Annotated in this window: 58 protein-coding genes and 1 other RNA gene (1 of these 59 cut by a window edge); 28 read left to right on the forward strand and 31 right to left on the reverse strand. The window is 46.3% G+C overall.

The window, feature by feature from the left end:
- Nucleotides 1–146: 146 nt before the first annotated feature.
- From eno to rlmD, 5 genes are all read right to left on the reverse strand, one after another.
- Nucleotides 147–1448, reverse strand: a complete 1302-nt coding sequence (gene eno / locus NL647_RS22085; RefSeq protein ID WP_005425372.1) for a phosphopyruvate hydratase — start codon at nt 1446–1448, stop codon at nt 147–149.
- 77 nt (nt 1449–1525) lie between these two features.
- Entirely contained in the window at nt 1526–3166 is a 1641-nt protein-coding gene (locus NL647_RS22090) for a CTP synthase (RefSeq protein ID WP_005449808.1), read from the reverse strand.
- 151 nt (nt 3167–3317) lie between these two features.
- Nucleotides 3318–4115, reverse strand: coding sequence for a nucleoside triphosphate pyrophosphohydrolase (gene mazG, locus NL647_RS22095; RefSeq protein ID WP_009698772.1), 798 nt, complete (start codon nt 4113–4115; stop codon nt 3318–3320).
- Nucleotides 4116–4328: 213 nt separating this feature from the next.
- Entirely contained in the window at nt 4329–6548 is a 2220-nt protein-coding gene (relA, locus tag NL647_RS22100) for a GTP diphosphokinase (protein WP_253650679.1), read from the reverse strand.
- Between the two features lie 127 nt (nt 6549–6675).
- Entirely contained in the window at nt 6676–7995 is a 1320-nt protein-coding gene (rlmD, locus tag NL647_RS22105; protein WP_253650680.1) for a 23S rRNA (uracil(1939)-C(5))-methyltransferase RlmD, read from the reverse strand.
- 192 nt (nt 7996–8187) lie between these two features.
- Between rlmD and barA the strand changes: the two genes are divergently transcribed.
- Nucleotides 8188–10986, forward strand: a complete 2799-nt coding sequence (gene barA, locus NL647_RS22110; RefSeq protein WP_253650681.1) for a two-component sensor histidine kinase BarA — start codon at nt 8188–8190, stop codon at nt 10984–10986.
- 90 nt (nt 10987–11076) lie between these two features.
- Here the strand turns inward: barA and acpS are convergent, their stop codons facing one another.
- The 11 genes from acpS to rpoE all read right to left on the reverse strand — a co-directional run bounded on the left by acpS (nt 11077) and on the right by rpoE (nt 20296).
- Nucleotides 11077–11457: a holo-ACP synthase gene (gene acpS / locus NL647_RS22115; protein ID WP_005449797.1), complete on the reverse strand. Its 381-nt coding sequence runs from the start codon at nt 11455–11457 to the stop codon at nt 11077–11079.
- 12 nt (nt 11458–11469) lie between these two features.
- Nucleotides 11470–12201: a pyridoxine 5'-phosphate synthase gene (gene pdxJ / locus NL647_RS22120; RefSeq protein ID WP_005426507.1), complete on the reverse strand. Its 732-nt coding sequence runs from the start codon at nt 12199–12201 to the stop codon at nt 11470–11472.
- On the reverse strand, nt 12198–12929 hold the full coding sequence (recO, locus tag NL647_RS22125) for a DNA repair protein RecO (protein ID WP_005426504.1): 732 nt from the start codon (nt 12927–12929) through the stop codon (nt 12198–12200). The genes pdxJ and recO overlap by 4 nt, the downstream gene beginning before the upstream one ends.
- A gap of 128 nt (nt 12930–13057) precedes the next feature.
- On the reverse strand, nt 13058–14020 hold the full coding sequence (gene era / locus NL647_RS22130) for a GTPase Era (protein WP_005531651.1): 963 nt from the start codon (nt 14018–14020) through the stop codon (nt 13058–13060).
- On the reverse strand, nt 14013–14690 hold the full coding sequence (rnc, locus tag NL647_RS22135) for a ribonuclease III (RefSeq protein WP_005449793.1): 678 nt from the start codon (nt 14688–14690) through the stop codon (nt 14013–14015). The genes era and rnc overlap by 8 nt, the downstream gene beginning before the upstream one ends.
- Nucleotides 14691–14710: 20 nt before the next feature.
- Nucleotides 14711–15610 carry a signal peptidase I gene (gene lepB / locus NL647_RS22140; protein WP_005449792.1) on the reverse strand — a complete coding sequence of 300 codons (900 nt, stop codon included), beginning with the start codon at nt 15608–15610 and terminating at the stop codon, nt 14711–14713.
- A 104-nt stretch (nt 15611–15714) separates the two neighbouring features.
- Nucleotides 15715–17508 (reverse strand): translation elongation factor 4, encoded by a 1794-nt coding sequence (gene lepA, locus NL647_RS22145; RefSeq protein WP_017189112.1) that lies wholly within the window; start codon nt 17506–17508, stop codon nt 15715–15717.
- A 127-nt stretch (nt 17509–17635) separates the two neighbouring features.
- Complete coding sequence (locus tag NL647_RS22150; protein ID WP_005449788.1) at nt 17636–18106, reverse strand: SoxR reducing system RseC family protein; 471 nt, start codon at nt 18104–18106, stop codon at nt 17636–17638.
- Entirely contained in the window at nt 18103–19068 is a 966-nt protein-coding gene (rseB, locus tag NL647_RS22155) for a sigma-E factor regulatory protein RseB (RefSeq protein WP_005449786.1), read from the reverse strand. The genes NL647_RS22150 and rseB overlap by 4 nt, the downstream gene beginning before the upstream one ends.
- Complete coding sequence (locus tag NL647_RS22160; RefSeq protein WP_005449785.1) at nt 19065–19691, reverse strand: sigma-E factor negative regulatory protein; 627 nt, start codon at nt 19689–19691, stop codon at nt 19065–19067. Before NL647_RS22160 ends, rseB begins: the two co-directional genes overlap by 4 nt.
- A gap of 26 nt (nt 19692–19717) precedes the next feature.
- The gene (gene rpoE, locus NL647_RS22165; RefSeq protein WP_005449784.1) at nt 19718–20296 is read right to left on the reverse strand and encodes an RNA polymerase sigma factor RpoE; all 579 of its coding nucleotides are present in this window, start codon (nt 20294–20296) and stop codon (nt 19718–19720) included.
- A gap of 558 nt (nt 20297–20854) precedes the next feature.
- Here rpoE and nadB point away from each other — a divergent pair.
- Nucleotides 20855–22462: an L-aspartate oxidase gene (gene nadB, locus NL647_RS22170; RefSeq protein WP_005449783.1), complete on the forward strand. Its 1608-nt coding sequence runs from the start codon at nt 20855–20857 to the stop codon at nt 22460–22462.
- Between the two features lie 34 nt (nt 22463–22496).
- Here the strand turns inward: nadB and NL647_RS22175 are convergent, their stop codons facing one another.
- Nucleotides 22497–22937, reverse strand: a complete 441-nt coding sequence (locus NL647_RS22175; protein ID WP_367618297.1) for a protein YgfX — start codon at nt 22935–22937, stop codon at nt 22497–22499.
- Entirely contained in the window at nt 22885–23145 is a 261-nt protein-coding gene (locus NL647_RS22180) for a succinate dehydrogenase assembly factor 2 (RefSeq protein WP_009698777.1), read from the reverse strand. The genes NL647_RS22175 and NL647_RS22180 overlap by 53 nt, the downstream gene beginning before the upstream one ends.
- A gap of 236 nt (nt 23146–23381) precedes the next feature.
- On the opposite strand from NL647_RS22180, the gene ygfZ reads away from it, so the two are divergent.
- The 3 genes from ygfZ to NL647_RS22195 all read left to right on the forward strand — a co-directional run bounded on the left by ygfZ (nt 23382) and on the right by NL647_RS22195 (nt 25675).
- On the forward strand, nt 23382–24350 hold the full coding sequence (gene ygfZ / locus NL647_RS22185) for a tRNA-modifying protein YgfZ (protein ID WP_050922647.1): 969 nt from the start codon (nt 23382–23384) through the stop codon (nt 24348–24350).
- The gene (locus tag NL647_RS22190; protein WP_253650683.1) at nt 24343–24816 is read left to right on the forward strand and encodes an aminoacyl-tRNA deacylase; all 474 of its coding nucleotides are present in this window, start codon (nt 24343–24345) and stop codon (nt 24814–24816) included. The genes ygfZ and NL647_RS22190 overlap by 8 nt, the downstream gene beginning before the upstream one ends.
- Before the next feature lie 652 nt (nt 24817–25468).
- Nucleotides 25469–25675 (forward strand): DUF1107 domain-containing protein, encoded by a 207-nt coding sequence (locus NL647_RS22195; RefSeq protein WP_005449772.1) that lies wholly within the window; start codon nt 25469–25471, stop codon nt 25673–25675.
- A 78-nt stretch (nt 25676–25753) separates the two neighbouring features.
- On the opposite strand, the gene NL647_RS22200 is transcribed toward NL647_RS22195, so the two are convergent.
- From NL647_RS22200 to NL647_RS22210, 3 genes are read right to left on the reverse strand one after another with little or no spacing between them, the layout of a single operon-like run.
- The gene (locus NL647_RS22200) at nt 25754–26962 is read right to left on the reverse strand and encodes an FAD-dependent 2-octaprenylphenol hydroxylase (RefSeq protein WP_009698780.1); all 1209 of its coding nucleotides are present in this window, start codon (nt 26960–26962) and stop codon (nt 25754–25756) included.
- 27 nt (nt 26963–26989) lie between these two features.
- Complete coding sequence (gene ubiH / locus NL647_RS22205; protein WP_050922649.1) at nt 26990–28168, reverse strand: 2-octaprenyl-6-methoxyphenyl hydroxylase; 1179 nt, start codon at nt 28166–28168, stop codon at nt 26990–26992.
- Nucleotides 28169–28208: 40 nt separating this feature from the next.
- Nucleotides 28209–28787 carry a YecA family protein gene (locus NL647_RS22210; RefSeq protein ID WP_005449767.1) on the reverse strand — a complete coding sequence of 193 codons (579 nt, stop codon included), beginning with the start codon at nt 28785–28787 and terminating at the stop codon, nt 28209–28211.
- A 250-nt stretch (nt 28788–29037) separates the two neighbouring features.
- On the opposite strand from NL647_RS22210, the gene NL647_RS22215 reads away from it, so the two are divergent.
- The 5 genes from NL647_RS22215 (at nt 29038) to serA (ending at nt 32342) form a co-directional block, all read left to right on the forward strand.
- Entirely contained in the window at nt 29038–29340 is a 303-nt protein-coding gene (locus NL647_RS22215; protein ID WP_005449766.1) for a cell division protein ZapA, read from the forward strand.
- Nucleotides 29341–29354: 14 nt separating this feature from the next.
- Nucleotides 29355–29539: non-coding RNA, 6S RNA (ssrS, locus tag NL647_RS22220), on the forward strand.
- Nucleotides 29540–29544: 5 nt separating this feature from the next.
- Nucleotides 29545–30138, forward strand: coding sequence for a 5-formyltetrahydrofolate cyclo-ligase (locus tag NL647_RS22225; RefSeq protein WP_009698783.1), 594 nt, complete (start codon nt 29545–29547; stop codon nt 30136–30138).
- A gap of 58 nt (nt 30139–30196) precedes the next feature.
- Nucleotides 30197–30853 (forward strand): ribose-5-phosphate isomerase RpiA, encoded by a 657-nt coding sequence (gene rpiA / locus NL647_RS22230; protein WP_038898667.1) that lies wholly within the window; start codon nt 30197–30199, stop codon nt 30851–30853.
- Between the two features lie 259 nt (nt 30854–31112).
- The gene (gene serA, locus NL647_RS22235) at nt 31113–32342 is read left to right on the forward strand and encodes a phosphoglycerate dehydrogenase (RefSeq protein ID WP_005449764.1); all 1230 of its coding nucleotides are present in this window, start codon (nt 31113–31115) and stop codon (nt 32340–32342) included.
- Between the two features lie 73 nt (nt 32343–32415).
- Here the strand turns inward: serA and NL647_RS22240 are convergent, their stop codons facing one another.
- Complete coding sequence (locus NL647_RS22240; protein ID WP_050923334.1) at nt 32416–33111, reverse strand: oxidative stress defense protein; 696 nt, start codon at nt 33109–33111, stop codon at nt 32416–32418.
- Between the two features lie 254 nt (nt 33112–33365).
- Nucleotides 33366–34262, reverse strand: a complete 897-nt coding sequence (locus NL647_RS22245; RefSeq protein WP_005449760.1) for a LysR family transcriptional regulator ArgP — start codon at nt 34260–34262, stop codon at nt 33366–33368.
- A 141-nt stretch (nt 34263–34403) separates the two neighbouring features.
- Here NL647_RS22245 and NL647_RS22250 point away from each other — a divergent pair, with 141 nt between their 5' ends.
- Nucleotides 34404–35033, forward strand: a complete 630-nt coding sequence (locus NL647_RS22250) for a LysE/ArgO family amino acid transporter (protein WP_017189102.1) — start codon at nt 34404–34406, stop codon at nt 35031–35033.
- A gap of 25 nt (nt 35034–35058) precedes the next feature.
- Nucleotides 35059–35541, forward strand: a complete 483-nt coding sequence (locus NL647_RS22255; RefSeq protein WP_009698786.1) for a YbaK/EbsC family protein — start codon at nt 35059–35061, stop codon at nt 35539–35541.
- A gap of 62 nt (nt 35542–35603) precedes the next feature.
- On the opposite strand, the gene mscS is transcribed toward NL647_RS22255, so the two are convergent.
- The 4 genes from mscS to epd form a co-directional block, all read right to left on the reverse strand.
- Nucleotides 35604–36470, reverse strand: a complete 867-nt coding sequence (gene mscS, locus NL647_RS22260) for a small-conductance mechanosensitive channel MscS (RefSeq protein ID WP_005436480.1) — start codon at nt 36468–36470, stop codon at nt 35604–35606.
- Nucleotides 36471–36926: 456 nt separating this feature from the next.
- The gene (fbaA, locus tag NL647_RS22265) at nt 36927–38003 is read right to left on the reverse strand and encodes a class II fructose-bisphosphate aldolase (RefSeq protein ID WP_005449757.1); all 1077 of its coding nucleotides are present in this window, start codon (nt 38001–38003) and stop codon (nt 36927–36929) included.
- A gap of 155 nt (nt 38004–38158) precedes the next feature.
- Nucleotides 38159–39319, reverse strand: a complete 1161-nt coding sequence (locus NL647_RS22270; protein ID WP_005436484.1) for a phosphoglycerate kinase — start codon at nt 39317–39319, stop codon at nt 38159–38161.
- 153 nt (nt 39320–39472) lie between these two features.
- Nucleotides 39473–40510, reverse strand: a complete 1038-nt coding sequence (gene epd, locus NL647_RS22275) for an erythrose-4-phosphate dehydrogenase (RefSeq protein WP_253650684.1) — start codon at nt 40508–40510, stop codon at nt 39473–39475.
- 199 nt (nt 40511–40709) lie between these two features.
- Between epd and NL647_RS22280 the strand changes: the two genes are divergently transcribed.
- Nucleotides 40710–40946 (forward strand): hypothetical protein, encoded by a 237-nt coding sequence (locus NL647_RS22280; protein WP_017189100.1) that lies wholly within the window; start codon nt 40710–40712, stop codon nt 40944–40946.
- A 50-nt stretch (nt 40947–40996) separates the two neighbouring features.
- On the opposite strand, the gene tkt is transcribed toward NL647_RS22280, so the two are convergent.
- Nucleotides 40997–43006 (reverse strand): transketolase, encoded by a 2010-nt coding sequence (gene tkt / locus NL647_RS22285; protein WP_047512970.1) that lies wholly within the window; start codon nt 43004–43006, stop codon nt 40997–40999.
- A gap of 369 nt (nt 43007–43375) precedes the next feature.
- Between tkt and metK the strand changes: the two genes are divergently transcribed.
- From metK to ruvX, 8 genes are all read left to right on the forward strand, one after another.
- Complete coding sequence (gene metK / locus NL647_RS22290; RefSeq protein WP_005449748.1) at nt 43376–44530, forward strand: methionine adenosyltransferase; 1155 nt, start codon at nt 43376–43378, stop codon at nt 44528–44530.
- 283 nt (nt 44531–44813) lie between these two features.
- Nucleotides 44814–45611, forward strand: coding sequence for a DUF2189 domain-containing protein (locus NL647_RS22295; RefSeq protein ID WP_154203404.1), 798 nt, complete (start codon nt 44814–44816; stop codon nt 45609–45611).
- Nucleotides 45612–45678: 67 nt separating this feature from the next.
- Nucleotides 45679–46176: a SprT family zinc-dependent metalloprotease gene (locus tag NL647_RS22300; RefSeq protein ID WP_253650685.1), complete on the forward strand. Its 498-nt coding sequence runs from the start codon at nt 45679–45681 to the stop codon at nt 46174–46176.
- 151 nt (nt 46177–46327) lie between these two features.
- Nucleotides 46328–47023: a deoxyribonuclease I gene (endA, locus tag NL647_RS22305; protein WP_005449743.1), complete on the forward strand. Its 696-nt coding sequence runs from the start codon at nt 46328–46330 to the stop codon at nt 47021–47023.
- A 146-nt stretch (nt 47024–47169) separates the two neighbouring features.
- On the forward strand, nt 47170–47901 hold the full coding sequence (gene rsmE / locus NL647_RS22310) for a 16S rRNA (uracil(1498)-N(3))-methyltransferase (protein ID WP_101904469.1): 732 nt from the start codon (nt 47170–47172) through the stop codon (nt 47899–47901).
- Between the two features lie 14 nt (nt 47902–47915).
- Nucleotides 47916–48866, forward strand: coding sequence for a glutathione synthase (gene gshB, locus NL647_RS22315; RefSeq protein WP_005449741.1), 951 nt, complete (start codon nt 47916–47918; stop codon nt 48864–48866).
- A gap of 129 nt (nt 48867–48995) precedes the next feature.
- Nucleotides 48996–49559: a YqgE/AlgH family protein gene (locus NL647_RS22320; protein WP_005449740.1), complete on the forward strand. Its 564-nt coding sequence runs from the start codon at nt 48996–48998 to the stop codon at nt 49557–49559.
- 49 nt (nt 49560–49608) lie between these two features.
- Nucleotides 49609–50034, forward strand: a complete 426-nt coding sequence (gene ruvX / locus NL647_RS22325) for a Holliday junction resolvase RuvX (RefSeq protein WP_005449738.1) — start codon at nt 49609–49611, stop codon at nt 50032–50034.
- Nucleotides 50035–50093: 59 nt separating this feature from the next.
- On the opposite strand, the gene NL647_RS22330 is transcribed toward ruvX, so the two are convergent.
- Both NL647_RS22330 and NL647_RS22335 read right to left on the reverse strand, forming a co-directional pair.
- Nucleotides 50094–51200, reverse strand: coding sequence for a PilT/PilU family type 4a pilus ATPase (locus NL647_RS22330; protein ID WP_005449736.1), 1107 nt, complete (start codon nt 51198–51200; stop codon nt 50094–50096).
- 31 nt (nt 51201–51231) lie between these two features.
- Nucleotides 51232–52272: a type IV pilus twitching motility protein PilT gene (locus NL647_RS22335; RefSeq protein ID WP_005425810.1), complete on the reverse strand. Its 1041-nt coding sequence runs from the start codon at nt 52270–52272 to the stop codon at nt 51232–51234.
- 28 nt (nt 52273–52300) lie between these two features.
- Between NL647_RS22335 and NL647_RS22340 the strand changes: the two genes are divergently transcribed.
- The 7 genes from NL647_RS22340 to hemW all read left to right on the forward strand — a co-directional run bounded on the left by NL647_RS22340 (nt 52301) and on the right by hemW (nt 57253).
- The gene (locus tag NL647_RS22340) at nt 52301–53011 is read left to right on the forward strand and encodes a YggS family pyridoxal phosphate-dependent enzyme (protein ID WP_009697582.1); all 711 of its coding nucleotides are present in this window, start codon (nt 52301–52303) and stop codon (nt 53009–53011) included.
- A 131-nt stretch (nt 53012–53142) separates the two neighbouring features.
- Nucleotides 53143–53961, forward strand: a complete 819-nt coding sequence (proC, locus tag NL647_RS22345; RefSeq protein WP_253650686.1) for a pyrroline-5-carboxylate reductase — start codon at nt 53143–53145, stop codon at nt 53959–53961.
- A 53-nt stretch (nt 53962–54014) separates the two neighbouring features.
- A complete protein-coding gene (locus tag NL647_RS22350; RefSeq protein WP_050906812.1) occupies nt 54015–54572 on the forward strand; it encodes a YggT family protein in 558 nt (185 codons plus the stop codon).
- Complete coding sequence (yggU, locus tag NL647_RS22355) at nt 54572–54862, forward strand: DUF167 family protein YggU (RefSeq protein ID WP_005425805.1); 291 nt, start codon at nt 54572–54574, stop codon at nt 54860–54862. Before NL647_RS22350 ends, yggU begins: the two co-directional genes overlap by 1 nt.
- Nucleotides 54863–54922: 60 nt before the next feature.
- The gene (locus NL647_RS22360) at nt 54923–55354 is read left to right on the forward strand and encodes a DUF4426 domain-containing protein (RefSeq protein ID WP_005425804.1); all 432 of its coding nucleotides are present in this window, start codon (nt 54923–54925) and stop codon (nt 55352–55354) included.
- Nucleotides 55355–55459: 105 nt separating this feature from the next.
- Nucleotides 55460–56062, forward strand: a complete 603-nt coding sequence (locus NL647_RS22365) for an XTP/dITP diphosphatase (RefSeq protein ID WP_005436525.1) — start codon at nt 55460–55462, stop codon at nt 56060–56062.
- An 18-nt stretch (nt 56063–56080) separates the two neighbouring features.
- Nucleotides 56081–57253 (forward strand): radical SAM family heme chaperone HemW, encoded by a 1173-nt coding sequence (gene hemW / locus NL647_RS22370; protein ID WP_253650687.1) that lies wholly within the window; start codon nt 56081–56083, stop codon nt 57251–57253.
- Nucleotides 57254–57456: 203 nt separating this feature from the next.
- Here hemW and glsB read toward each other — a convergent pair whose 3' ends face one another.
- On the reverse strand, nt 57457–57671 hold the 3' end of the coding sequence (gene glsB / locus NL647_RS22375) for a glutaminase B (RefSeq protein WP_005425799.1). It continues 706 nt past the right edge of the window; 215 of the gene's 921 nt are visible here — the last part of the coding sequence; the start codon falls outside the window, past its right edge; the stop codon is at nt 57457–57459.

Raw genomic sequence — 57671 nt, forward strand, 5'->3', positions numbered from 1 at the left:
TAAGCTTGACCTTTAACTTCTTTGAGGCCGCTTCCTTGAAACATGGAGGAGCGCGCTCACTTAGAGCTTCCGTCATATAAAAAAACGCCCCGCAAGTGCGAGGCGTTTTCAAAAGCTTTAGGTTAAGCTGTTAATTCAGTTAAGAATTAAGCTTGACCTTTAACTTCTTTAAGACCGTTGAAAGGAGCGCGCTCACCTAGAGCTTCCTCGATACGGATTAGTTGGTTGTACTTAGCAACACGGTCAGAACGGCTCATAGAACCAGTTTTGATTTGACCTGCAGCTGTACCTACCGCTAGGTCAGCGATAGTTGCATCTTCAGTTTCGCCAGAACGGTGAGAGATTACTGCTGTGTAACCTGCGTCTTTAGCCATCTTGATTGCAGCTAGAGTCTCAGTTAGAGAACCGATTTGGTTGAACTTGATAAGGATAGAGTTAGCTACGCCTTTCTCGATACCTTCAGCAAGGATCTTAGTGTTAGTAACGAATAGGTCGTCACCTACTAGTTGAAGCTTGTCACCTAGTAGTTCTGTTTGGTGCTTGAAGCCAGCCCAATCAGACTCGTCTAGACCGTCTTCGATAGAAACGATTGGGAATTGGTTAGCTAGCTCAGCTAGGTAGTGGTTGAACTCTTCAGAAGTGAAAGTTTTACCTTCGCCTTTCATGTTGTAGATGCCAGCTTCTTTGTCGAAGAACTCAGATGCTGCACAGTCCATAGCTAGAGTAACGTCTTTACCTAGTTCGTAACCAGCAGCTGCAACAGCTTCTGCGATAACTTCTAGAGCTTCAGCGTTAGACTTAAGGTTTGGAGCGAAACCACCTTCGTCACCAACTGCAGTGCTGTAGCCTTTAGACTTAAGAACTTTAGCTAGGTTGTGGAATACTTCAGCACCGATACGTAGACCTTCTTTAAGAGTCTTAGCACCAACTGGTTGGATCATGAACTCTTGGATGTCAACGTTGTTGTCTGCGTGCTCACCACCGTTGATGATGTTCATCATTGGTAGAGGCATAGAGAACTGACCAGCTGTACCGTTTAGCTCAGCGATGTGCTCGTATAGAGGCATGCCTTTAGCCGCTGCAGCAGCTTTAGCGTTTGCTAGAGAAACAGCTAGGATAGCGTTCGCACCGAACTTAGATTTGTTTTCAGTGCCGTCTAGTTCGATCATTACTGCGTCGATTGCAGCTTGGTCTTTAGCGTCTTTGCCAACTAGAGCTTCAGCGATTGCGCCGTTTACAGCTTCAACAGCTTTAAGAACACCTTTACCTAGGAAACGTGCTTTGTCACCGTCACGTAGCTCAAGAGCTTCGCGAGAACCAGTAGATGCGCCAGATGGAGCTGCCGCCATACCTACGAAACCGCCTTCTAGGTGTACTTCAGCTTCTACAGTTGGGTTACCACGTGAGTCGATGATTTCACGACCTAGAACTTTAACGATCTTAGACATTAATGTTTCCTCTCGTTCAAATATAAATGTCAATTTTAAAGGGCAGCAGCACAACCTTCGCCGCCGCCCGTATCCTTTTACTTCTCGAATTCGCCGCGAGCGTTTTGACCAGCAGCTTTAACGAAACCTGCGAATAGTGGGTGACCATCGCGAGGAGTCGAGGTGAATTCTGGGTGGAATTGAGCCGCTACAAACCATGGGTGAGCTGGGTTCTCAATCATTTCCACTAGTTTCTTGTCCGCTGATAGACCAGATACTTTCAGACCTGCTTTTTCGATTTGCGGACGAAGAACGTTGTTTACTTCGTAACGGTGACGGTGACGTTCGTGAACTGTCGCGCTACCGTATAGTTCACGAGCTTTCGTCCCTTTCTCTAGGTGACATAGCTGTGAACCAAGACGCATCGTACCACCTAGGTCAGACGTTTCAGTACGTTCTTCAACTTTACCTTCGCCGTCTACCCATTCAGTGATCAGACCTACCACAGGGTACTTAGTGTCTTTGTTAAATTCTGTTGAATGTGCACCTTCCATACCCGCTACGTTGCGCGCGTATTCGATCAGTGCGACTTGCATGCCTAGACAGATACCTAGGTAAGGTACTTTGTTTTCACGAGCGTATTGTGCTGCGCGAATCTTACCTTCGATACCACGGTCACCGAAGCCACCAGGTACTAGGATTGCATCTAGACCTTCAAGTACTTCTACGCCTTTCGTCTCAACATCTTGAGAGTCTACGTATTTAATTGTGACGTTTAGACGGTTTTTCAAGCCTGCGTGTTTAAGTGCTTCGTTTACTGACTTGTAAGCATCTGGTAGTTCGATGTATTTACCGACCATACCGATAGTTACTTCGCCAGTTGGGTTCGCTTCTTCATAGATAACCTGTTCCCATTCAGACAGGTCAGCTTCTGGCGCGTTGATACCAAAGCGAGCACAAACTAGGTCATCTAGACCTTGAGACTTAACAAGTTGAGGGATCTTGTAGATTGAATCTACGTCCTTCATTGAGATTACCGCTTTCTCAGGAACGTTACAGAATAGCGCAATTTTCTTACGCTCGTTCGCTGGGATCATACGATCAGAGCGGCAAACAAGAATATCTGGTTGGATACCGATAGATAGCAGCTCTTTAACAGAGTGCTGAGTTGGCTTAGTTTTCACTTCACCAGCAGCGGCTAGGTAAGGAACTAGCGTTAGGTGCATGAACATTGCGCGCTCACGACCTAGTTCTACAGCAAGCTGACGGATAGCTTCCATAAATGGTAGTGATTCGATATCACCTACCGTACCACCGACTTCAACGATAGCAACATCATGACCTTCAGAACCTGCAATTACGCGGTCTTTGATAGCGTTAGTGATGTGAGGGATAACCTGAATGGTTGCACCTAGGTAATCGCCGCGACGTTCTTTACGTAGTACGTCTGCATAAACACGACCAGCAGTGAAGTTGTTACGCTTAGTCATCTTGGTGCGGATGAAACGCTCGTAGTGACCAAGGTCAAGGTCAGTCTCTGCGCCATCTTCCGTAACGAACACTTCACCGTGTTGAGTTGGGCTCATTGTGCCTGGATCAACGTTGATGTAAGGGTCAAGCTTCATCATAGTCACTTTAAGACCACGAGCTTCTAGAATAGCTGCAAGAGATGCTGCTGCAATACCTTTACCTAGAGAGGATACAACCCCGCCAGTAACAAAAATGTAATTTGTCGTCATGTTTAACCTGAAATTGGTTGAATGAGGGAAATGGAGTGCTTCTGGACGGGACGTAAATATACCAGAAGCTCCTAACCGCCACAACGTGAAATCTATCACACCGTAATTTTTTATTTTTTGCTTCAAATCAAAGTCGAGTATTCATGCAATTTCAGCTTCGCTCTTCTCGTTTCACTTCATCCCACATGGAATCGAGTTCATCTAGAGTAAAGTCTGCCAGCTGTTTACCGTGCGCTGCAACTTTAGTTTCCACGCCTTTAAAGCGTTTCGAGAACTTTAAGTTGGCTTTTGCCAGTGCCACTTCAGGGTCTTTCCCTAGGTGACGAGATAGGTTCACGGTAGCAAATAAAAGATCGCCTAATTCGAGTTCAACTTTCTCCTCATCCGGAGTAATTTGAAGCACTTCTTCCATTACCTCTTCAATTTCTTCCTGTACTTTTCCGACAACGGGACCAAGCGAGTCCCAATCAAAGCCGAATTTTGCGCACTTTTTCTGGATCTTTGTAGCACGCGAAAGCGCAGGTAGAGAGTTTGGTATTGAGTCTAGGATACTTTCTTCAGCTTTGCCTAATTGTGCTTTCTCTTTGGCTTTTTCCGCTTCCCAGTTGGCGTTAATCGCTTCTTCAGAATCGAATTCTACTTCTGAAAAAACATGCGGGTGACGACGCGTCAGCTTCTCGTTAACGGTTTCCACCACATCAGAAAACTCGAACAATCCCTGCTCTTTCGCCATTTGGCTGTAGAAAATCACTTGGAACAATAAGTCCCCCAACTCTTCTTGCAAGTTCGACCAATCGCGGTTTTGAATCGCATCCACCACTTCGTAGGTTTCTTCAATAGTGTGAGGAACAATGGTGTCGAAGGTCTGCTTTAAGTCCCAAGGGCAACCGCTTTCTGGGTCACGCAACTTCGCCATGATTTGTTCTAACTGTTCAATTGGATGACTCATTTTCTATTCCTTTAAACCTTTCTATCTAAAGAAAAAGGTGAGCAGCCAAAACCACTCACCTTCTAGATTATTTTATTTTCTCAGCGGCTTTCACTAAGTAATTGTTACTTTGACAAGGCAACAAGTTTTCGCGACTCCTGAGCATAGCTCGCCTATGTGATGGAGCAAGAAAACGCAGTTAACGCAGTAAAAGTGACAAGTACGACGTGAAAGTTAGCCTAAGCGTTTCACCGACATTACATCCTTGATCTGCTCAACACGTTTCGAAACGCGTGAGAACACCTCAAGGTTGGTCACTTCAAGGTCAAAGTCCATGATCGACATTTGCGTGCGGTAATCGACGCGACTCTTCATGCTGGTGACTTTGATTTTCTCGTTCGCAAATAGCGTTGTGATGTCTTTTAGTAGACCACCACGCTCCATCGCTTCAACACGAACCGTCAAGATGTAAGAACCGACAAAGCCGCTCCCCCAGACGGTATCAATGATACGTTCTGGTGCGTGATGACGAAGTTCTTCTAGTTGCTCACAGTCACTACGGTGCACCGAAATACCACGACCTTGAGTGATGTAACCTGAGATCTCATCACCTGGGATCGGCTGACAACAGCGCGCTAGGTGCGTCATTAAGTTATCGACACCTTCTACCACAACCGCATCTTTCTTCGGACGGCTTTGCGCTGGCGCGCGATTTTCTGCTTCTTGCAGTTTTTCCAGCGCTTGCTGGTCTTCCTCTTCCGCGGTTGGCTTATTCACTAACGCATTGATGTGGTTGATGATCTGGTTAATGCGCAAGTCACCACTACCAATACCAACATACAATTCATCGGCGCTATTAACGTTAAAGCGTTTTAGTGCGTAGTGATCTGCGTCTTTCAGTGTCGCGCCGATTTTCGCCAATTCGTGCTCTAGGATTTCACGACCCGCTTCTAGGTTCTTCTCACGACTTTGTTTGCGGAACCATGCGTTGATTTTCGCACGTGCTCGGCTCGACGTCACAAAGCCCAGAGTCGGGTTCAACCAGTCACGTGAAGGGTTTGGTTCTTTCTGGGTGATGATTTCAACCTGATCACCCATTTGCAGTTTATGGGTGAACGGTACAATACGACCCGCAACTTTAGCGCCGATACAACGGTGACCCACTTCGGAGTGAATGTGGTAAGCGAAATCGAGCGGTGTTGCGCCCATTGGTAGGTCGACAACATCGCCACGTGGGGTAAAGGCATACACGCGGTCATCAAATACCTGACTACGTAGCTCGTCCAACATCTCGCCAGAGTCAGACATCTCTTCTTGCCAATCGAGTAGCTTACGTAGCCATGTGATCTTCTCATCGTAACCGCTGCGGCTGCTTGCACCTTCTTTGTATTTCCAGTGCGCAGCAACACCTAGCTCAGAATCTTCGTGCATCTCTTTAGTACGAATCTGGATCTCAATGGTCTTGCCTTCAGGACCAAGAATCACGGTATGGATAGACTGGTAGCCGTTTGGTTTCGGGTTCGCTACGTAATCGTCGAACTCGCTTGGTAGGTGTTTGTATTTGGTGTGAACCACACCTAGAGCGGCATAACAGTCTTGAAGTTTGTCAGCGATGATACGTACTGCTCGTACGTCAAATAATTCATCAAACGCCAGACTCTTCTTCTGCATTTTGCGCCAGATACTGTAGATGTGCTTTGGACGACCACTGACTTCTGCGTTGATGCCGCATACGGTCATTTCTTGGGTAAGGTCGTCGACAAAGTCTTTGATGTATTGTTCACGGACAATACGACGCTCAGCCAATTGCTTCGCGATTTGCTTGTAGGTTTCTGGTTGTTGGTAGCGGAAGGCGTAATCTTCGATTTCCCACTTCAACTGACCAATACCAAGGCGGTTTGCCAGAGGCGCATAGATGTTTGCACACTCTTTTGCCGCAGCACGACGAACTTCGTCCGGCGCTTTTTTTACTTCAATCAGGTTGCAGATACGTTCCGCCAGCTTGATGACCACGCAGCGGAAATCATCCACCATTGCCAACAGCATGCGACGAACGTTATCTACTTGAGACGAGGCAGCACCACCATCCATTGTTACATTTAGTTGACCAATTGCCGCCATTTCGTCGACACCATCGATCAGCTTAATGATTTCTTTGCTGTATTTTTCCTCAAGGAGCTCTCTATCAAAAGCACCACTTGAGACCAAAGGGAACAGTTGCGCCGCGACAAGTGTCGCTTTGTCCATCGACAAGGTGATCAAGATTTCGATCATCTCTCGTCCACGCCACAACAAAAGCTCCGCCCGTTCGTTATCCGCCAACACAGATTGGCAGTCACGATACACTTCGGTTAAGCGTTTCGCTGTGTTCTTCTCTTGACCTAGGCTAGCCACCCAGTTTTCAAGTTCAAACTGTTCATCTTGGTTTAAATGCGCGCTTCTTACCGCAACCATCTCATCATCCTAATTATTATATTTGTGTGGTTTGACTAACACCATCCAGGTTAGTTCTTTCGCCAAGCTTTAAGCGTTGGCTTATTGACCACTCACCACGTGTAAGTGATCAACAAAGTCCCAATTATCAGGACTTTTCAAACAGTGCCATCGATTCTAGATGGCTGGTATGAGGGAACATGTCCAGCATACCTAATTTGGTCAATTGGTAGCCTTGCTCCAGCAAGCTCTGGCTATCCCTTGCAAGGGTAGCAGGATTACACGAAACATAAACTACACGCTGTGCGCCAAGCGCAGAAACTTGATCGATGATCCCACTCGCGCCCGCACGTGCCGGATCAAGCAGCACTTTGTCGAATTGTTCAGCCGCCCAAACTTGCCCTTCAAAATCCTGCTCAAGGTTAGCGTGATAAAATTGCGCGTTATTGATTTGGTTCAAAGATGCATTATTTGCCGCCTTTTCCACCATTTCTGCCACGCCTTCTACGCCAACCACGTGTTTTGCACGTTTTGCGATTGGCAAACTGAAGTTACCTAAACCACAGAACAAATCTAACACTCGTTCATCACTTTGTGGGTCTAACCACTCCACTGCCTGAGCGACCATTTTCTGGTTTACCGCTTGGTTCACTTGAATAAAGTTATTTGGCGTAAATGGTACGGTGACACCTGCTTCTTGATAGAAAGGCACTTCACCTTCAATCAAATCAAGCTGATCCGTTTCTGGCATCAAGTAGAGCGATGCATGGTGACGCTTCGCTAATTCCACCAAGGTGTTGGTTTCTTTTTCAGTCAATTTGCTCAGATGACGCAATGTTACGCATGGACCATTGTCGCCTAGCACCAACTCTACGTGACCAAGTTGCTCTGGCTTCTTAAACGCTTTTAACGTCGAGTAGATTTCTGGCAATAGCACATTCAACTCAGGCGCGAGCACTGGGCAGTCTGTCACTTGCGCGATTTGCTTACTCTGTTTCTTACGGAAACCAAAGTGCAACTGACGAGTCTTTTTATCTACGAACAAGCTCACACGAGCACGGCGACGGTAGCCAAGAGACTCACCCAATACAGGCGCATCCAACTCGATATCACTGCCGGCAAATTTTCTCATCAACTGGCGAAGCGTTTGCTGCTTGTGCGTCAATTGTTGGTCATAGTTCAAATGCTGTAGGTCACAGCCACCGCATTCATGGTAGTGCGGACAAAATGGCTCCACGCGAGCGTCACTCGGTTTAAGGATTTTAATCAACTTACCGCGAGCGAATTTGCTCTTTTCTTCCACCAATTGGGTTACCACTTCCTCACCCGGTAGCACACCATCAATAAACAATGGTTTCTTCTTAAGGTAAGCAATGCCTGCGCCGTGGTGATCCAAACGCTCTACTTGTACCGCTTGGTGACGGGTATTCAGTTGCGTTTTCTTTTTAGGTTGAAAGATACGTGCCATGCTCTGTGCCTGATTTGTGTCTAATTGCTCTACTGCTTCACTATTCTTGATTGCAGCCGTTGTGTGATTCGAGTGACTTGATTATGCTTACCATTTATCCGGTGACGTCACTTCTTTGCTCAAGGCTTTATCGTGCGCTTGAGAAATAATGCGTTATTTTCCCATATCCAGACTCCGATGTAATTAGATAACATGACCAGATATGGCTTAAGAGCACGTGTAATTACACTAACTCTCGCTCCCACTCTCATTATTGGTTTATTACTGAGCGGCTTTTTCTCATTTAACCGCTACCAAGACCTCGAGAAACAAGTTATCACCACAGGCAATAGCATTATCGAACCGCTTGCGATTGCCAGTGAAAATCACCTACTTTCCGAAAGTCGCGAAGCCGTTCGTCGTCTTATCAGTTACGCCCATCGCAAAAACTCGAAACTGGTTCGTAGTATCGCGGTGTTCGATGAAAATCATGAGCTTTTCGTCACTTCTAACTTCCATCCCAATTTTGAAGCTCTGATGTTCCCGAAGGATAAGCCGATCCCTCAGTTAGGGGACTCAGAAATCTTCGATAACTCGCTTATTCTGCGCGTGCCGATTCTATCTGAAGGTCACTATCTTTCGGAGCTCTCAAATGAGAATCAGGGCACAAAAGCCATCGGCTACATCGCAGTGGAAATGGATCTTTCGTCACTTCGATTGCAGCAATACCAAGAAGTGTTCTCTGCGTTCTTGGTGTTGATCCTCGGTCTTGGTCTCGCGAGTGTGTTCGCCTCTCGTCTAATGCATGACGTAACCCAACCGATCACACACATGAAGAACGTTGTTGACCGCATTCGTCGTGGTCACCTTGATGTACGTATCGAAGGTAAAATGCACGGTGAGTTGGACCAGTTGAAAAACGGTATCAACGCCATGGCGGTCTCGCTGTCGGAATACCACGTTGAGATGCAGCACAGTATAGACCAAGCGACATCAGACTTGCGTGAGACTCTGGAACAGCTAGAGATTCAGAACGTGGAGTTGGACATCGCGAAGAAGCGTGCCCAAGAAGCAGCACGTGTGAAATCCGAATTCTTGGCGAACATGTCTCACGAACTTCGTACTCCATTGAATGGCGTAATTGGCTTTACCCGCCAAATGCTGAAAACACAGCTTTCGAACAGCCAAACGGATTACTTGCAGACCATTGAGAAGTCCGCAAACAACCTACTGAACATCATCAACGACATCCTCGACTTCTCGAAACTGGAAGCCGGTAAGTTGGCGCTGGAAAACATTCCATTTGAATTCCGTGAAAGCTTAGAAGAAGTAATCAACCTACAAGCCACCAGCGCGCACGAGAAAGGTTTGGAAATCACCTTGAAAGTGGATCCGAAGATCCCGCAAGGCTTGGTGGGTGACCCGCTTCGTATCCAACAAATCCTTACTAACTTGGTCGGTAACTCCATCAAATTTACTGAGCGCGGTAATATCGACATCAGCGTTGAGATGCGCTCACAATCTGGTGACTCGGTCGAACTGCAATTCATGGTGCGCGATACTGGTATTGGTATCTCTGAGCGTCAGCAAGCGCAGTTGTTCCAAGCGTTTAGCCAAGCGGATGCGAGTATTTCACGTCGCTATGGTGGTACCGGTCTGGGTCTGGTTATAACTCAGAAGCTGGTAAGCCAGATGGGCGGCGAAATCAGCCTAACCAGTCGCCTACACCAAGGTTCAACCTTCTGGTTTACGGTTCGCTTGCACTCAACTGAAATGCCAATGAGCGATCTGATTGAAGTAGAGCTATTGACCGGTAAGCAATTGTTGTTGGTTGAACCAAACATGCAAGCAGCGTCGGTAACACAGCAGATCCTAAGCCAAGAAGGCATTCTGGTGACCTACCGCTCGTCGTTGCCAGAAAACGACGAGAACTACGATTACGTCTTGTTGAACTTGGCTGCCAACCAAACCTACGATGATCAATCGGTAGCAGCTTGGATTGAGCAAGCCAAACGCATGGCGCCGAGTGTGATCATGGGTACACCGAGTACCGAACTGGCACTGGCAGATCAAGTGATGAACGATCATCAGATCCAATGTCTGACCAAGCCATTATCACGTCGCAAGCTTCTACAAAGCCTAATAACAGATCACGTCGAAACGCCTCAAGCGGTGATTGCACCAATTGAGCCAGTGGTGAATGAACGCTTACCACTGACGGTACTTGCGGTCGACGATAACCCAGCTAACTTGAAACTGATCTCTGCGCTATTGAAAGAGCGTGTAGAAACGGTAACAGCGTGCAGCAATGGCCAGCAAGCGGTGAATCTCGCGACTGAGAAGAAATACGATCTGATCTTCATGGACATTCAAATGCCATTGATGGACGGCGTGACGGCTTGTCAGCACATTAAAGAGCTAGAGCTGAACAAAGACACCCCTGTGATTGCGGTGACCGCGCATGCCATGGCAGGCGAGCGTGACCGACTATTAGCTGCGGGGATGGATGACTACCTAACCAAACCAATCGAAGAGCATGTACTGCAACAGGTTTTGGTCCACTGGAACCCAAATACCTGTACTGAGAGTGTCGATAAAATTGCGCCATCCTATGTCGAACCAGTTGTGGAAACTGCGCCATCAGCGCCAGAAAAGCCACAGCAAGATGTCATCATCGACTGGCAAGCGGCATTGAAACAAAGTGCCAACAAGGAAGACTTAGCCAAAGACATGCTGCGCATGCTGATTGATTTTATTCCTGAGGTGGAAGAAGTGGTCGATCAAGCATTAGAACAAGAAGACTTCTCGCGTGATGATCTTATCCATGTGGTACATAAACTTCACGGCAGCAGCTCTTACTGTGGCGTGCCGAGATTAAAGTCTCTGTGTGCAACCTTGGAACAAGCACTGCGCTCGGGCGCTGACATCGAAGACATCGAACCGGAAATGTTCGAACTGCAAGATGAGATGATTAAAGTCACCACGACGGCGAAACTCTATCTTGAACAGTAGAAAATAACGGATTAAATCAGAGACATAAAAAAGCCAGAGCATCGACTCTGGCTTTTTCGTATTCGGTTATTAATCCGTAATCAGGCTAAGTTAGGATTCAAAAATCACCGTCGCGACCGCGTAATGACGTTCATCCGAAATCGACAGATGAACATGATTGACGCCCATCGACTCGGCGATTTGCTTCGCCACACCGGATAAGGTCAATATCGGTTTACCGAACTCATCATTCGAAACTGTAAAATCATGGAAGGTCACGCCTTTTGCGATGCCTGTACCTAGCGCTTTTGAGGCAGCCTCTTTTACTGCGAAACGCTTCGCAAGGTAGCGCCCTTTTTGCTTCAATTCAGCAAACTTTACCATTTCATCTTGCGACAAAATGCGCTTTGCGAAGGGCTCACCCGTTCGACCGAGCGCTTTTTCAATGCGCTCAATCTCTGCGATGTCAGTACCTAATCCTAAAATTGCCATGCTTAAATCTGATTACTTACGAGCCGCAACCATGATGGCTTTCATTTCTGCCACAGATTTTTCTAAACCATCGAAAACCGCACGACCAATGATCGAGTGACCGATGTTAAGCTCGTAGATTTCTGGCAGTGCCGCGATTGGTGCAACGTTGTGGTAAGTCAGACCGTGACCTGCGTTTACGATGATACCTAGGTCATCTGCGTAGCTTGCGCCAGCTGCGATCTTCTTCAGTTCATCTTGCTGATCTTCTTCTGTTGTCGCATCTGCGTAGTGACCTGTGTGAAGCTCAATGTAAGGTGCGCCACAAGCTTTTGCCGCATCGATCTGTTGACGGTCAGCATCGATGAATAGAGAGACTTTAATGCCCGCTTCAGTTAGCTTTTGCGTTGCCGCTTTCACTTTCTCAAGTTGACCGACAACATCCAGACCACCTTCTGTTGTCAACTCTTCACGTTTTTCAGGAACCAGACAAACGAACTCAGGCTTAGTTTGTAGCGCAATCTCAACCATCTCGTCCGTTACCGCCATTTCAAGGTTCATACGAGTTTGAATGGTTTCACGTAGGATACGTACGTCACGATCTAGAATGTGGCGACGGTCTTCACGTAGGTGGATGGTAATACCGTCAGCACCGGCACGCTCTGCGATCTCAGCAGCATGAACTGGATCTGGGTATTTAGTACCACGTGCATTACGTAGAGTGGCAATATGGTCGATATTAACGCCTAAGTAGATTGAGCTCATTTTCCGTTACTCCGTGCTCGATATGTCTGAATGAATAATTCGCGACTTTTTAAAGGTTTGCCGCCAAGATACGGCTTTAATGCCATACGTGTAAAGCGTTTCGCCGCTTTTAATTGCTCTTTAGTGACGAATCGCCGTTCACTAATCGCAATCAATTCATTACCTAAAAATGTCAGATTGTCGCGCCTTACTGAAGCTATGAATCCCTTTTGTTCACGATAACGGTAAGTCATCTCAGGATCGACTGGCTCACCCGTCCCGGCACAATGCAAGAAATCAACGCCATAACCCATTGAAGACAGCAGAGCCAGTTCAAAACGACGCAAGCCCGGTTCAGGGTTATCACTCTGAGCCAATTCCGTTAGTGCATGCAGGTAATCATGAAACAGCGCAGGCATCGGCACTTCCGCCATTAACACGCGCCCGACTAATTCATTTACGTACATTGCGGAGTAAAGGTTTATCCCAAACAACGGCAAACCCAAACTGATTGGCTCAGCCTGACGTAAGGTTTTCATTGAACCTTTGCCGGACCATTTCAACAATAGTGGCGTGAAGGGCTGTAATGCCCCTTTAAGATTGGAGCGTTTGCTGCGCGCACCTTTCGCCATCAACGTGATACGACCATACTCCTCGCTGAATACATCAAGGATCAAGCTCGATTCACTGTAAGGGCGTCGGTGCAATACAAAGCAGCGTTGGAAACCTTCTGAAGACTGGTTGCTCATTTCAATCAGTGTGCCTAAGTCGGTAATAAAAAATAAGGAGCCAAGCGGCTCCTTATTCTAATCGATATTATATTTTAGTCGATGTTGGAACGAAGTGTCTTCGTTACCAAACTTACAAGCAACCAAGCTTATAGATCGTCAATGTAACCTAGTGAGCGCAGTGCACGTTCGTCGTCTGCCCAACCAGATTTCACTTTTACCCAAGTCTCTAGGTAAACCTTACGACCGAATAGCTCTTCCATATCTAGACGCGCTTCACGACCAATTGTCTTGATCTTCTCGCCGCCTTTACCAATCACCATTTTCTTCTGACCATTACGTTCAACAAGAATTAGGGCGTTGATATGGAAACCATCAGTTTCTGGGTTGTAGTCGAAGCGCTCAATCTCAACTGTTACTGAGTATGGCAGCTCATCACCCGTGAAGCGCATTAACTTCTCACGTACGATTTCTGATGCCATGAAACGCTGAGAGCGGTCCGTCACGTATTCTTCTGGGAAGTGGTGCGTTGCTTTCGGTAGGTGATCGCGTACGTGCTTGCGCAGTACTTCAATGTTCTTACCGTGTTTTGCAGAGATTGGCACAACGTCAACGAAGTCCATCTTCTTCGACATGTCCATCATGTGCAGCATCACTTCATTACGATCTTGCACGTTGTCTACTTTGTTCACACAAAGCACAACTGGGAAGTTCGACTTCTGAAGCTTAGTCAACACCATCTCGTCGTCGTTCGTCCAGTGCGTACCATCCACCAAGAAGAACACTAGGTTCACATCACTTAGAGATGAGTTTGCCGCACGGTTCATCAAACGGTTGATGGCACGTTTTTCTTCAATATGAAGTCCCGGTGTATCTACGTAGATCGCTTGGTAATCGCCATCTGTATCCACGCCCATGATGCGGTGACGCGTCGTTTGCGGTTTACGAGACGTGATCGAAATCTTCTGACCCAAGATTTTGTTCAGAAGTGTCGATTTGCCTACGTTTGGACGACCAACAATCGCAATGAAGCCACAGTGTTGGTTCTCTGGTGAACTTACTTCACCGTGTGATGCGAAAAACGCATCGATGTCGAATTCGTTATCAGCCATTCGTTAATTGCTCAAGTGCCGTTTCTGCAGCCGCTTGTTCTGCCTTGCGGCGGCTGGTGCCTTTACCAATTACAGGCTTATCCACACCTGCTACGTCACACTCAACCGTGAACTCTTGGTTGTGCGCTTCACCTTTAATATTAGTCACTGTGTAGACAGGCAGCGGTTTTCTTCTGCCTTGCAGGAACTCTTGTAGGCGAGTTTTTGGATCTTTTTGTGATACACCAGGCTTAATCGCCTCAAGACGCGAGTTGTACCAGCTCAGTACGATACCGCGAACTTGTTCAATATCACTATCAAGGTAAATCGCACCAATAATGGCTTCTACCGCATCGGCTAGAATAGAGTCTCGGCGGAATCCGCCACTCTTCAATTCACCTGGACCTAATTTTAAATAATCTCCTAGATCGAATTCACGACCCAGTTCCGCCAATGTGTGCCCACGAACCAAGGTCGCGCGCATACGGCTCATGTCACCTTCGTTCACTTTCGGGAAACGATGGTACAGATCATCAGCGATGACAAAACTTAAAATTGAATCGCCCAGAAACTCAAGACGTTCATTGTGCTTACTATTGGCGCTGCGGTGAGTCAGCGCCAAGTTGATAAGCCCAGCATCCTTAAATTGGTAGCCGAGCTTTCTCTCTAGTTTCTCAATTGGAGAATTCATACTCTCTCGATATGTAATGGTTAGTGAATGCCACCGACGCGGTTAAAACGCACACCAGTTGGAATCCATGAAGGTAGAACACTATCTGCGCCACGATCAAACTCGAAGCTGATCCAGATCGCAACAGCTTTACCGACTAAGTTTGCTTCTGGAACAAAGCCCCAGTAACGGCTGTCTGCACTGTTGTCACGGTTATCACCCATAACGAAGTACTGACCTTGTGGTACAACCCACTCGTTAACACCTGGACGTGGTTGGTAGTTCTGCACGCGGTCACGAGTTAATGGGTTCACCAAAATTTGGTGCTCAACTTCACCCAGTTTTTCATTCATCTGAATCAGAGGAATACCGTTTTGGATGAATTGACTTTCTTCAACATTGTTCAGCTTAACTGGCTTACAAGATGACTCACCTTTCGATTGAATACATACCTGCTTATCCGCAGAGTAACGAACGGTATCACCAGGCAAACCTACCACACGTTTAATGTAGTCAACGTTTGGCTGTGGTGGGTACTTGAATACCACGATGTCGCCACGCTCAGGCTTGCCAGTTTCCACTAGCTGCGTGCGCCATACCGGATCTTTCAATCCGTACGCGTATTTCTCCACCAAAATGAAGTCACCTACTAGTAGGGTTGGCATCATTGAGCCTGAAGGGATTTGGAACGGTTCATAGATAAAAGAACGTAATACCAATACGAATGCAATCACTGGGAAGATAGAAACGCTGTTCTCTACCCACCACGGTTGGCTTTCTACTTTTTGTAGCGTCACCGCATCCAGACCATTGGTTGTTTGCGCTTGGATCTCCGCTACTTTCGCTTGACGTTTTTTCGCAAACACCAGCTTTTCTAGTAGCCAAACTACGCCAGTTACCAAAGTCACGATAACTAGAATCAGTGAGAATGTATTCGCCATTAAATTCCCTTATCTAAAAATACGAAAGTGAAAGAGCCGAAACCCTTTCACTTATTTTACTATCTAACGTCTTATGACAGACAAGAGCACGAGATAGTTCAACTCTAGTCTTTACCAACGTGAAGAATTGCTAGGAACGCTTCTTGAGGCAGCTCTACGTTACCGATCTGCTTCATACGTTTCTTACCTTCTTTCTGTTTCTTCAGAAGTTTCTTCTTACGGCTCACGTCACCACCGTAACATTTCGCGATTACGTTCTTACGTAGCTGTTTCACTGTAGAGCGTGCGATGATGTGGTTACCGATAGCCGCTTGGATCGCGATGTCAAACATCTGACGAGGAATGAACTCTTTCATTTTCTCAACAAGCTGACGACCACGAGTCTGAGACTGATCTTTGTGCGTAATCAGCGCTAGCGCATCCACTTTGTCGCCGTTCAGTAGTACGTCTACACGTACCATGTTCGATGCTTCAAAGCGTTGGAAGTTGTAATCCAGAGACGCGTAGCCACGTGATGTCGACTTCAAACGGTCGAAGAAGTCCAGCACCACTTCTGCCATTGGGATGTCGTAAGTGATCGCAACTTGGTTACCATGGTAAACCATGTCCACCTGTACGCCACGCTTCTCAACACATAGTGTGATTACGTTACCTAGGTAGTCCGCTGGTACTAGGATGTTACAGCGCGCGATAGGCTCACGGATCTCTTCGATGTCGTTAACCGCTGGCAGTTTTGCAGGGCTATCAACGTACAGAGTCTCACCGTTAGTTTGTTCTACTTCGTAAACTACCGTTGGTGCCGTTGTAATCAGGTCGAGGTCGTATTCACGCTCTAGACGCTCTTGGATGATTTCCATGTGCAGCATGCCTAGGAAACCACAACGGAAACCAAAGCCTAGTGCTGCTGAGTTTTCTGGCTCGTAGAATAGCGATGCATCGTTTAGGCTAAGTTTACCTAGTGCGTCACGGAAGTTTTCGTAATCATCAGAAGATACTGGGAACAGACCCGCGTATACCTGAGGTTTTACTTTCTTAAAGCCTGGAAGTGGCTTCTCGCTGCCGTTTTTCGCTAGCGTCAGCGTATCACCTACTGGTGCGCCTAGGATGTCTTTGATCCCACAAACTACCCAGCCTACTTCGCCAGTACGCAGAACATCAGTGTCCACTTGCTTAGGCGTGAAGATACCTAGACGATCCACACCCCAAGTTTGACCTGTGCTCATTACTTTGATCTTGTCGTTTTTCTTCAGTGAACCGTTTTTAATACGAACCAAAGAAACAACGCCAAGGTAGTTATCGAACCATGAGTCGATGATCAGCGCTTGAAGTGGCGCCTCTGGATCACCTTCTGGTGCTGGAATTGCTGATACGATGTTTTCTAGAACGTCGTCAACACCTAGACCTGTCTTCGCAGAACAGCGGGTTGCTTCCATTGCATCGATACCAACGATCTCTTCAATTTCTTCCGCTACACGCTCGGGATCGGCAGCTGGTAGGTCAATCTTGTTCAGGATTGGCACAACCTCTAGATCCATTTCGATTGCGGTGTAACAGTTAGCTAGGGTTTGAGCCTCTACACCCTGACCTGCGTCAACCACCAGTAGCGCGCCTTCACAAGCAGCTAGAGAACGTGATACTTCGTACGCAAAGTCAACGTGTCCCGGAGTATCGATGAAGTTCAACTGGTACGTTTCGCCGTCTTTAGCGGTGTAGTTCAGCGTCACACTCTGAGATTTGATGGTGATACCACGCTCACGTTCAAGATCCATGGAATCCAGAACCTGTGCGGCCATTTCACGATCGCTTAATCCACCACAAACTTGGATTAGACGGTCAGATAGGGTCGACTTACCATGGTCGATGTGGGCGATAATCGAAAAGTTACGAATGTGCTTCATAGATTTAGGGTGACTAACTCTTTACAAATAGGGACAGTAAGAAAGCCGTCTGTTGACGGCATTTCAATCAAGTTGGCAGATTCTACCCAATTTCGTTAACGGGCGCACCTTATTTAAAGTCTAGAACTTATTGAATAGGTTCACCGAGAACTCGAATGAGGGTGACTTGGCGTTTTGACTCATCTTCTAGTGGGCGTGACACACGTTTTGCGAGCCACATACCACCTGCTGCGAACAATACCGAAGCTAGGATGGTAATGCCCTCACCGCCTGCGGTTAAAGGTACTAGCAGGAAGTTGCCAATTACAGCACCGAGAATCAAACCAAACAAAGGAAGAAGGTAGACCGCCATAGCTGATTTGATAAGGCTTGCTTCGGGGAAACCAATTTCCACGACCTGACCAACTTTGACGGATTTTGGGGTACGCAAATGCCACGACAGCGTTTTGTTACCGATCGCTTTGGTAACCACGCCTGTGCCGCAGCTTTTTTGCGATGAACAGCTGCTGCAACTGGTCTGTTGCTCGCAGCTGATATCGACATCATATTGCTGACCGTGACGGTGAACGCCCGTCACGGTAGCCAATGCAGTCATCATTGCACTTCACTCTTTGTTACATTAAAAGTGACCGATTGTGCGATACGCTGAGCCGTTGCCGGCGGAATATCACCAACAACTGAGATTTCATGGTTTCCGCTGACAAAGCTGTGCAATGTACGGCGACCTTGACGAACCAGTTGACCTTTCAACGAGTGCTCGTCTTTGTCAGCTACATACACTGAAAAGCTAAATAGTCCATCAGAGTAAAGTTGGCTTTCTACCATTTGGTCAGTCACTGCCATGCGGTAACGGTTCAGTTCATTTGGATGGAACCCTTCCGGTGTCCAACCCACGGTCCAGTTACTGGTACCGATATCGCCTTTTGGCATTGTCAGAACCGCGGGTAATTGAACCTCTTCCAAACCACTCATCAGTTCACCAATCTTAGGGTTCACTGAGTAAGAAATAGTACGGTACTGCTCAAGCATTTCACCATCACGATCAACGAGATCAGCACGCAGTGGTAGTTTACTCTTCTCATCAATCCACAATACGTAAGAGTAACGTAGCCCATCTTTTGGCACGATGCGCAGCACTTGTGTTGGAACACCCGCTTCACGGGCACGACCTACTTTTACGTAGTCGTAGTACAAGTTTAGCTCGTCGATGTTAGCGTTCAGCATCGGCATGATTGGAGCAACCATTTTACCCGATTCGATGGTAAACGGTTCTGCGCCAGTTTCGATATAGCTTACTTCTGTGCCGCGACGGATCACTTCACGTACAGGACCACTCAAATACACAAGATGTGCGTACTGGTCTTTGTCGTGAGTCGCGTGACGATACAGCAAAGGTTCAATGCTGTTCTTTTTGATAAGGATATAAGAGAGTTCGTAGCTTAAATTCTTGCTCGCCTCGCTCATTTGATGCAATAAAGCCTCCGCTGGCTTATCACCAGCAAAGGCTTGCGAAGACATCAGACTGAACAGAGCGCAAGCGCTGATCAGAAATTTTTTCATTCAATATCCGGTGTCAGATGTGCATCTTGCTGAGACGCATCACTGTTAATTCTTAGCTGCAGTTCGTAGTCACGAAGCATAGCATGAACGCGTTTGCGTTGCTCTTGCATATTTGCTTCACCAACGGAACGCTCTACGGATTCACGCGTCAAGCTTACTGGTTCAGCGCTGCCCGCAAATGGCACAGTCTGAAGCACAGGAAGTTGGTCAGCTTGCGGCGACATTGGGTCGCTACCGCCGTACTGTTGAACGCCTAATATCACAACAAGTGACACACACGCAGCAACGGCAACTTGACCAAACTGAGTCAACCATGCAGGCAACTGGCGTTTCGCTTTTTGTGGCTCTGGTTGCGACTCTTTTGGCGCGTCGTTAATTGAAATTACGTTAGCACTGCGCGAATCGATAGCACGATGCACAGGCTCGTCTTCTAACGCTAACGCTACGCTTTCAGCAATATTCCACTCAGGCTTTGCTGGCGCTTCGCCTCGCATCACATCACCAATCAGGTGATAGTTCTGCCAAGCATCACGGCTCTCTTGGTCTTGCTCTAATTCTTGAATTAAAGCCTTATCGACCAATTCTCCATCCATGAGAGCTGAAAGTTTTTCTTTGTCAGCCATTATTTTCACCATAGTTATCACTTGTACTAGCGCTGCAAAAGAGGTTTGATTTTCTTTTCCACCGCCTCACGAGCACGGAAGATACGCGATCGTACCGTTCCCACCGGGCAATCCATTACTTCAGCAATTTCCTCGTAGCTCAAGCCATCAAGCTCGCGCAGAGTCATTGCGGTTTTTAAATCTTCAGGTAAGGCTTCGATTGCACTGAACACTACCCGTTGCAATTCTTTGGACAACGTTAAGTTCTCAGGGTTCGAAATTTCTTTAAGTGCATTACCTGTTTCGTAAAATTCAGCTTCTTCAGCATCAACGTCTGTTGCAGGTGGTCTACGACCTTGAGCAACGATGTGATTTTTCGCAGTATTCACTGCAATGCGATACAGCCACGTGTAAAACGCACTCTCCCCACGAAAACTAGGGATAGCTCGGTAAGCCTTGATAAACGCTTCTTGTGCTACATCTGGAACATCGCCAGGATTACTTACGTATCTGGAGATAAGGTTACATACCTTGTTCTGGTACTTTGTTACCAGCAGGTTGAATGCTTGCTTATCGCCATTCTGAACTCGCTCAATCAATACTTGATCGGTCAGCTGCTCGTTCATTCGAGCGGATACTCCTATTTGTTATGCCCCTACTCTTCTCAGATATGGGTACTAATTATGCAAAACGTAGTATTGACACCACTGCTTACTTGAGCACTATTGTGACCCTGACGTGAATGAGAAAGTTCCATGGTTTCTCAAATTTTTTGTCATTGTTTTTTCACAGTGTGATGTCACTAGCCAAATCCCGCTCCTCGTCCGACTTAAGTCTCGTTTTGACAAGCGAGCATACTGGTGGGGAAATGGGTATAATGGATGATCTCTGTCCCAGATTGTGCTGGGTAGAGCATAGAAAAGCAATGGCATTGACAAACTATTACTTTTCATTTGCATGGCTAATGGCTATCAGAACATCGCGTTACAAACAAAACTCAGGAAGCATCTGCATGCCCAAGGCATGGCAAAATAAGAGTGGCTGAAGTCACCAAGGTAACGCCGATTTCGATACGTCTCCCAACTTAGCCCTTAGCGACGGATGTCGCGTTAATGGAATGCACATGGTGTGCAAAATATACACAAGGTAGCCTTGTTACCTTAGCTTGGGATTGTAAAAGTAATATGAACACAAATCGTGAACATGAATGTGATGTGTTAGTGGTAGGGAGTGGCGCCGCGGGCTTGTCGTTGGCTTTGCGTGTCGCAAACCACTGTAAGGTAATGGTTCTAAGTAAAGGACCGCGCAGCGAAGGCGCAACGTATTACGCGCAAGGTGGTATCGCTGCCGTATTTGATGAGTCGGACACCATTGAGTCTCACGTTGAAGATACGCAAATTGCTGGGGATGGAATCTGTGATGAAGAGACTGTTAAGTTCATCGCGGAAAACTCAAAAGAGTGTGTACAGTGGTTGATTGATGGTGGTGTACCATTCGATCGTGAAGATGATGATTCTGACGATGAGCCACGTTATCACTTAACTCGCGAAGGCGGTCACAGCCGTCGACGTATTTTGCACGCTGCTGATGCCACTGGCATGGCAATGCAAACCTCTCTACAAGACAATGCACACAGCCACCCAAACATTCATGTTCTTGAGCGCCATAATGCTCTGGATTTGATCACCGAAGATAAAATCGGCGGCGACAAAAACAAGATCATTGGCGCTTATATTTGGAACCGCAACGAAGAACAAGTTGAAACTGTTCGCGCTAAATTTGTTGTTCTCGCAACGGGCGGCGCTTCCAAAGTTTACCAATACACTTCTAACCCAGACGTGTCATCTGGTGATGGTATCGCAATCGCGTGGCGTGCAGGTTGTCGTGTTGCGAACCTAGAGTTCAACCAATTCCACCCAACCTGTCTTTACCACCCAGAAGCACGTAACTTCTTGTTGACTGAAGCATTGCGTGGTGAGGGGGCGTATTTACGTCGTCCAGACGGTTCGCGTTTTATGCCGGATTTCGACGAGCGTAAAGAGCTTGCTCCACGTGATGTCGTGGCTCGCGCGATCGACTTCGAAATGAAGCGCTTAGGTGCTGATTGCATGTATCTCGATATCAGCCATAAGCCTGCGGATTTCATTACTAAGCATTTCCCAACTATCTACTCTCGTTTGATGGATTTGGGTATCGACATGACTAAAGAGCCGATCCCAATTGTACCTGCGGCGCACTACACATGCGGCGGCGTCATGGTCGATCAAAATGGTCATACCGACCTGAAGAACCTCTATGCGATTGGTGAAGTGAGCTATACAGGCTTGCACGGCGCGAACCGTATGGCATCGAACTCACTACTTGAGTGTGTGGTTTACGCATGGTCGGCAGCCAAAGACATTCTTAAACATCACAGCGAAGTAGAACTAGCATCGCAGGTTCCATGTTGGGATGAAAGCCAAGTGACCAACAGTGATGAAGAAGTGATCATCCAACATAACTGGCATGAGCTGCGCCTATTTATGTGGGATTACATGGGTATCGTTCGTACCGATAAACGTCTTGAACGCGCACTGCGTCGTATTCAGATGCTGCAACAAGAGACGCATGAGTACTACAGTCACTTCCGCGTATCAAACAACTTGCTAGAGCTACGTAACCTGCTGCAAGTCGCAGAGCTAATGGTGCGTTGCGCGATGCAGCGTAAAGAGAGTCGTGGTCTGCACTACACCTTGGATTATCCAAATCAGCTAGAAAATAGTGGTCCAACAATTCTTACGCCAAACAAATAGCACTGACACTAAAAAGTAAGAGTCAGATATAAGATCAAATGGGAGCTTCGGCTCCCATTTTCCATTGTCGTAATATCAAACACAGTTGACGATATGCCACGTCTTCACAACTGTCTCGCCAAATCGTGACGTTTTCACCCGACGTTAATTCAAACGTGACTTTGAACATCGCCGCCGACACATCAACGCTCGATAATGTAGAGGTTTGCTTGTCATTACGTACCGTGCCATCACGATGTAAATACCAGCCACCACGAGCAGAAGGCACGACAAAACCGCCCTGCATTTGGCAGCGAAGAATCAGTAATAACAGATAAGTTGATAAGACGAGTGGGATAGCAGAGCAGATAAGCGCCCAAACGCAACCTAGGAGAAGAAGTTGGTTGGCAATTTGGGCGTACAGAGAAGTGTTAACCTTGAGATTAACGAACCTTGCTGAGGTTGTGCGCGACAATTTTATCAACCATCGATGCATGACCTAGGTTTTCGCTGCGACCGTGTCCCATCACCCAAGTAAACAGATCTGGGTCATCACATTCTAATAATGAGACAAAATCACGCTGCTCTTGTTCATTCAGTGCTTCAAAGCACTCTTCAAAAAACGGCATAATCACCACGTCAAGCTCAAGCATGCCACGACGACAAGCCCATTTAATACGCGCCTTTTCTTCCGCAGTGTACATTCAGTATTCCTTCATAGATGTCTTGTTCTTAGTGCGGAGTGTAACAAGGGATGTGCAACGTCACTAGTGTGCGGGTCACAATATGTAGCCAAGTCGCTGCAAATCCTGAACGCATTTAATAAACAAACGTTCAGCAAAGCCAAACACCTTAAAATTGAGTGGATATATTGAGTGCTGACAAATGCCGATTCTGCATTTAACATAGCTGAAAAATATCTTCAAAAGGCATTGTAATCATGGAATGGCAAACTCGCTTTTCACCGCTGAACCTATCGACACAAGACGCACTACCTGAGCTGTCTATCTCGCTATTGGATAACCTAGGCATGATCACCATGGTTGGAGACGACAAAAAGTCGTACCTACACGGTCAAGTTACCTGCGATGTGGTTTCTCTTGAGAAAGACCAATCAGTGTTGGGGGCACATTGTGATGCGAAAGGTAAAGTGTGGAGTGTCTTCCGCCTATTCCACCATAACGATGGCTATGCAATGGTTCAGCCGAAATCAGCGATTGAAGTGGAACTAAAAGAAATCAAAAAATACGCGGTGTTCTCGAAAGTGACCATCGAAGAGTCTAGCGACGTCGTGCTGGGTGTTGCTGGTGAGAATGCAGATGCGTTCATCTCAACATTAAATGCTGATTCTGGCGACGTACGTACAGTTGAAGGTGGCACGGCAGTCAAAGTGACTCCAAACCGCTGGTTGCTTGCGCTTACAGCAGAAGCAGCACAATCGTTATTAGAAGACAGCAAAGCAACGCTGACTACTCACGAGCTTTGGACTCGTTTCGATATTGAAGCAGCACTACCATACGTGGCAGCTGATGCGCAAAACGAGCACATTCCACAAGCACTAAACGTACAAGCGCTGGGGGGCATCAGCTTTACGAAAGGCTGCTACACAGGTCAAGAAACCGTAGCGCGCGCGAAATACCGCGGCACCAACAAACGTGCAATGTACATTGTTAAAGGTGCAACTGCTGAAGCCTTAGGTGAAGGTGCGATTGAACTGGAGCGTAGCGTTGGTGAAAACTGGCGTTCAGTAGGCGCATTGCTCACGCATTACCAATTCAGCAACAACCAAGCGATAGGACTCATTGTATTGCCAAACAACCTAGACGATGACACTCGTCTGCGCTTGGTTGCTCAACCAGAGTGTGAATGGGAAATCGCAGCACTGCCGTACAGCCTTGACGATGAGTAATACCATTCATACCCCTTTGATGCAGTTTTTGGCGGACCAGAACATCGAGTTCCGTCTTCTTCCTCATCAAAGACCAGCAACAACTATTGAGGATGCCGCGCAACAACGCGGCATTCGCCCTTCTCAAATGGTCAAAGCGATTCTTTTGCGCGATATGGGGAATCAATATGCGCTTGCTTGTGCACCAGGTGATCGTAGTGTTGATCCAAAGAAGGTGCGCGCATTACTGCAGTGCCGTCGTATGACGTGTGTTGATCAAGCAGACGTAGAAGCGATTACCGGATACAAGATTGGAACTGTCACACCACTACTCTTAAAACGCTACATGCCGATCGTATTTGACCCAAGTTTGCTTGAAGAAAAAGAAATCACTATAAGCAGTGGAGATCACATGGCAGGCTTAGCGCTATCCATCGATGATCTAATCCAATTGTGCCAACCAACCGTGGCTGATATCTGCCGCTAACATGTAATCAAGCGCAGGATTCTCACTCCTGCGTGATCTCACTCATATCTCTCCGATTACACGTAAGGATTTTTAATCATTTTTAAAACATAAATAGTCACAAATGAAAAACTCATATATGCTGAATTCGTTGGTTAAGTTTTCAACAACGACTCAGCCAACGTAAAGTGAATCTGCTGACTTGTATGACAGCGTTCATTAAGTCAGTCGTCCACTTTTGTGTAATGCATCTGTGACTATTCGCCCGCCGAAGCGGGCTTTTTTTTGCGTGGAACTTTTTTCCTTTTCCTTCCTCTAACTCAATGAAAGCAATGCATTTGAGGTTTCAACCTCGTCAAAACGAACAAAATGCAACCCATTGAGTAAAAACATTTAGCAAACAATCATTTTCCTTCTATTCTTATTTCTGTAACAAAACTGTTGCTTAATGCACCACGTAAGAACAGGAGAGCTCAAGGACTGGTTCCTTCGACAATGATTTTTTGAGGTAATCCTCACGCTATTTGAGATATGACTCTGTCAATTTGTCTAAGGCAGCACAAATCTCTAAAGCCAAGTACCTCAACTGCACTTAATACTATTGCTGTCACAATAATTTTTACGCGAAAAACGTAGAATAACTGGGCTAGGTAAGAGATAAGGAAGAGTAAATATGAGACTGTTTAAGCGCTATACACCAGGTATGATTGCTAAACACATAAGTCGTCTTTTTAAAGGAAGAATCTATATTTACGGAGTCGGTAAGTTCGAGTTTGATAACGGAAAATTGATGTTGCCAGAGAAAGCTGAGAAACGTCACTTTCAGGCAGTAAAAGAGATTAACCAAGAGATTATGAAGCTCAGATGCGCATACGCTTAGCTTAAACATCGATGTAAAAAGAAAGGCTGGATTAACCAGCCTTTTTTGTATCTTTTGTTTGCGAAGCGAAGAACGTATTTATTGACGCGCTAGTTCCGGCAGGTTGCCTTTCAAACCTAATGCACGCTTCATGATTTCATCTTTCGCACCCGGCAGTTGTCCTGCTAGGCTCAAACCAATACCACGAACCAACTTCTTGGCAGGATTCTCACCAGAGAACAGATCACGGAAGCCTTGCATTGCCGCTATCATCTTCGCCGCTTCGGCTTTACGCCAACGCTCGTAACCACGTAGATTACGTTTGGTGCCAATGTCTTGCCCTTGCTTCCACAGTGCCAACACTTCTTGCGCTAAGCTTGCTGCATCTAATAAGCCAAGATTCACACCCTGCCCTGCCAGCGGATGAATGGTATGGGCTGCATCGCCAACTAACGCCACGCGTTCAACCACAAAGTCACGCGCATAACGCATCTTAAGTGGGAATGCTGCACGTTCGCCAACTACTTCACACAAGCCTAAACGTGCATCGAATTCGCTAGTCAGTGCTTTATTAAACTCTTGCTCGTTCATCGCCAGCAGTTGCTCTGCGCGATTTGGATCGGTAGACCAAACAATCGAACACATGTGAGGATCAGACATTGGAAGGAAAGCTAATGGACCTTGCGGTGTAAAGATCTGACGCGCAACACTGTTGTGTGGGTCAGCGGTTTTCACGTTCGCAACAAGCGCGCTATGACCGTAATCCCAATGCGTTAGTGGGATATCCATTTGGTTACGCAGCCAAGAATTTGCACCATCAGCGCCAACCACTAACTTCGCTGTCATAGCTTGACCATTATCGAGCGTTAGCCAGCTTTCTTGCTCACCCACCGCAAGCGTTGCACAACGAGCAGGCATAAACAGCGTCACGTTATCAAGCTTTTGAACTTGCTCTAGCAGCGCCAATTGAATTACGCGGTTTTCAACGATATGACCAAGATCCGGTTGAGCCATGCTCTGCGCATCAAATGCGATATTCGCGAAGCTGTCTTGCTCCCACACTTCCATCGCATGGTATGGTGAAGCGCGACGCTGCTCGATACCTTGCCAAGCACCAAGCTTGCGAAGGATGGTTTCACTTGAACGGCTCAACGCCGACACACGTACATCTGGCAGTTCATTTAGGGTGTCGTTTGGCACTGCACCTTCGATAACGGCAACTCGCAGGTCACTGTCCTTAAAAGCGGCAGCTAATGCTAAACCCACCATTCCACCACCGATGATGGCGATATCTACACTTTGCATCATTGCTTTTGTTACCTAATTCGTTGCCGTTTATCGTTTCACTAGACCAAGTGTATGGCGTAGCAGCGGCTGCTTAAAAGTAGAAAGGTTATCCATCGTTGCGAGAGCAAGGTTACGCCCAATTCGCATCGCCGGTAAATCATTTGAGAAAATATGCACGAGAGAGCTAGTTAACCAAATCGTTTCGCTGCGATCATCTTCACGGCGCTGGCTAAATCGCCTCAAACCTTGGTAGCGACCGGCATCTTCAGCTTGCTTAACCACCTCTTCCGCTAATGATGCCACATCACGAATACCAAGGTTGAAGCCTTGCCCAGCAATTGGGTGAAGCGTTTGTGCAGCATTGCCGACAATAGCAAAGCGGTGTGAAATGTTCTGCTTACGATGACGCAGAAGAAGCGGATAGCTCGCGCGTTGTCCGACTTTCTGCATCGCACCTAGTCGCCAACCAAAATCGTTCTGCAAGCGCTCAAGAAACTCTGCGTCAGACAAGTTCACGACGCTTTGCGCCTCTTCAGGACGCAGACACCATACTAACGACATACGGTTATCACTCATCGGCAACAGTGCGACTGGACCATTCTCTGTAAAGCGTTCAAAAGCGCGACCTTGATGAGGCTCTTGCGTCACAATATTCGCGATCACTGCCACTTGGTCGAAATCATGCTCAGACAGCTCTAAACCGATTTGCTGGCAACATTGCGACACAGCGCCATCAGCAGCCACTAGCAACTTAGCTTCCAGCTTCTCACCGCTGCTCAACTCAATGTGTGCTTTGTCTTGCTCACGCTCGATGTTCGCAACCGAATCAGGGCAAAACAGAGTGATTGCTTTGCTCTTATCCAAGAGCTCTTGGTAGACACGACCTACATCGGCAAGTTCCACTACGTAGCCAAGGGCTTCAACGCCAACTTCGTGCTTGGTAATCTCAGTCATGCCCGCATGAGAGCGGTCAGAAACATGAATATGTTCAATTGGAGTTGCACAAGGCTCGATAGCAGACCACAACTGCAAGTGACGCAGAATGTTAACGGTACCGTAGGACAAAGCAATCGAGCGCGAATCAAAGCCCGGATGTTGATCCGATTGAGCTTTAAAAGGCTCAACAACCGCAATTTGCAGCGCGCCTTTAGATAAACGGTCGATTGCCAACGCAAGTGTGGCACCTGCCATGGCTCCACCAGCAATTACAACGTCATATTGCCTCATGCTAACCTCTAGAAGCTATTCGATAATGGGAAACAAGTGATTAATGAATCGTTGGTTTGTTTTCGTTGCTTTCAGGACGAGCACCAAACTCTGCATGAATAGTTAATACGCAGGCTTTAACGTGTTCGATTACTTGCTCTAACAATAGTGCTTGCTCGCCTAGATCATCATCTTCATCAATGCCCAGTTTGGCAATTTCTTCTAGATCCGCTAAGGCTTCTTTTGCATCGTCTGACGCTTTATCAATCGCAATACCCGCTAAACCCATTCCTGAGATAAAGTGGTTCACAAAATCAGACACACCATCTGCTAGTGCGAACAAACCTTCTTCACCCGTTTCATCAGGAAGCAGCAAAGATAACTCCATAGAAGTGCCAGTTAGCTCGTTAACGGTTACTTGGTACACGCTTTGTGCCAGTGCTAATGCGCTTGATGGCCAGCCCATACCTTCGTTGGTGTAATCAAACAGAATTGGTTGCCAGGTTTGGTCGTTAATCGCCAATCCACCACTGAGCATGCCAACAAGTAGACCATGCAATTCTGCTGGTGTCACAGCAAGGCTTGCAGATTTCAATTCGGCAGCAATAGATTGGTATTCAGGAAGGGTGATTTCACTCATAATCTTGGCTCATTCTTGCGTAATAATGTATCGACATATCCTACCATCAAGCCTAGTCGGCTGAAACGGCTATCAAATTCAATTTTGGACACCATTTGAGCAATTTGCCCAATTCCTGTGTGATCACTTCACCATTTTTCTTTCTGTGAAGGGAAATGCTTGAATCTTAATAGCGGTTTTCCTATAGTTTCCTCCTCGGTAGTTGTATAACGCAACGCCTTAGATAGCGCGAATATAGAGTTTATTCATCATGAGCAATCAAGCGATCGACGTTGAAATCCTTGGCAAAATGACACGAGTGAATTGTCCTGCGGGGCAAGAAGAGTCACTAATTACAGCGGCTAAAGATCTTGATCGTCGATTGAAAGAGATGAGCGAGCGTACTAAGGTAACCAATGAAATTCAGCTACTGACCTTTGCTGCATTGAACATTTGCTATGAATTACATACCAAATCATACGAATCTAACGGTCAGCAACAAGAAATTACTGAGCGAATGGAAAAGCTCACCGCGTCTTTAGAAAGCGCGCTTAGTAAAGTGAAGCAAGGATAGCAGTAGATACCAAATTTACCCTGGGGTGTGCGTCAGTTGGATTTAAGTCCCTGAGCCGATAAGCAATACCAAAGGGTTAGTACTTGATAGCTATTGAGCAAGCTTGGCATGCACCGAGAAGCCTACGGTTATCATTGCTGATCCGCCTTGAACCAGCTGGTTCAAGGGCCACAATCCTCAACGGCACCCTGGGGTATCCTCTCTATGTCTGACCTATCTCGACAAGAATTCCGCAAACTTATCCGCGAAAAACGCAACGCACTTTGCAGCGATACTCAGTTTCAAGCTGGACTCGATCTCGTTCACCAGTTTTCGCAGTTACCGGAAATCAAAAGCGCACAGCACATTGCTATCTATTTGTCTGCCGATGGCGAGTTAGACACCAAACCTCTGATTGAATCACTATGGCAGCAAGGTAAGTCGATTTACCTGCCCGTCATTCATCCTTTCTCTAAAGGTCAATTGCTCTTCTTGCAGTACATCAATGATGAACAGTTGATATACAACAAATACGGAATCTTAGAACCTGCGCTTGATATCCGTTTCCTCAAACCAGTTCGTGAGCTTGATGTCATTTGCACGCCACTAGTCGGATTTGACAGCGTTGGGCATCGCCTAGGAATGGGCGGAGGCTACTACGACCGGACGCTTTCACGTTGGTTTAGTACTGGAGAAGGCGCAAAACCTATCGGCATCGCCCATGATTGTCAGCATGTCGAGCATCTTCCCGTCGAAAGTTGGGATATTCCATTACCTAAGATCGTGACTCCAAGCCAAATCTGGCAATGGGAAAAGTAACGCTTAACCGCTATAATCACGCCGCAAACGTTAACGAACATCTATTCAGGAGATTGGCATGACTCAAGATGAAATGAAGAAAGCGGCTGGTTGGGCAGCACTTAAATATGTTGAGAAAGGCAGCATTGTCGGTGTTGGTACTGGCTCTACCGTGAATCACTTCATCGATGCCCTAGGCAGTATCAAAGATGATATCAAAGGCGCAGTGTCTAGCTCTGTTGCTTCTACTGAGCGTCTAAAAGAGCTTGGTATCGAGGTTTACGAGTGTAACGACGTAGCAATGCTAGATATCTACGTTGATGGTGCAGATGAAATCAACGCAGCGCGTGAAATGATCAAAGGTGGCGGTGCTGCACTGACTCGTGAAAAGATCGTTGCGGCTATTTCAGAAAAATTCGTATGTATCGTTGACGGCACAAAAGCCGTTGACGTACTTGGCCAGTTCCCACTTCCTGTAGAAGTTATCCCAATGGCACGCTCTTACGTGGCTCGTGAATTGGTAAAACTAGGTGGTGACCCTGCATACCGTGAAGGTGTAACAACGGACAACGGCAACGTGATCCTAGACGTACACAACATGCAAATCACTAACCCGAAAGAACTTGAAGACAAGATCAACGCCATTGCAGGCGTAGTAACTGTGGGTCTATTCGCTCACCGCGGTGCAGACGTGGTTATCACTGGCACACCAGAAGGTGCGAAAATAGAAGAATAAATCATTAGATGATTTAAATTTTCTGTTATTTCATTACAGACGGCGCCCTAGGGCGCCGTTTTTTCTTCCTTTTTCTAAGAAAAGCATGCCTTATTCCGTAATTTTCTTACCCAAAGCAAAAATTTTTTGTTACTTTATTGAACAGAAGACGCACAAGGAAACGTTTGTCTTCCGACAAAACTGTTAATTATCCCCTTTTTAATAGTTTTGCTTTATGTGCGCCACATTAGCCCACCTTTCCATTTTAAGGACGAGAAAAATGGCCAAAGTTTCACTGGAAAAAGAAAAGATTAAGATCCTCTTGCTAGAGGGACTCCACCCTTCTTCAGTTGAAGTTCTTCAAGCAGCTGGCTACAGCAACATTGAATATCACAAAGGTTCCCTTCCGGAAGAAGAACTGATTGAAGCAGTAAAAGACGTGCACTTCATCGGTATCCGTTCTCGAACGAACTTATCGGAAGAAGTGATCAATGCAGCGAACAAGCTAGTTGCAATTGGCTGTTTTTGTATTGGTACCAACCAAGTTGATTTAGGCGCGGCAGCAAGCCGTGGTATTCCTGTTTTTAATGCACCATTCTCAAACACGCGCAGTGTTGCTGAACTAGTATTAGGTCAGATCCTACTCCTTCTTCGTGGTATTCCGGAAAAGAACGCGCTAGCGCACCGTGGTATTTGGAAGAAGAGTGCAGACAGTTCTTACGAAGCACGTGGTAAGCGTCTGGGCATCATCGGTTACGGTCACATCGGTACTCAGTTGGGTATCATTGCAGAAAACTTGGGGATGCGCGTTTACTACTACGACATTGAAAACAAATTGTCGCTAGGTAACGCTACGCAAGTGTTCACTATGAGTGAGCTTTTGAACAAGTGTGACGTGATTTCTCTACATGTACCAGAAACACCAGAAACCAAGAACATGATGGGCGAAGAAGAGTTTGCTCGCATGAAGCCGGGCGCTATCTTTATCAACGCCGCGCGCGGTACCGTGGTAGACATCCCTGCTCTATGTCATAGCTTAGAATCTGGTCATATTTCAGGAGCAGCGATTGACGTGTTCCCTGTAGAGCCGAAAACTAACGCCGATGCGTTTGAGTCTCCACTGCAGAAGTTCGACAACGTAATCTTAACTCCGCACGTCGGTGGTTCAACGCAAGAAGCGCAAGAAAACATTGGTGTTGAAGTTGCTGGTAAACTAGCGAAATACTCTGACAACGGTTCAACCTTATCAAGTGTGAACTTCCCAGAGGTATCATTGCCTGAGCATCGTGAATGTTCACGTCTATTACACATCCACAAAAACCGCCCTGGTATCCTGACGCAAATCAACACCATCTTTGCTGAAGACGGCATCAACATCGCAGGTCAGTACCTACAAACTGCCGCTGAGATCGGTTACGTAGTTATCGACGTTGAGACTTCTCGCGCAGAAGAAGCACTAGTGAAACTAAAAGGCATCGAAGGCACAATCCGTGCTCGTATCCTTCACTAATCTATTTGAACAAACACAAAAGGCAGGGATTCCCTGCCTTTTTTCGTTTTATTCGTCCGTATTTACTTAAGCATTATTTCAGCCTGTAAACCACATCCACTTGGTCACGAATCACGAGTGTAGAGTCTTGGTAACTGTTTGTACTTTCTCTTGCATCCATTGCCATTGAACGCATCAATACCGGGCGAGCATGCATTTGGTTATAGTTGATCTGCCAAACGTCTCCTAACTTCTTATCAAATCCGGTCGCTAATGAGGCAGCTTTATTCTGCGCGTCTTTAATCGCTGCCATGCGTGCCTTTTGCTGATATTCAAACTGGTTGCTCACTTTTAACTGAATATTGTCGACTTGGTTGATGCCGGCTTTCAGCGCCATGTCCAAGTACTCATTCAAGTTCGCAAGATCATTGACCGTCACGTCAATGCTACGTGATGCACGGTAACCCACAAGTTCCGCCTTGCCCGATTTTGGGTAGTGATATTGTGGAGCCAAGTATAAGTTTGAGCTAGTAATGTTATCTTTTGATAAACCTGCATCTGCAAGGCTCTTAAGAAACGCATCAACTGTATTGTCGACCGATTGCTTCGCTTGCTCTGCTGTCATTGTCGTATCAACTACCTTCACAGAAAAAGTAGCCATATCTGGTGTTGCAACTACCTCACCGTAACCAGTGGTTGATACATGGGCAAAACTTGGTACATCGCTCGCAAACACAGAAATACTGGTAAGGCTCAATGCAGACGCCAATAAACATGAAGACAGTTTCATTCGACAAATCCATCCGTTTTGAAAGATTAAGGTCACTCCAGTGCCAGATTTCATCTCGAGAGATTCGGTGAACACTGTAGCAACTGAGTTGGTATCCTAGCTTCAACGAGGAGAGACACCAATGAACTGGAGTGTATATAGACTCATCATAGAAACTTCTGTCAATTATCCAAGCGCCCTACGCGACTTCTAACACAACTTTGACTGTGTTACTTCGCAGTAATTTCAACTTAAAACGCGAGCCAACTGGGAACTTATTGCGGTAAATGTTGTTGAGCGTAACCAATAATCGCTTGTGAGATTTCTTGAAGAACGCCCGTTTCTAACTGCCAGTGGTGCCAGTAAATTCGATAGGACATCAAAAAACCCGGCGTAATATCAATCAACTTACCATTTTCTAATTCATCGGTGATCTGTAATCGAGGAATCAAACAATAAGCCACACCTGCTAACGCCATCTTGAGGAAAGCTTCTGAGCTACTAATGTTGTGATGAATGACACTGTCAGGTCTTACGTTGAAATGTTCAGTCAAAAACTTCTTATGCAGATCATCATATTGGTCGTAAGACACCGCCGGCGCTTTCGCGAGTGTTTGATTGTTAACCCCTTCAGAGAAATAGCGTTGATAAAATTCTGGGTTGGCGACACAGACATAATCGATGCGACCGAGATAGTCTGCACGACAGCCCGGGATGGCTTGAGATTCCAAACTGATAGCCCCTGCAACCTCACCACTTCTTAGCTTTTCAATTGAGCGCGATTCACCGTAGATGGTTAACTTAAGCTCCACTTGGCGATGCTTCATTACATCCTGCAGCGCAGGTAACAACCATGTTGCGAGGCTATCTGCATTCGTCGCCAAGGAGAGTTGTACAGGGCGAGTGGTAGTGTCGTTCTTCAGTTCAGGGAGGATTTCATGCTCAAGAAGTCTAACGCGGCGATATAGTCCAAGTAACTTCTTACCAATCGGTGTCGGCTTTGGTGGTTGCTCACGGATAAGCACAGGTTGAGCAAGATACTTTTCGAGCTGTTTAATTCGCTGGGAAATAGCTGATTGTGAAACAAATAAGTGTTCTGCTGCTCTGTCAAAACTGCCTTGATGCACGACGGCATCTAAAGCTTCTATCCATTTATAATCCAATCCTCGCACGTGCTTTTCCTCCCTAACAAACGCCAAACACACAAGATAAGTAACACTAATAATATATTAAAATCATTAATTATACTTATTTCAATAAAAGCTATATCTTCCATTTCTCTGTTGTTCTATTGCTAATTTTTGAGGTGTGTTGTGAGCTTTTGGGTGTTATTACAAGGATTCGGTTTAGGTGCGACGATGATCATTCCAATCGGTGCGCAGAATGCGTACGTCCTTAACCAAGGTATTAAGCGTCAACATCACCTGACAACTGCGACTATCTGTAGCATCCTAGATATGATCTTCATTTCGCTCGGTATTTTCGGCGGCGGTGCGATCCTGTCGCAAAATGAAATCCTACTGACATCGGTGACATTAGGTGGTATCGCTTTCTTGAGCGTTTACGGTTTGTTGTCACTAAAGAGCGCATTCAAACCATCTGATGCATCGGAGTCAAAAAGTGAAGTGGTCGCACGCGGTCGTCGCACTGTAATTCTTGGCGCACTTGCCGTCACCGTTTTGAACCCACACCTATACTTGGATACTGTGGTGATCTTGGGATCCATCGGTGGTCAGTTCGAAGGCAACGATCGCATCGCATTTGCAATGGGAACCATCATGGCATCATTTGCGTGGTTCTACACGCTGTCATTAGGTGCGGCGAAATTAGGTCCGACGCTCTCAAAACCAAAAGTGAAAAAAGGCATCGATATTGCGGTTGCCGTTATGATGTTTACTATCGCTTTTGCTCTCGCAAATGAGCTAATCACCCAATACTGGTAAAGAAAAAATAGGAAAGAAATACGACATGGAGTCACTGCAGAAAATCTACCAACTCAATCGAGAGCGGTTTAGTGCGCTCTCCATCCCCTTTCGAGAATGGCAGCATGAAGCCATTCTCGACTTTGAAACCGATATCAAAGTTGCCGCTGAACTCGGCTGGACAGGCACTCACACCAAGAGCCTTTTTCTCAAACTGAAAGGGTTAGGTTACGCCATATACTTGACCGACAAAGACTCGCGTTTAGACTCTAAACAAATCAAAACCATTACCGGCAAACGACCTTCAATTTGTAGTGATGATGAAATGATCGAACAACTAGGCTGCGTACCCGGTGCGGTTTGTCCGATAGGGTTACCAGAGCATGTCACTATCATTGTGGATACTGCACTTTATCAACATGAAGAATTGCTCTATACCCCGGGTTTACCCGAATCGACTTTCGGTTTTGCAGGCAAAGAACTCAAGCGACTACTCCTAGCCGGCAGTAATACTTTATTAGAAATATAAAAGCCCTAGAGATAAAAAAAGCGAGGCAAACGCCTCGCTTTTTATGTTCTCAATCGAAGTGATTAAGCTTCTACTTTGTTCAAGTGAACATCCATTTGTGGGAATGGAATTTCGATGCCTGCTTCGTCTAACGCTTCTTTGATTGCTTGAGTAGAATCGAAGTAAACGTCCCAGTAATCCGCTGTTTTACACCATGGGCGAACCACAAAGTTTACTGAAGAGTCAGCTAGAGCCAGCACACCAATTTGGATTGCTGGATCTTTAAGGATACGCTCATCTTTTTCTAGCACATCACGGATAACTTGCTTAGTTTGTTTAAGGTCAGCGCTGTAAGAAACACCGATAACTAGGTCTACACGACGCGTAGCGTGGCGAGAGTAGTTAGTGATTGCACCACCGATAACTGATGAGTTCGGTACAACAACCATCTTGTTGTCAGGTGTTTTTAGTACAGTTTGGAAGATTTGAATTGCTTCAACACTACCCGCTACACCGCCAATTTCTACGTAGTCACCAGACTTGAATGGACGGAATGCAACAATCAGTACGCCCGCAGCGAAGTTAGATAGTGAACCTTGTAGAGCAAGACCAACAGCAAGACCTGCCGCACCGATTACCGCAACTACAGATGCAGTTTGAACACCGACACGACCTAGTGCCGCGATAAGTACGATAACGAATAGAAGGTAACGAACTAAACCATTGACGAATTCAACAACAGCTTTGTCCATCTTTTTCTTTTCAAGCACTTTTGAAACGCTGTTTGCTACCGCTTTAACGATAATGTTACCGATAAATAGGATCAGCAATGCAGAAATGATGTTCACACCGTATTGAATAAGAAGATCTGAGTTGTTATTTAGCCATGTTTCAGCTTTGCTCAAACCATCTGTTAAAGAGGTATCGATACCCATCGATTCACCTGCCATAATTCGTATCCTCAAAATAAAGATATTAAATCTAATTGCCGTTAATTTATGAACCTTGTTTTTTATAGGTTCTTATTCACAACAACATCCCTATTGTTTTCCTGAACAGTGTCAGATTTTTGGCACAATATCTCAAAACTGAAATTTTGCAAAGTCAGAGTTTAGCAAAGACCTACAAAACAAAGCTTTATCAGAATTTTCTGATACCGGCATGTTACAGAGTACGCAATGGATTTACATTCCGCCACACTTTTTACTTGGTTTTCTGCCACTTGATGCGGAAATGCGCTGAGTTTCGAAATTTGTACCAACATGAAGGGATATGAAGTGAGGCGATCATATAGCAGCTGACTAAGTTATCAATTGCACGCAGAGGAAGAATAGGATTGGTCTCATTGTTTAGACATAAAAAAACCCGCTCTAAGAGCGGGTTTTTAGAAACTCAGTTGAGACGAATTATAGTACGTCTACTGCGTTTAGGTCAGCAAATGCTTTCTCTAGGCGAGCTACCATTGAAGCTTGACCAGCACGTAGCCATACGCGTGGATCGTAGTACTTCTTGTTTGGAGCGTCTTCGCCAGTTGGGTTACCGATTTGACCTTGTAGGTAATCGTGGTTGTCAGCTTCGTACTGACGGATACCATCCCAAGTTGCCCACTGTGTATCAGTATCGATGTTCATTTTGATAACACCGTAGCCGATAGACTCTTGGATTTCTGCTTCAGTAGAACCAGAACCACCGTGGAATACGAAGTTTAGAGCGTTTGGTGCGATACCGAACTTCTCTGCACAGTATGCTTGAGAGTCACGTAGGATAGTTGGAGTTAGAACAACGTTACCTGGCTTGTAAACGCCGTGTACGTTACCGAAAGAAGCTGCGATAGTGAAGCGGTGTGAAACAGCGCTTAGTTTCTCGTATGCGTAAGCAACGTCTTCTGGAGAAGTGTATAGCTCAGATGCGTCCATGTGAGAGTTATCAACGCCATCTTCTTCACCACCAGTACAACCAAGTTCGATCTCGATTGTCATGTTCATCTTAGCCATGCGCTCTAGGTACTTAGCACATGTTTCGATGTTTTCTTCTAGAGACTCTTCAGAAAGGTCTAGCATGTGAGAAGAGAATAGAGGTTTACCAGTTTGAGCGAAGAACTCTTCACCAGCGTCTAGTAGACCGTCGATCCATGGAAGAAGTTTCTTAGCAGCGTGGTCAGTGTGTAGGATTACTGGCACACCGTAAGCTTCAGCTACAGTGTGAACGTATTTAGCACCAGCTACAGCACCAAGGATTTGAGCACCTTGACCTTCAAGTTTCACGCCTTTACCAGCGAAGAAACCAGCACCGCCGTTAGAGAACTGAACAACAACTGGAGCTTTAACTTTTGCAGCTGCTTCTAGTACTGCGTTTACAGAATCAGTACCAACAACGTTTACTGCAGGAAGAGCAAATTTGTTTTCTTTTGCTACTTCAAATACTTTCTGAACGTCATCGCCAGAGATAACACCTGGTTTTACGAAGTCGAAGATCTTAGACATGGATGTAATCCTATTTATCTGTCGTTTTTTAAACAAAACTTGTTAAATTGAAAAATCTTGCAAACGTTTGCTCACAACTGAGGCTATTCTAGCAGAGTTCCACTCTCGTTGCAGCAAACAAGAAAGCGGGAGATGACTCCCCCGCTTTGCGATTATTACTTAGCGCGTGCTTCTAGCATTTCAACTGCTGGAAGTACTTTACCTTCTACAAACTCAAGGAAAGCGCCGCCGCCAGTAGAGATGTAAGATACGTCAGCTTTGATACCGAACTTGTCGATAGCTGCTAGCGTGTCACCACCACCTGCAACAGAGAAACCTTCAGAAGCTGCGATAGCTTCAGAGATACCTTTAGTACCTGCTTCGAAGTTCTTGAATTCGAATACGCCTACTGGACCGTTCCAAAGGATAGTCTTAGCGTTCTTAAGGATTTCTGCTAGTTCAGCAGTTGAATCTGGACCAAGGTCGAAGATCATGTCGTCGTCTTGTACTTCAGAAACGTGCTTGATTTCAGCTTCTGCGTTCTCATCGAATGCTTTCGCACATGCAACGTCAGTTGCTACTGGAATTGCACACTCGTCCATTAGCTTCTTCGCTGTTTCAACTAGGTCTGCTTCGTATAGCGACTTACCAACGTTGTGACCAGCAGCTGCGATGAATGTGTTAGCAATACCACCGCCAACAACTAGTTGGTCAGCGATTTTAGATAGAGACTCAAGAACAGTTAGCTTAGTAGAAACTTTTGAACCACCTACGATAGCAACCATTGGACGAGCAGGCTTGTCCATTGCTTTACCTAGTGCTTCTAGTTCGTTTGCTAGTAGAGGACCAGCACATGCTACGTCTGCGTGCATACCAACACCGTGAGTAGATGCTTGTGCACGGTGAGCTGTACCGAATGCGTCCATTACGAAGATGTCACATAGAGAAGCGTACTGCTTAGATAGTTCTTCTTCGTTTTTCTTCTCGCCTTTGTTAAAGCGAACGTTTTCAAGAACGACTAGTTCACCAGCGTTTAGTTCTAGACCGTTTAGGTAGTCTTTCGCTAGTTTAACTTCGCAGTCTAGTGCGTCGTTTAGGTAGTTAACTACTGGTTGTAGAGAGAACTCTTCAGCGTATTCACCTTCAGTTGGGCGACCTAGGTGAGAAGTAACCATAACTTTAGCACCAGCTTCTAGACAGTGCTTGATAGTTGGAAGAGATGCGATGATACGTGCATCTGAAGTTACTTTACCGTCTTTTACTGGCACGTTTAGGTCAGCACGGATAAATACACGTTTACCTGCAAGATCCAGGTCAGTCATCTTGATTACAGACATGATGTGTCCTCTCAAATATTAAATAATTAAAGTTTTTAAAAACTCGGCAATCCTGCCAAGCCCGTTAATTCTTCAAACTGGTTATTGATATGGAGATACGTCAGATTTATTTCAAGGCTTGAAATAAAAATTTTCTCCATCGCTTATTCACTCTTATTGCTCCACCTGTGAAGAAGCTTGCATTGCTAAAGCGGTATCCAGCATCCGGTTAGCAAAGCCCCATTCGTTATCGCACCAAACGAGCATTTTTACGAGTTGCCCGTTACTCACTCTTGTCTGAGTTCCATCCACAATTGCACTATGGGGATCGTGATTAAAGTCGATGGAAACGAGTGGCGATTCAGTATAGTCAACAATGTCACGTAATGTACACTGAGATGCGTTAACAATGGTTTGATTTACGTCATTAACTTTCACATTTGTACTAATTGTGACACTTAAATCCATCGCAGTGACGTTAACTGTTGGAACTCGAACCGAAATTGCTTCAAATTTGTTAGAAAATTTCGGGAAGATTCTTTCAATTCCTTTATGCAACTTAGTGTCCACCGGAATAATCGATTGACTGGCAGCACGAGTGCGACGTAAATCATTGTGATAAGCGTCGATAACCTGCTGATCGTTCATTGAAGAGTGAATCGTTGTGATAGTACCCGACTCTATGCCGAACGCCTCATCCAAAACTTTGATGATAGGGACAATACAGTTGGTGGTGCATGAGCCATTCGACACCACGCGGTGTTCGTCTTTGAGAGTTTCGTGGTTCACACCATAGATAATGGTGTTATCGAGATCGCTTGCGCCAGGGTGTGAGAACAGAACTTTATGAGCCCCCGCTTCAATATGGGCTTGTCCGTCAGCTTGTGAGCCGAAGACACCAGTACAATCCAGTATGATATCGACTTCTAAGTCACGCCATGGCAAAAGTTCGATTTCAGCAAGGTGGAGGATTCTAATTGGATCGTATTCGCCACTGTCGTGGTGAACGTAGAGGTGTTCTTGGTCATGCGAGATTTTCTTTCCGAAGCGACCATGACTAGTATCATACTGAAGAAGATGTGCCATCGCTTCTGGTTGAGCCAGTTCATTAACTGCAACAACCTTGATCTGCTGGTGCTTACCGCTCTCGTATACTGCTCGCAGTACATTACGACCGATACGTCCAAATCCATTGATCGCAACTTTTAGCATTTATCCTTCGCCTCACCAAAAATTCGTGTCACAGATAGTACCTGATACGAAGACTGAACGCATTAAGTAAGTGATCTCCCTCGCGGTAAACTATCTTTTCACTTCCCGAAATATTCATTTCACTAATATATTGATTTCTGACATCGCATGTTTCGCTTGGCATTTTAACTCCTTGTTTGACCACCAAAAGGAAATGCGTATGTCAGGTTTTCCCACTGCTCACTTTTGCAAGCGATGCAATAGAGAAACACCACACTCAGAGATGCTGGTCCGTAAACCAAGCAGTTACGATACGGATAAATCGATTCTTGGAACCTTAAAACTTTGGGCTCATACCCTGATAAACGGCGGTCACTATTACGATATGGATCGTTATGTCACTTGTAAGGAATGTGGACACAAAGAGAAGGATAACTGGGGAAACGAATTTGAATAGGCACAAAAAAACCGAGCACTAATGCTCGGTTTTTCATTTCTAGCGCTAAATTACGCTAATAGTTCTTTTGCTGTGTTCACTACGTTTTCTACAGTGAAACCAAACATTTCGAACAGTTGGTCAGCCGGTGCAGACTCACCGAATGTTGTCATACCGATGATACGACCGTCGAAACCAACGTACTTGTACCAGAAGTCTGCAATGCCCGCTTCTACAGCGATACGTGCAGTTACGTCAGATGGCAGTACTGATTCACGGTAAGCTGCGTCTTGCTTGTCGAATGCATCTGTTGATGGCATTGAAACAACGCGCACTTTCTTACCTTCAGCGGTTAGTTGCTCAGCCGCTTTCACTGCTAGTTCAACTTCAGAACCAGTTGCAATTAGGATTAGCTCAGGCTTGCCATCGCTGTCTTTCAGGATGTAAGCACCTTTCGCGATGTCCGCTACTTGCTCAGCCGTACGCTCTTGTTGTGCAAGGTTTTGACGAGAGAAGATAAGTGCAGATGGTGCATCTTTACGTTCAATCGCCAGTTTCCATGCAACTGCAGACTCAACTTGGTCACATGGACGCCATGTGCTCATGTTTGGAGTCAGACGTAGAGACGCGATTTGCTCAACTGGTTGGTGAGTTGGACCATCTTCACCAAGACCGATAGAGTCATGCGTGTAAACTTGGATGTTCTGAACTTTCATCAGAGCAGCCATACGCATAGCGTTACGAGCGTATTCCATAAACATTAGGAATGTTGCACCGTAAGGAACAAAACCGCCGTGTAGTGCGATACCGTTCATGATCGCTGTCATACCGAATTCACGTACACCGTAGTGGATGTAGTTACCAGAGAAGTCGTTCGCTTCTAGAGACTTAGAACCAGACCACATAGTTAGGTTAGAAGGCGCTAGGTCAGCAGAGCCGCCCATGAATTCTGGAAGCATTTGACCAAACGCTTCTAGTGCGTTTTGAGATGCTTTACGTGATGCGATGTTCGCAGGGTTTGCTTGAAGGTCTGCAATGATTTGATTTGCTTTCTCTTCCCACTGCGCAGGAAGTTCGCCATTTAGACGACGCTTAAGCTCTGCTGCTTCTGCAGGGTAAGCCGCTGCATATGCTTCGAACTTCGCGTTCCAAGCCGCTTCTTTCTCAGAACCTGCCGCTTTAGCATCCCACTCAGCGTATACGTCCGCAGGGATTTCAAATGCTGGGTGTTCCCAACCTAGGAATTCACGCGCTGCTGCGATTTCTTCAGCACCTAGTGGCGCACCGTGACAGTCGTGAGAACCAGATTTGTTTGGAGAACCAAAACCGATGATAGTTTTAGTACAGATAAGTGTAGGGCGTGGATCTGCTTTCGCAGCGATGATTGCTGCGTTAATCGCTTCAGAGTCATGACCATCTACAGCAGGGATTACGTGCCACCCGTAAGATTCAAAACGCTTAGGCGTGTCGTCAGAGAACCAACCTTCAACGTGACCATCGATAGAGATGCCGTTGTCATCCCAGAATGCGATCAGTTTGCCAAGACCTAGCGTACCAGCAAGAGAACATGCCTCGTGCGAGATACCTTCCATCAGACAGCCGTCGCCCATAAACACGTAAGTGAAGTGGTCAACGATGTCGTGGCCTTCTTTGTTGAACTGAGCCGCTAGTGCTTTCTCAGCCATCGCCATACCAACAGCGTTAGTGATGCCTTGACCTAGAGGACCCGTTGTAGTCTCGATACCAGGTGCGTAGCCGTACTCTGGGTGACCAGGAGTCTTAGAGTGAAGCTGACGGAAGTTCTTAAGATCGTCGATAGATAGCTCGTAACCGCTCAGGTGCAGTAGAGAGTAAATCAGCATAGAGCCGTGACCGTTAGACAGTACGAAACGGTCGCGGTCAGCCCACTCTGGGTTAGCTGGGTTGTGGTTTAGGTGAGAACGCCAAAGAACTTCAGCGATATCAGCCATACCCATAGGTGCGCCTGGGTGGCCAGAGTTAGCTTGTTGAACACCATCCATGCTAAGAGCGCGGATTGCATTTGCGAGCTCTTTGTTTGAAAGAACGTTACGAGAAGACATGTCTGCTCCTGAGTGCATTAAGCGAATTGATAAAGGAATGTGGGCACATTAACCGAGTAAACTGGGCATAAAAAGTGCGGACAACATTCTCTCAAAGCCAAAATCCGACTGCAAACGTTTTACTCACCATTTTTGCGGTTTTAACTCAATCTTTTCGCACTTAATAGGTAATTTATTAGAAATTCACCCCATCAAAAGCAAACGATTGGGAAATAAGCTAGGCGAATTCAAATCGAAAAAGAGCTTGTAATTCGACTGTGGGAAATTAAAATAGACGTCTAGATGTAGAAACACCTACAAACTGTATTGTATTTTTCGTGGCAAGCTTGCGTTAGTTAGCCATGAGTAAACCTTAAGATTGGAGCTATCATGGCTAAGCACCTGTTCACTTCTGAGTCGGTATCAGAAGGTCATCCAGATAAAATCGCAGACCAAATCTCTGACGCAGTTCTTGATGCAATTCTTGAGCAAGACCCGAAAGCACGTGTTGCTTGTGAGACTTACGTTAAAACCGGCATGGTTATGGTTGGTGGTGAAGTAACGACTTCTGCATGGGTTGATATCGAAGAAATCACTCGTGAAACTGTTCGTGAAATTGGTTACGTTCACTCTGATATGGGCTTTGATGCGAACTCGTGTGCGGTTCTAAACACCATCGGTAAGCAGTCTCCAGACATCAACCAAGGTGTTGATAAAGCAGACCCTAAAGAGCAAGGCGCAGGCGACCAAGGCATCATGTTTGGTTACGCTACAAACGAAACTGAAATTCTAATGCCAGCTCCAATTACTTACTCTCACCGCCTTGTTCAAAAACAAGCTGAAGTTCGTAAGAGCGGTAAACTAGATTTCCTTCGCCCAGATGCGAAATCTCAAGTAACTTTCCAATACGACCAAGGTAAGATTGTTGGTATCGATGCTGTTGTTCTTTCAACTCAACACTGTGATTCAGTAACAACACCTGACCTACGTGAAGCGGTAATGGAAGAGATTATCAAGCCAGTATTGCCTTCAGAGTGGATCACTAAAGACACGAACTTCTTCATCAACCCAACCGGTCGTTTCGTTATCGGTGGTCCAATGGGTGACTGTGGTCTAACTGGTCGTAAAATCATCGTAGATACTTACGGCGGCGCAGCTCGTCACGGTGGTGGTGCGTTCTCTGGTAAAGATCCATCGAAAGTAGACCGCAGCGCAGCTTACGCAGCACGTTATGTAGCGAAAAACATCGTAGCAGCTGGCATGGCTGACCGTTGTGAAATCCAACTTTCATACGCTATCGGTGTTGCTGATCCAACGTCTATCATGGTTGAAACGTTCGGTACTGAGAAAGTATCACACGAAATCATTATTGAAGCGGTTCGTCAACACTTCGACCTACGTCCATACGGTCTACAAGAAATGCTTAACCTGCTTCAACCTATCTACAAGCAGACGGCAGCATACGGTCACTTCGGTCGCGAAGAGTTCCCATGGGAAGCAACGGATAAAGCAGCTATCCTACGCGATTTCGCAGGCATCAAGTAATCGAGCCACGCAAGAATCGATAAAGCCCTCGCCTCTGGCGGGGGCTTTTTGTTTCTGCCCCTTCTTCTCCTTCTCATGTCTTCTCTTGAACAAAAATTCAGCAATTATTTGTAAATTGCCCCATCTCTGCCAATAGTTAACATAATGTTAAATGCACTTTTCGATGTATATAACGTAAAGAACTATGATGCAGGCTCACGTGGCTAATAGAGTCATGAAAAACGTCAGCCAAACATCTTTATATGGCCTAGGTGCCACCGTGGGAATAAATCAAGGAGGAGTTATGCCTCGTACCGTGAACCCATCTGACTTCCAAGGTAAACGAAAGGAAGTTCCAGATAATGAATACGCCAGAACCATTCCGTGCAATACCATTAGCTTATCGGCACCATTCCATTGGCTCGCGTTGGGTCTGCATGACTTTGTCCGCATGCCGCTCATCAGCGCCTTCTACGGCATCTGCTTTATGGCAGCTGCGATTGGTATCGTGCTTCTGGTTCAATGGCAAGGCACGCATCTTGTCGTGATGCCAAGCCTGATTGTTTACATGTTAATCGGGCCATTCTTAGCCCTCGGCTTATATGATGCAAGTTGGGAGAGAGAACGCGGACACAAACCAAGCTTATTCCATTCAATGAAAGCCATTGGACGCAACTCTAGCTCTCAGTGGGCATTTGCTGTGATGCTCGCGGTATGTATGATTTTCTGGATGCGAATTGCTGCCCTGCTCCATGCTCTATACCCTTCTGTACAAGGCGCTCCACTGACTGAGTTCTTGCCTTTCTTAGTTATTGGTTCGCTAGTAGGTTTTGTCTTGGCTTGCGTGGTATTTAGCATTTCAGCTTTCTCAATTCCACTCATGATGGAACGTCGCGTCGATATGATGACTGCCGTTTTCACCAGCTTTAACGCCGTGAAATCCAACATCCCTGCGATGATCGTATGGGCAGCCATAATTTGTGGTGGTATCTTAATCGGCTTCGCGACGTACGGTATTGGTATGCTCTTCACCATGCCAATCCTAGGTTACGGCACATGGCATGCGTACCACGCGACAATTAAGAAAAAACACACACCTTAGAAAACTGATGCTATGATCCAGCCCTCGCAAACGCGGGGGCTTTTTTATTGAATAAACGGAGTGAGTTGTGGATATAGAACTGAGCTACAAAGCCAAACAAGTGATGGCAGATTGCATCGCGATGGCAGAGCAAGCATTCAAACGTTCTTTTATCATCCCTTCTCTGGCTTTCAATGTTCGTGGTAAAGCAGCCGGCAAAGCCTACTTGCAGTCGAATGAAGTTAGATTGAATCCGAAGCTCTTTAAAGAAAATCCTCAAGCTTTTCTTGAAGAAGTGATTCCACATGAAGTCGCGCATCTCATTACTTATCAAGTGTACGGTCGCGTTCGACCTCACGGAAAAGAGTGGCAAGGCGTGATGGAAGCGGTATTTAAAGTTCCAGCTAAAACCACTCACAGCTTTGATGTGGCTTCTGTGCAAGGTAAAACTTTTGAATACTGCTGTGCTTGTATGACTTACCCACTTTCAATTCGTCGTCACAACAAAGTGCAGCGCAAAGAAGCGATGTATTCTTGCCAAAAATGTCGCCAACCGCTGAACTTTACTGGTATTCAGCTCTCGTAACGCCCATCCTTTTACTCCTTTAGCCTTCAAAAAATAGAGACATACGCACTCAAATTGCTGCTTTTTACTCACTATTGTCAGGTTACTCATCACTAAAGCTAATTTATGCGTGTTAGAATGAATAAAGTCATACTTTATAAAGACTTTAATCATGAAATACCTGTTCTCTCTATTCCTATTTGCGCTTTCTAGTACAGCGATTGCTGCGCCTCCAAGCTCTTTTTCCGCCGCTAAGCGTGAAGCGGTAAAAATCTACGCCGATCACCCAACCAGCTTCTACTGTGGTTGTGACATTAAATGGCAAGGCAAAAAGGGCGTGCCGGATCTCTCTTCTTGTGGCTATCAAGTTCGCAAGCAAGAAAAACGCGCATCTCGCATCGAGTGGGAGCACGTGGTTCCTGCATGGCAGTTCGGCCACCAGCGTCAATGTTGGCAAAATGGTGGACGCAAAAACTGCACAAGAAACGACAAAGTCTTCAAATCTATGGAAGCCGATCTCCACAACCTAACTCCGGCTATCGGAGAGGTAAACGGTGACCGCTCTAACTACAACTTCAGTCAGTGGAATGGCATGGATGGCGTCAGCTACGGTCGTTGTGAAATGCAAGTGAACTTTAAGCAGCGTAAAGTCATGCCACCCGATCGCGCACGCGGCTCAATTGCGCGTACTTACCTGTACATGAGCAAAGAATACGGTTTTAAACTTTCGAAGCAGCAGACTCAATTGATGAGTGCTTGGAACAAAACCTACCCTGTAGATAAGTGGGAATGTGAGCGTGATGAACGCATTGCTAAGATTCAAGGCAACCACAACCCATTCGTTCAAGAGGCTTGTCGCGCACTGTAATTCTTCCCGTAATTACCGCAGTACACCTCCACTATTCGAGGCGTTGTCATTTACTGGAATGGAAACGCCTCTTGCCCCTTGTTTTTTCGGTAGAAAGCATCCATGTTAGTGTCTAAACACTCGCGTATGCAGGAAATCGAAACACTATGCGTATCCCTCGAATTTATCATCCAGAAACCATTCAACAACTTGGCATCATTGCTCTAAGCGACGATGCAGCAGGTCACATTGGTCGTGTGCTTCGCATGAAAGAAGGTCAAGAAGTCCTATTATTTGACGGCAGCGGTGCTGAATTCCCAGCTGTCATCAGCGAAGTTAGCAAAAAGAATGTGATGGTTGAGATCTCTGAACGCGTAGAAAGCAGCATTGAGTCACCGCTTGATCTTCACCTTGGTCAGGTCATTTCGCGTGGCGATAAGATGGAGTTCACCATCCAAAAATCAGTAGAACTTGGCGTGAATACAATTACACCGCTGATCTCTGAGCGTTGTGGCGTGAAATTAGACCAAAAACGTTTCGAGAAGAAGCTAGCTCAGTGGCAGAAGATTGCGATCAGTGCGTGTGAACAGTGCGGTCGCAACGTAGTACCTGAAATTCGCCCTATCATGAGCTTAGAAGAGTGGTGCCAAGAAGAGTACGACGGCTTGAAGCTTAACCTGCATCCACGTGCGAAGTACTCAATCAACACCTTGCCAACACCTGTTGAAAAAGTTCGCCTATTAATTGGTCCTGAAGGCGGTCTATCTTCTGACGAGATCGGCATGACTCGCGAATATCAATTTGAAGAGACGCTACTCGGCCCTCGTGTTCTGCGTACCGAAACAGCGGCTCTGACAGCAATTACAGCCTTACAAGTTCGTTTCGGCGATCTTGGTTAAAACGGAGAAAAATAATGATCAAACTCGGTATCGTAATGGACCCAATCTCGTCCATTAACATCAAGAAAGACTCTAGCTTTGCCATGATGCTTGAAGCGCAACGCCGCGGCTACGAAATCCACTACATGGAAATGAATGATCTGCACCTAGACCAAGGTAAAGCAATCGCAGACACCAAAGTGGTTGAGTTAAAAGAAGATCCAACGGGTTGGTACGAATTCAAATCAGAGCAGACCATTGAACTGTCTGAACTTGATGCTGTGCTAATGCGTAAGGATCCTCCGTTCGACACAGAGTACATCTACGCAACTTACATCCTTGAGCGCGCTGAAGAGCAAGGCGCACTGATCGTTAACAAGCCACAAAGCCTACGTGACTGTAACGAGAAACTGTTCACAGCTTGGTTCCCAGAGCTAACACCAACCACTATTGTGACGCGTAAAGCTGAGAAGATTAAAGCCTTCCGTGAAGAACACGGTGATGTGATCCTAAAACCACTTGATGGCATGGGCGGCGCATCTATCTTCCGCGTGAAAGAGAACGATCCAAACGTATCAGTTATCATCGAGACACTAACAAACCATGGTCAAAACTACGCGATGGCGCAAACCTTCGTGCCAGATATCAGCAATGGTGACAAGCGCATCCTAGTGGTTGATGGTGAGCCAATGCCTTACTGCCTTGCTCGTATCCCTGCAAAAGGTGAAACACGTGGTAACCTAGCGGCAGGCGGCACAGGTGAAGCTCGCCCACTTAGCGAAACTGATATGAAGATCGCTCAAGCGGTTGCACCGACCCTAAAAGAAAAAGGTCTTATCTTTGTGGGTCTTGATGTGATTGGCGACAAGCTAACGGAAATCAACGTAACGAGCCCAACCTGTATTCGTGAAATTGAAGCGGCTTTTGATATTTCAATCACAGGCAAGCTAATGGACGCGATTGAGCGCCGAGTGAAAGGCGAATAACTCAAACTGTATTACAGTTAAATAAGAGCGTTGTGGATTAACTTAAGCAAACTCATGCACATACCCGTACAGGTGAAAACATGGGGTTTGCTTAAGTATTTTTAATAGCCTTATAAGGTCGAGATGAGAATGAACCTCACAAACCATTTCTTAGTTGCCATGCCGGGAATGAAAGATCCCTACTTCCAGAATAGCGTTATCTACGTCTGTGAACACAACGAAGAAGGCGCTATGGGGTTGATGATCAACGCACCTGTCGATATCACGGTTGGTAGTATGCTCAATCAAGTCGAAGTGCAACCTGTGCACCCTCGCCTGTTTGAAGCAAGCTTAGATAGACCAGTGTACAACGGCGGCCCTGTTTCTGAAGATCGTGGTTTTATCCTGCACAAACCAAAAGACTACTACGAATCAAGCATTCAAATGACTGACGAACTGGCAGTTACCACGTCTAAAGACATCTTGTCAGTACTTGGTACAGAAGCGGAACCAAGCGACTATTTAGTGGCACTTGGATATTCCGGCTGGAGTGCAGGTCAATTAGAAACTGAGTTGGCAGAGAACTCTTGGCTGACCATCGAAGCGACGCCAGAGATCATTTTCGATACTCCAATTATCGATCGTTGGAAAAAAGCAGTCGAGAAATTAGGCATCGATCCAAGCCAGTTATCTTCGGATGCAGGGCACGCTTAACGCGCTTCCACACTCAACCTATTTTATTTAGTTAGATTCGAGACACATTATGTCACGCACAATCATGGCCTTCGATTTCGGTACCAAGAGCATTGGTAGTGCTATCGGGCAAGAAATCACCGGCACGGCTTCCCCACTTAAAGCATTCAAAGCGAATGACGGCATTCCAAACTGGGACGACATCGAGAAACAAATTAAAGAGTGGCAACCAGACCTATTGGTGGTGGGTTTGCCAACAGACTTGCACGGTAAAGACTTAGAAACCATCACGCCACGAGCGAAGAAGTTCGCCAATCGCCTGCACGGTCGTTACGGCTTACCCGTTGAATTGCATGATGAACGCCTATCAACAGCAGAAGCACGCGCAGAGTTGTTCAGTATGGGTGGCTACAAAGCGCTATCGAAAGGCAATATCGACTGCCAATCAGCGGTCGTGATTCTTGAGAGTTGGTTTGAAAACCTTTGGGGTGAGTAAACACTTCAAGCACAATGAAAAAGGTTGGTTTCGCCAACCTTTTTCGTTTCTGAATTGGATTAATCCATATCGATCTTAACGTTCGCCAAACTGCCCGTAGAGAATGCTTCACCACGTTGCGTCTTCAACATCAAACGCAGATCGTTGGCAGAGTCCGCACTGTGCAATGCATCTTCTTCACTGATCTTACCTTGCATCACTAACTTGTAGAGCGATTGGTCGAAGGTCAACATCCCAAATTCATTGGATCGAGCCATGGTTGCTTTCAACTCATGAAGATCGCCTCGACGGATCAGATCGGATACACGCGGGCTATTTAATAAGATCTCAAACACGCCATGACGCCCCTGACCGTTCTTATCACGGATCAACTGCTGACCTACTACGCCTTTTAAGTTCATCGACAGATCAAACAAGAACTGATCTTTCTGGTCTTTCGGCACCAAGTGCAAAATACGTTCAAGCGCTTGGTTTGCGTTGTTGGCGTGCAATGTAGCCATGCACAAGTGACCAGTTTCAGCAAAGGTCATTGCGTATTCCATCGTTTCTCGGCTTCGGATCTCACCAATCAAAATCATGTCTGGTGCCTGACGCAACGAGTTCTTCAACGCCACTTCATAGCTGTCAGTATCCAAGCCCACTTCACGCTGAGTCACAATACAACGTTTATGCTCATGCACAAATTCAATTGGGTCTTCTACCGTAAGAATATGACCAGTCTTGTTGTTGTTGCGATAACCCGTCATCGCAGCCATGGTGGTCGACTTACCAGAGCCTGTCGCACCAACCACCAGCACCAAACCACGCTTGGCAATTGCAAGATCTTGCAGCACCAAAGGCAACTTAAGCTGCTCAAACGTTGGAATATTGGTTTCAATACGACGAATGACGGCTCCCGGTAATTCACGTTGGAAGAAGGCACTGACACGGAAGCGACCGCAATCACGGACAATGGCAAAGTTCGACTCACGGCTTTTGCGAAACTCCTGTCGTCGATCCGGGTCCATCGCACTATCAAGCAACAAGGCTACGTCATTTTCGCTCAGCTTATCGCCTTGCGGACGCAATTCGCCATCCACACGAAACAAGATCGGGGCACCGACAGTGATGTATAGATCCGACGCTTTTAACGCCAGCATGCCTTCGAGAAATTTATTCAGATCCATCGTCCGTATTCGCTATTTCCTAAGTAATTCGTTACGAGAATTGCTGCGCTTCAATTTCAACTTTCTTATCCACTTCTTCACGCGATACCATGCCTTGCGCCATCAATTGACGAGCATTCTGCTCCATGGTCTGCATGCCATGCGCCGCACCGGTCTGAATGATCGAATACATCTGCGCGACTTTGTCTTCACGAATAAGGTTACGGATCGCAGGTGTCGCCATCATGATTTCATGACAAGCAATACGACCACCACCATTACGTTTTAACAGTTTTTGTGCAATAACCGAACGCAGCGACTCCGACAGCATCGAACGCACCATGTCTTTGTCACTACCTGGGAATACGTCGATAATACGGTCGATGGTTTTCGCTGCTGAGCTAGTGTGCAGCGTACCAAAAACAAGGTGACCCGTTTCAGCAGCCGTCAGCGCCAAACTGATGGTTTCTTTATCACGCATCTCACCAACTAGAATCACATCCGGGTCTTCACGTAATGCGCTGCGCAGTGCGTTTTGGAAGCTGTGTGTATCACGGTGTACTTCACGTTGGTTGATCAGACACTTATTGTTGGTGTGAACAAATTCAATCGGATCTTCAATTGTTAGGACGTGCTTATTGTGATTACGGTTAATGTAGTCAACAATGGCTGCCAAGGTAGTCGATTTACCAGAACCCGTTGGACCGGTAACCAATACCAGGCCTTTTTCAGCATTGGCAATCTTTCTGAAGATCTCTGGGGCTTCTAGCTCTTCCAGTGTTGGAATGCTACTTGGGATGGTACGGAACACAGCCGCACAACCGCGAGATTGGTTGAAAGCGTTGACACGAAAACGGCCAACGTTATGCAATTCAAATGAAAAATCGACTTCGAGTTTTTCTTCGAACTCACTGCGCTGCGCATCGTTCATGATTTCAAAAACCAAACGATGCACTTCTTGGTGTGTAAACGCTGGAATGCCCAGCTTTCTTACATCACCATCAATACGAACCATTGGTGGTACACCTGCAGAAAGATGTAGATCCGAAGCATTATGTTTTACACTAAAATCCAGTAACTCAGTGATATCCATTTAAAATCCTTAAGTCTAAAGTACAGCTATGAGTAGTATTCAACAAAACATTGAACATATCACCTCTCAAATTCGACACGACGAACAAAAATGCGGTCGTGCTCCAGAGTCAGTGCAACTTCTAGCAGTAAGCAAAACTAAACCTGTCGAGGCAATTCTCGAAGCTTACCAAGCTGGCCAAGAGGCGTTTGGTGAAAACTACGTCCAAGAGGGCGTCAGTAAAGTTCAGCACTTTGCCGAGCATTATCCAGATAATCGAATCGAATGGCACTTCATTGGTCCAATTCAATCCAATAAATCACGCCCTGTTGCTGAACATTTCGATTGGGTTCACACCATTGATCGCGCTAAGATCGCTCAACGCCTCAATGACCAGCGTCCAAGCGAGCTAAAACCACTGCAAGTTCTGATTCAAGTTAACACCAGTGGTGAAGAGTCAAAATCTGGCGTTGCTGATGCAGAAATATTCGAACTGGCTGAGTTGATTTCTCGCCTTCCAAACCTCACGTTAAGAGGGTTGATGTCGATTCCTGCCAACGTGCCAGATTACGAATCGCAACTTCGCGCATTTAAGCAACTTGAAGAGCTAAAGCAAAAGCTAGCCCAGCAGTACCCGGATGTCGACACGCTATCCATGGGTATGAGCGGAGACATGGATGCGGCAATCGAAGCAGGTAGCACTATGGTGCGAATTGGCACAGCGATTTTTGGCGCGCGCGACTACAGCAAACAGCAATAAAAGCGACTCGTTGTTAGACACTGCGAATTTGAGTCTGAGTGCCTTCTATTTCGGCACTCAGAGCAAAGTGGTGCAATTATACACCTGAGCGCACAACAAATTGTAAGAATTTATATTTGGAAATCAGACATATGGAACATAAAAAGATTGCCTTTATCGGCGCGGGAAACATGGTGCGTGCGATTGTTTCTGGTCTCGTAGCAAATGGCTACCCAGCACAGAACATCATTGCGACCGCCCCATCGGAGACACGTCGCCAACCTCTTGAGCAAAACTTTGGTATCCGTACCACCAGCGATAACATCGCAGCCGCGACAGAAGCGGATGTTGTGGTATTGTCTGTGAAGCCACAAATGATGGAAGAAGTGTGTAAACCACTGCAATCTATCGACTTCAGCAATAAACTGGTTATCTCTATTGCGGCTGGCATCAACTGTTCACACTTGGATGACATGCTAGCGACTAAGCTCAACTTGGTTCGCGTGATGCCAAATACACCATCGCAACTTGGTATGGGCATGAGTGGTCTTTACGCGCCTGAACATGTGCAAGAACAAGATAAAGCCTTCGCGGCAGAGCTAATGCAAGCCTGCGGTAAGGTATGCTGGGTCGAACAAGAATCTGGCATCAACAATGTGATTGCCGCGGCAGGTAGCGCACCAGCTTACTTCTTCCTGTTTATGGAAGCGATGCAAGCAGAAGCAATTGCTCAAGGTTTCGATAAAGACACGGCTCGCACGTTGGTTCAGCAAGCAGCACTTGGCGCAGCAAGCATGGTAGTGGAAAATCCAGAAACTGAGCTTTCAACGCTACGCGAGAACGTGACATCAAAAGGTGGCACAACGGCAGAAGCGCTACGTACGTTCAACGAGCACCAACTGTCTGATATTGTGGCGAAAGCAATGCAAGCTGCGGTTGCTCGCGCTGAAGAAATGGAAAAACTGTTTTAATGACTTGAGTGATACCCACTCTGTGTCACTCACTTACTTGTTAAGGGTACCTTATGAATTCAATGAGTTTTCTCATCTCAACCCTATTTGACCTGTACATCATGGTCGTCATTTTGCGTATATGGTTGCAAGCTGCTCGTGCAGATTTCTACAACCCATTCTCGCAGTTCATCGTCAAAGCAACCCAACCGGTTGTGGGACCGCTGCGCCGTTTGATCCCATCCATCGGCAGCATCGACCTAGCGACAGTACTGTTCGCTTACGTACTGTGTGTGCTTAAGTTTGTTGCGCTGATCCTGATCGCTTCTAGCGGTTCGGTTTCATTCAGCATGGATTTCCTATTCCTAGGCTTATTGTCTCTGATTAAAGCCGCTGGCGGCTTGTTGTTCTGGGTACTATTGATCCGTGCAATCCTGAGCTGGGTTAGCCAAGGTCGCAGCCCTATCGAGTACGTATTCCACCAGCTAACTGAGCCAATGCTAGCGCCAATCCGTCGCATCATCCCAGCAATGGGTGGCTTCGACTTGAGCGTGCTTGTGCTGTTCATTGGTCTACAATTTGCCAACTTCCTGATGGGCGACATGATTGGTCCTATCTGGTACCAACTATAATGTCAGAAGCAGTTTGGCATGACGGCGAGGATGTGGTGCTTCGGCTCTACATCCAACCAAAAGCAAGCCGCGATAAGATCGTCGGCTTGCATGGTGAAGAGCTCAAAATTGCCATCACCGCACCGCCTGTCGATGGTAAAGCGAATGCACACCTAACCAAGTTTTTAGCCAAACAATTTAAAGTTGCTAAAGGTTTGGTTCACATAGAAAAAGGTGAACTGGGACGTCATAAACAAATTCGGATAGAATCCCCAGTACAAATACCTACAGAAATTAAAGCCATCATTTGATGGCTTTTTATTTACGAAATTCGTACCAATAATAAAACGCCCGATTCCGAGGAAGTGATAATGAGCAAATGGATTACCGCCCTACTGATCAGCCTGTTGTCTTTACCAAGCATGGCAGGTCAGTTCAAAACCATGAAAGACATCGAGGTCCACTACATCGCGTTTAACTCGACCTTTTTAACCCCAAAGATCGCCCGTAGCTACGACATCAAGCGCAACGGCTACAATGCAGTACTGAACATCAGTGTGCTAGACAGTGCCTCTCTGGGTAAGCCAGCCGTTGAAGCTAAAATCAGTGGTCAGGCGAAGAACCTTATCGGTCAAACGCAAAAGCTCACCTTCCGTGAAGTGAAAGAAGGCGATGCGATTTACTACCTAGCAGAGCTCGGTATTACTAACGAAGAAACTTTTACCTTCGATATTGACGTTAAAGCTGGAAACAAAGGCTCAGGTAAGCTTAAATTCACCCAGAAATTTTATGTCGAAGAGTAATTGGGTTGTGATGATCTAAAAGCTTTTAGAACATCATAACTCTAGAACCAATTTAATCAGGGAGAACACTGCGTTCTCCCTTTATCGCTACAGAAAGAGACGACCATGAAAAAGATAGTGCTAGCAACAGGCAACCAAGGCAAAGTTCGTGAGATGGCAGATCTGCTGTCTGACTTCGGTTTTGAAGTATTGGCGCAAAGTGAATTCAACGTATCTGAAGTAGCAGAAACTGGCACGACTTTCATCGAAAACGCGATCATCAAAGCTCGCCATGCAGCACAAGAAACGGGTCTTCCTGCGATTGCGGACGACTCTGGCTTAGAAGTCGATTTCTTGAAAGGCGCTCCGGGCATTTACTCTGCGCGTTATGCAGGTGAAAAAGCCTCTGACCAAGAGAACCTAGAGAAGCTGCTTAAAGCAATGGAAGGCGTACCAGAAGCAGAGCGCACCGCTCGTTTCCACTGCGTATTGGTTTTGATGCGTCACGAGAACGATCCAACCCCTATCGTTTGTCACGGTAAATGGGAAGGTCGCATTCTAACTGAAGCACACGGTGAAAATGGCTTTGGCTACGACCCAATCTTCTTCGTACCTGAAGACAACTGCGCGTCAGCCGAACTTGAGCCAGCACGTAAGAAGCAACTGTCTCACCGTGGTAAAGCGCTCAAGTCGTTGTTTGCTCAACTTTCTGAGCAAGTGTCTCAGTAATCACGAGCGAATTAGACCATGTTAACGCCCCCAGCACTGAGCTTGTATGTACACATCCCGTGGTGTGTACAAAAGTGCCCATATTGCGACTTTAACTCTCACGCTCTCAAAGCCGAGATCCCAGAAGAAGAGTACATCAATGCCCTTCTTGAAGACTTGGATACCGACATTGAGAAATACCACCTCAACGAAGCGCCACGTCCACTGCATTCAATCTTCATTGGTGGTGGTACGCCGAGTTTGATTTCGGCAGAAGGCATCGAGCGTCTGCTTAAGGGCATTGAAGCGCGTATTCCGTTCAAGCCTGAAATCGAAATCACCATGGAAGCTAACCCAGGCACCATTGAAGCTGAGCGTTTTGTTGGCTACCGCAAGGCTGGTGTAACGCGCATCTCTATCGGTGTGCAAAGCTTTGAGCAACAGAAGCTTGAGCGTTTGGGGCGCATTCACGGTCAAGACGAAGCCGTCAATGCCGCTAAGCTGGCGCACCAAATCGGCTTGAATAGCTTTAACCTCGATCTCATGCACGGCTTACCAGATCAAAGCATCGAACAAGCCTTGGCTGATTTGGACAAGGCGATTGAGTTGGCGCCACCGCACCTGTCTTGGTATCAGCTGACCATCGAACCAAATACCATGTTCTACTACAAGCCACCGACTCTGCCAGATGACGATGACTTGTGGGATATCTTCGAACAAGGACATGAGAAACTCGCAGCGGCGGATTATGTTCAATACGAGATTTCTGGTTACAGCAAGCCGGGCTATCAGTGTCAGCATAACCTGAACTACTGGCGCTTTGGTGACTACCTTGGCATTGGCTGCGGCTCACACGGCAAGCTGAGCTTTGCTGATGGTCGCATTGTTCGTACCACTAAGGTCAAGCACCCACGTGGCTACCTGATGGCATATCAAAACATGGTGAAGCCATATCTGGATAGTGAACAGCTTGTGGCTGATGAAGATCGCCCGTTTGAGTTCTTTATGAACCGTTTCCGCTTAATGGAAGCGTGCCCGAAACAAGACTACATCGATACAACAGGTCTGCCGTTGAGCTCAATTCAAGAGACTATCGATTGGGCACTTGAGATGGGTTATCTGAGTGAAACAGAGACTCACTGGCAAATTACCGAGAAAGGTAAGCTGTTCCTCAATGATTTGCTTGAAGCCTTTATGGTGGAAGAGGAATAAGAAAGGGAATCGAGATTCGGGAACGGGCTGGGTCCTTCGAGAAACGAAATGTATGACTACATTTACCTAGACAGAAACAAAAAGGGTTGGCGCTCAAACGCCAACCTTTTCTTTTATTCGTAACAACACTTATCTAAAGCGAAGCGTTCCTAAGTCCCTAATCCACAAGGACGAAGTCCGATCTCGCTTCTCGTCTCTTTTCCTTAGAAAATCGAACGACCAATGCGCTCGGCAAGTAGTTCAAGTGCTTTAGTGCCAGCGAGTGAGTTACCAGATGCATCAAGCTCTGGAGACCAAACAGCAATCGTCATTTCACCCGGTACGACAGCGATGATGCCACCACCAACACCTGACTTACCCGGCATACCAACGCGGTAAGCAAATTCTCCAGCACCATCGTACAAACCACATGTTGCTA

Source organism: Vibrio sp. Y29_XK_CS5, assembly GCF_024181835.1.
GTDB classification, from domain to species: Bacteria; Pseudomonadota; Gammaproteobacteria; order Enterobacterales; family Vibrionaceae; genus Vibrio; species Vibrio harveyi.

Coding starts and splice junctions, on each gene's coding strand:
- eno (WP_005425372.1), bottom strand. CDS start 1,448: ATGTCTAAGATCGTTAAAGTTCTAGGTCGTGAAATCATCGACTCACGT.
- NL647_RS22090 (WP_005449808.1), bottom strand. CDS start 3,166: ATGACGACAAATTACATTTTTGTTACTGGCGGGGTTGTATCCTCTCTA.
- mazG (WP_009698772.1), bottom strand. CDS start 4,115: ATGAGTCATCCAATTGAACAGTTAGAACAAATCATGGCGAAGTTGCGT.
- relA (WP_253650679.1), bottom strand. CDS start 6,548: ATGGTTGCGGTAAGAAGCGCGCATTTAAACCAAGATGAACAGTTTGAA.
- rlmD (WP_253650680.1), bottom strand. CDS start 7,995: ATGGCACGTATCTTTCAACCTAAAAAGAAAACGCAACTGAATACCCGT.
- barA (WP_253650681.1), top strand. CDS start 8,188: ATGACCAGATATGGCTTAAGAGCACGTGTAATTACACTAACTCTCGCT.
- acpS (WP_005449797.1), bottom strand. CDS start 11,457: ATGGCAATTTTAGGATTAGGTACTGACATCGCAGAGATTGAGCGCATT.
- pdxJ (WP_005426507.1), bottom strand. CDS start 12,201: ATGAGCTCAATCTACTTAGGCGTTAATATCGACCATATTGCCACTCTA.
- recO (WP_005426504.1), bottom strand. CDS start 12,929: ATGAGCAACCAGTCTTCAGAAGGTTTCCAACGCTGCTTTGTATTGCAC.
- era (WP_005531651.1), bottom strand. CDS start 14,020: ATGGCTGATAACGAATTCGACATCGATGCGTTTTTCGCATCACACGGT.
- rnc (WP_005449793.1), bottom strand. CDS start 14,690: ATGAATTCTCCAATTGAGAAACTAGAGAGAAAGCTCGGCTACCAATTT.
- lepB (WP_005449792.1), bottom strand. CDS start 15,610: ATGGCGAATACATTCTCACTGATTCTAGTTATCGTGACTTTGGTAACT.
- lepA (WP_017189112.1), bottom strand. CDS start 17,508: ATGAAGCACATTCGTAACTTTTCGATTATCGCCCACATCGACCATGGT.
- NL647_RS22150 (WP_005449788.1), bottom strand. CDS start 18,106: ATGATGACTGCATTGGCTACCGTGACGGGCGTTCACCGTCACGGTCAG.
- rseB (WP_005449786.1), bottom strand. CDS start 19,068: ATGAAAAAATTTCTGATCAGCGCTTGCGCTCTGTTCAGTCTGATGTCT.
- NL647_RS22160 (WP_005449785.1), bottom strand. CDS start 19,691: ATGGCTGACAAAGAAAAACTTTCAGCTCTCATGGATGGAGAATTGGTC.
- rpoE (WP_005449784.1), bottom strand. CDS start 20,296: ATGAACGAGCAGCTGACCGATCAAGTATTGATTGAGCGAGTTCAGAAT.
- nadB (WP_005449783.1), top strand. CDS start 20,855: ATGAACACAAATCGTGAACATGAATGTGATGTGTTAGTGGTAGGGAGT.
- NL647_RS22175 (WP_367618297.1), bottom strand. CDS start 22,937: ATGCATCGATGGTTGATAAAATTGTCGCGCACAACCTCAGCAAGGTTC.
- NL647_RS22180 (WP_009698777.1), bottom strand. CDS start 23,145: ATGTACACTGCGGAAGAAAAGGCGCGTATTAAATGGGCTTGTCGTCGT.
- ygfZ (WP_050922647.1), top strand. CDS start 23,382: ATGGAATGGCAAACTCGCTTTTCACCGCTGAACCTATCGACACAAGAC.
- NL647_RS22190 (WP_253650683.1), top strand. CDS start 24,343: ATGAGTAATACCATTCATACCCCTTTGATGCAGTTTTTGGCGGACCAG.
- NL647_RS22195 (WP_005449772.1), top strand. CDS start 25,469: ATGAGACTGTTTAAGCGCTATACACCAGGTATGATTGCTAAACACATA.
- NL647_RS22200 (WP_009698780.1), bottom strand. CDS start 26,962: ATGATGCAAAGTGTAGATATCGCCATCATCGGTGGTGGAATGGTGGGT.
- ubiH (WP_050922649.1), bottom strand. CDS start 28,168: ATGAGGCAATATGACGTTGTAATTGCTGGTGGAGCCATGGCAGGTGCC.
- NL647_RS22210 (WP_005449767.1), bottom strand. CDS start 28,787: ATGAGTGAAATCACCCTTCCTGAATACCAATCTATTGCTGCCGAATTG.
- NL647_RS22215 (WP_005449766.1), top strand. CDS start 29,038: ATGAGCAATCAAGCGATCGACGTTGAAATCCTTGGCAAAATGACACGA.
- NL647_RS22225 (WP_009698783.1), top strand. CDS start 29,545: ATGTCTGACCTATCTCGACAAGAATTCCGCAAACTTATCCGCGAAAAA.
- rpiA (WP_038898667.1), top strand. CDS start 30,197: ATGACTCAAGATGAAATGAAGAAAGCGGCTGGTTGGGCAGCACTTAAA.
- serA (WP_005449764.1), top strand. CDS start 31,113: ATGGCCAAAGTTTCACTGGAAAAAGAAAAGATTAAGATCCTCTTGCTA.
- NL647_RS22240 (WP_050923334.1), bottom strand. CDS start 33,111: ATGAAACTGTCTTCATGTTTATTGGCGTCTGCATTGAGCCTTACCAGT.
- NL647_RS22255 (WP_009698786.1), top strand. CDS start 35,059: ATGGAGTCACTGCAGAAAATCTACCAACTCAATCGAGAGCGGTTTAGT.
- mscS (WP_005436480.1), bottom strand. CDS start 36,470: ATGGCAGGTGAATCGATGGGTATCGATACCTCTTTAACAGATGGTTTG.
- fbaA (WP_005449757.1), bottom strand. CDS start 38,003: ATGTCTAAGATCTTCGACTTCGTAAAACCAGGTGTTATCTCTGGCGAT.
- NL647_RS22270 (WP_005436484.1), bottom strand. CDS start 39,319: ATGTCTGTAATCAAGATGACTGACCTGGATCTTGCAGGTAAACGTGTA.
- epd (WP_253650684.1), bottom strand. CDS start 40,510: ATGCTAAAAGTTGCGATCAATGGATTTGGACGTATCGGTCGTAATGTA.
- NL647_RS22280 (WP_017189100.1), top strand. CDS start 40,710: ATGTCAGGTTTTCCCACTGCTCACTTTTGCAAGCGATGCAATAGAGAA.
- tkt (WP_047512970.1), bottom strand. CDS start 43,006: ATGTCTTCTCGTAACGTTCTTTCAAACAAAGAGCTCGCAAATGCAATC.
- metK (WP_005449748.1), top strand. CDS start 43,376: ATGGCTAAGCACCTGTTCACTTCTGAGTCGGTATCAGAAGGTCATCCA.
- NL647_RS22295 (WP_154203404.1), top strand. CDS start 44,814: ATGCCTCGTACCGTGAACCCATCTGACTTCCAAGGTAAACGAAAGGAA.
- endA (WP_005449743.1), top strand. CDS start 46,328: ATGAAATACCTGTTCTCTCTATTCCTATTTGCGCTTTCTAGTACAGCG.
- rsmE (WP_101904469.1), top strand. CDS start 47,170: ATGCGTATCCCTCGAATTTATCATCCAGAAACCATTCAACAACTTGGC.
- gshB (WP_005449741.1), top strand. CDS start 47,916: ATGATCAAACTCGGTATCGTAATGGACCCAATCTCGTCCATTAACATC.
- NL647_RS22320 (WP_005449740.1), top strand. CDS start 48,996: ATGAACCTCACAAACCATTTCTTAGTTGCCATGCCGGGAATGAAAGAT.
- ruvX (WP_005449738.1), top strand. CDS start 49,609: ATGTCACGCACAATCATGGCCTTCGATTTCGGTACCAAGAGCATTGGT.
- NL647_RS22330 (WP_005449736.1), bottom strand. CDS start 51,200: ATGGATCTGAATAAATTTCTCGAAGGCATGCTGGCGTTAAAAGCGTCG.
- NL647_RS22335 (WP_005425810.1), bottom strand. CDS start 52,272: ATGGATATCACTGAGTTACTGGATTTTAGTGTAAAACATAATGCTTCG.
- NL647_RS22340 (WP_009697582.1), top strand. CDS start 52,301: ATGAGTAGTATTCAACAAAACATTGAACATATCACCTCTCAAATTCGA.
- proC (WP_253650686.1), top strand. CDS start 53,143: ATGGAACATAAAAAGATTGCCTTTATCGGCGCGGGAAACATGGTGCGT.
- NL647_RS22350 (WP_050906812.1), top strand. CDS start 54,015: ATGAATTCAATGAGTTTTCTCATCTCAACCCTATTTGACCTGTACATC.
- yggU (WP_005425805.1), top strand. CDS start 54,572: ATGTCAGAAGCAGTTTGGCATGACGGCGAGGATGTGGTGCTTCGGCTC.
- NL647_RS22360 (WP_005425804.1), top strand. CDS start 54,923: ATGAGCAAATGGATTACCGCCCTACTGATCAGCCTGTTGTCTTTACCA.
- NL647_RS22365 (WP_005436525.1), top strand. CDS start 55,460: ATGAAAAAGATAGTGCTAGCAACAGGCAACCAAGGCAAAGTTCGTGAG.
- hemW (WP_253650687.1), top strand. CDS start 56,081: ATGTTAACGCCCCCAGCACTGAGCTTGTATGTACACATCCCGTGGTGT.